The 50,817-nt window shown below is 35.8% G+C and carries 47 protein-coding genes, 6 tRNA genes and 1 other annotated feature; of the genes, 6 read left to right on the forward strand and 47 right to left on the reverse strand.

Going from position 1 to position 50,817, the window contains the following annotated elements; all coding sequences use genetic code 11:
- Window positions 1-165 precede the first annotated feature (165 nt).
- The 4 genes from J5J03_RS02285 to J5J03_RS02300 form a co-directional block, all read right to left on the reverse strand.
- Window positions 166-2,058: an LTA synthase family protein gene (locus tag J5J03_RS02285; protein WP_208585903.1), complete on the reverse strand. Its 1,893-nt coding sequence runs from the start codon at window positions 2,056-2,058 to the stop codon at window positions 166-168.
- A 140-nt stretch (window positions 2,059-2,198) separates the two neighbouring features.
- Window positions 2,199-3,158: an ROK family glucokinase gene (locus J5J03_RS02290; protein ID WP_208585904.1), complete on the reverse strand. Its 960-nt coding sequence runs from the start codon at window positions 3,156-3,158 to the stop codon at window positions 2,199-2,201.
- Between the two features lie 12 nt (window positions 3,159-3,170).
- Entirely contained in the window at window positions 3,171-3,362 is a 192-nt protein-coding gene (locus J5J03_RS02295) for a YqgQ family protein (protein ID WP_208585905.1), read from the reverse strand.
- Between the two features lie 150 nt (window positions 3,363-3,512).
- Complete coding sequence (locus tag J5J03_RS02300) at window positions 3,513-4,970, reverse strand: spore germination protein (RefSeq protein ID WP_208585906.1); 1,458 nt, start codon at window positions 4,968-4,970, stop codon at window positions 3,513-3,515.
- Between the two features lie 106 nt (window positions 4,971-5,076).
- Here J5J03_RS02300 and J5J03_RS02305 point away from each other — a divergent pair, with 106 nt between their 5' ends.
- The gene (locus J5J03_RS02305; RefSeq protein WP_208585907.1) at window positions 5,077-5,946 is read left to right on the forward strand and encodes a hypothetical protein; all 870 of its coding nucleotides are present in this window, start codon (window positions 5,077-5,079) and stop codon (window positions 5,944-5,946) included.
- 11 nt (window positions 5,947-5,957) lie between these two features.
- Here the strand turns inward: J5J03_RS02305 and J5J03_RS02310 are convergent, their stop codons facing one another.
- From J5J03_RS02310 to rpmG, 4 genes are all read right to left on the reverse strand, one after another.
- Entirely contained in the window at window positions 5,958-7,505 is a 1,548-nt protein-coding gene (locus tag J5J03_RS02310) for a rhomboid family protein (protein ID WP_208585908.1), read from the reverse strand.
- Window positions 7,506-7,582: 77 nt separating this feature from the next.
- On the reverse strand, window positions 7,583-7,759 hold the full coding sequence (locus J5J03_RS02315; protein WP_208585909.1) for a hypothetical protein: 177 nt from the start codon (window positions 7,757-7,759) through the stop codon (window positions 7,583-7,585).
- 53 nt (window positions 7,760-7,812) lie between these two features.
- Window positions 7,813-8,391, reverse strand: coding sequence for a 5-formyltetrahydrofolate cyclo-ligase (locus J5J03_RS02320; protein WP_208585910.1), 579 nt, complete (start codon window positions 8,389-8,391; stop codon window positions 7,813-7,815).
- An 88-nt stretch (window positions 8,392-8,479) separates the two neighbouring features.
- Window positions 8,480-8,629, reverse strand: a complete 150-nt coding sequence (gene rpmG / locus J5J03_RS02325; protein ID WP_018933855.1) for a 50S ribosomal protein L33 — start codon at window positions 8,627-8,629, stop codon at window positions 8,480-8,482.
- A gap of 240 nt (window positions 8,630-8,869) precedes the next feature.
- On the opposite strand from rpmG, the gene J5J03_RS02330 reads away from it, so the two are divergent.
- Together J5J03_RS02330 and J5J03_RS02335 are read left to right on the forward strand one after the other, a co-directional pair.
- Window positions 8,870-9,217 (forward strand): hypothetical protein, encoded by a 348-nt coding sequence (locus J5J03_RS02330; RefSeq protein WP_208585911.1) that lies wholly within the window; start codon window positions 8,870-8,872, stop codon window positions 9,215-9,217.
- Window positions 9,218-9,244: 27 nt separating this feature from the next.
- Window positions 9,245-9,754 carry an endolytic transglycosylase MltG gene (locus J5J03_RS02335; protein WP_208585912.1) on the forward strand — a complete coding sequence of 170 codons (510 nt, stop codon included), beginning with the start codon at window positions 9,245-9,247 and terminating at the stop codon, window positions 9,752-9,754.
- A gap of 33 nt (window positions 9,755-9,787) precedes the next feature.
- Here J5J03_RS02335 and phoU read toward each other — a convergent pair whose 3' ends face one another.
- The 16 genes from phoU to J5J03_RS02415 all read right to left on the reverse strand — a co-directional run bounded on the left by phoU (window position 9,788) and on the right by J5J03_RS02415 (window position 23,031).
- Entirely contained in the window at window positions 9,788-10,447 is a 660-nt protein-coding gene (gene phoU, locus J5J03_RS02340) for a phosphate signaling complex protein PhoU (protein WP_208585913.1), read from the reverse strand.
- Between the two features lie 49 nt (window positions 10,448-10,496).
- Window positions 10,497-11,330, reverse strand: a complete 834-nt coding sequence (gene pstB, locus J5J03_RS02345; RefSeq protein ID WP_208585914.1) for a phosphate ABC transporter ATP-binding protein PstB — start codon at window positions 11,328-11,330, stop codon at window positions 10,497-10,499.
- 49 nt (window positions 11,331-11,379) lie between these two features.
- On the reverse strand, window positions 11,380-12,264 hold the full coding sequence (gene pstA, locus J5J03_RS02350) for a phosphate ABC transporter permease PstA (protein WP_208585915.1): 885 nt from the start codon (window positions 12,262-12,264) through the stop codon (window positions 11,380-11,382).
- Window positions 12,264-13,220 (reverse strand): phosphate ABC transporter permease subunit PstC, encoded by a 957-nt coding sequence (pstC, locus tag J5J03_RS02355; protein WP_208585916.1) that lies wholly within the window; start codon window positions 13,218-13,220, stop codon window positions 12,264-12,266. Before pstC ends, pstA begins: the two co-directional genes overlap by 1 nt.
- Window positions 13,221-13,325: 105 nt before the next feature.
- Window positions 13,326-14,348, reverse strand: coding sequence for a PstS family phosphate ABC transporter substrate-binding protein (locus J5J03_RS02360; protein WP_208585917.1), 1,023 nt, complete (start codon window positions 14,346-14,348; stop codon window positions 13,326-13,328).
- Between the two features lie 471 nt (window positions 14,349-14,819).
- Window positions 14,820-16,976: a peptidoglycan D,D-transpeptidase FtsI family protein gene (locus tag J5J03_RS02365; RefSeq protein WP_208585918.1), complete on the reverse strand. Its 2,157-nt coding sequence runs from the start codon at window positions 16,974-16,976 to the stop codon at window positions 14,820-14,822.
- Window positions 16,977-17,157: 181 nt separating this feature from the next.
- Window positions 17,158-18,396, reverse strand: a complete 1,239-nt coding sequence (locus J5J03_RS02370) for an MFS transporter (RefSeq protein ID WP_208585919.1) — start codon at window positions 18,394-18,396, stop codon at window positions 17,158-17,160.
- 230 nt (window positions 18,397-18,626) lie between these two features.
- Window positions 18,627-19,238 carry a superoxide dismutase SodA gene (sodA, locus tag J5J03_RS02375; protein ID WP_208585920.1) on the reverse strand — a complete coding sequence of 204 codons (612 nt, stop codon included), beginning with the start codon at window positions 19,236-19,238 and terminating at the stop codon, window positions 18,627-18,629.
- Between the two features lie 372 nt (window positions 19,239-19,610).
- A tRNA-Phe gene (locus J5J03_RS02380) sits at window positions 19,611-19,686 on the reverse strand.
- Between the two features lie 35 nt (window positions 19,687-19,721).
- A tRNA-Ser gene (locus tag J5J03_RS02385) sits at window positions 19,722-19,814 on the reverse strand.
- Window positions 19,815-19,827: 13 nt separating this feature from the next.
- Window positions 19,828-19,904 (reverse strand) — tRNA-Ile (locus tag J5J03_RS02390).
- A 14-nt stretch (window positions 19,905-19,918) separates the two neighbouring features.
- Window positions 19,919-19,994, reverse strand: a tRNA-His gene (locus J5J03_RS02395).
- A 15-nt stretch (window positions 19,995-20,009) separates the two neighbouring features.
- A tRNA-Met gene (locus J5J03_RS02400) sits at window positions 20,010-20,083 on the reverse strand.
- Window positions 20,084-20,087: 4 nt separating this feature from the next.
- Window positions 20,088-20,162, reverse strand: a tRNA-Asn gene (locus tag J5J03_RS02405).
- Window positions 20,163-20,316: 154 nt separating this feature from the next.
- On the reverse strand, window positions 20,317-21,954 hold the full coding sequence (locus tag J5J03_RS02410; RefSeq protein WP_208585921.1) for a Na/Pi cotransporter family protein: 1,638 nt from the start codon (window positions 21,952-21,954) through the stop codon (window positions 20,317-20,319).
- Between the two features lie 426 nt (window positions 21,955-22,380).
- The gene (locus J5J03_RS02415) at window positions 22,381-23,031 is read right to left on the reverse strand and encodes an NfeD family protein (RefSeq protein WP_208585922.1); all 651 of its coding nucleotides are present in this window, start codon (window positions 23,029-23,031) and stop codon (window positions 22,381-22,383) included.
- A 247-nt stretch (window positions 23,032-23,278) separates the two neighbouring features.
- Here J5J03_RS02415 and ispG point away from each other — a divergent pair, with 247 nt between their 5' ends.
- Window positions 23,279-24,382: a flavodoxin-dependent (E)-4-hydroxy-3-methylbut-2-enyl-diphosphate synthase gene (gene ispG / locus J5J03_RS02420; protein ID WP_208585923.1), complete on the forward strand. Its 1,104-nt coding sequence runs from the start codon at window positions 23,279-23,281 to the stop codon at window positions 24,380-24,382.
- A 42-nt stretch (window positions 24,383-24,424) separates the two neighbouring features.
- On the opposite strand, the gene J5J03_RS02425 is transcribed toward ispG, so the two are convergent.
- Both J5J03_RS02425 and J5J03_RS02430 read right to left on the reverse strand, forming a co-directional pair.
- Entirely contained in the window at window positions 24,425-24,841 is a 417-nt protein-coding gene (locus J5J03_RS02425; protein ID WP_208585924.1) for a DUF4190 domain-containing protein, read from the reverse strand.
- Between the two features lie 85 nt (window positions 24,842-24,926).
- The gene (locus tag J5J03_RS02430; RefSeq protein ID WP_208585925.1) at window positions 24,927-25,634 is read right to left on the reverse strand and encodes a lytic transglycosylase domain-containing protein; all 708 of its coding nucleotides are present in this window, start codon (window positions 25,632-25,634) and stop codon (window positions 24,927-24,929) included.
- 184 nt (window positions 25,635-25,818) lie between these two features.
- On the opposite strand from J5J03_RS02430, the gene J5J03_RS02435 reads away from it, so the two are divergent.
- Entirely contained in the window at window positions 25,819-26,103 is a 285-nt protein-coding gene (locus J5J03_RS02435) for a DUF2624 family protein (RefSeq protein WP_208585926.1), read from the forward strand.
- 106 nt (window positions 26,104-26,209) lie between these two features.
- Here J5J03_RS02435 and J5J03_RS02440 read toward each other — a convergent pair whose 3' ends face one another.
- Complete coding sequence (locus tag J5J03_RS02440; protein WP_208585927.1) at window positions 26,210-27,103, reverse strand: deoxyribonuclease IV; 894 nt, start codon at window positions 27,101-27,103, stop codon at window positions 26,210-26,212.
- A 17-nt stretch (window positions 27,104-27,120) separates the two neighbouring features.
- Window positions 27,121-28,434 carry a DEAD/DEAH box helicase gene (locus J5J03_RS02445; protein ID WP_208585928.1) on the reverse strand — a complete coding sequence of 438 codons (1,314 nt, stop codon included), beginning with the start codon at window positions 28,432-28,434 and terminating at the stop codon, window positions 27,121-27,123.
- Window positions 28,435-28,570: 136 nt separating this feature from the next.
- Between J5J03_RS02445 and J5J03_RS02450 the strand changes: the two genes are divergently transcribed.
- Window positions 28,571-29,515 (forward strand): 4-hydroxy-3-methylbut-2-enyl diphosphate reductase, encoded by a 945-nt coding sequence (locus tag J5J03_RS02450; protein ID WP_208585929.1) that lies wholly within the window; start codon window positions 28,571-28,573, stop codon window positions 29,513-29,515.
- A 291-nt stretch (window positions 29,516-29,806) separates the two neighbouring features.
- On the opposite strand, the gene J5J03_RS02455 is transcribed toward J5J03_RS02450, so the two are convergent.
- The 19 genes from J5J03_RS02455 to ltrA form a co-directional block, all read right to left on the reverse strand.
- Window positions 29,807-30,919 (reverse strand): Nif3-like dinuclear metal center hexameric protein, encoded by a 1,113-nt coding sequence (locus tag J5J03_RS02455; RefSeq protein WP_208585930.1) that lies wholly within the window; start codon window positions 30,917-30,919, stop codon window positions 29,807-29,809.
- On the reverse strand, window positions 30,906-31,598 hold the full coding sequence (locus tag J5J03_RS02460; protein ID WP_208585931.1) for a tRNA (adenine(22)-N(1))-methyltransferase: 693 nt from the start codon (window positions 31,596-31,598) through the stop codon (window positions 30,906-30,908). Before J5J03_RS02460 ends, J5J03_RS02455 begins: the two co-directional genes overlap by 14 nt.
- 72 nt (window positions 31,599-31,670) lie before the next feature.
- Window positions 31,671-32,030: a cytochrome c550 gene (gene cccA / locus J5J03_RS02465; RefSeq protein ID WP_208585932.1), complete on the reverse strand. Its 360-nt coding sequence runs from the start codon at window positions 32,028-32,030 to the stop codon at window positions 31,671-31,673.
- A 144-nt stretch (window positions 32,031-32,174) separates the two neighbouring features.
- Entirely contained in the window at window positions 32,175-32,726 is a 552-nt protein-coding gene (locus J5J03_RS02470) for a hypothetical protein (RefSeq protein WP_208585933.1), read from the reverse strand.
- A gap of 119 nt (window positions 32,727-32,845) precedes the next feature.
- Window positions 32,846-33,961, reverse strand: coding sequence for an RNA polymerase sigma factor RpoD (rpoD, locus tag J5J03_RS02475; protein WP_018931604.1), 1,116 nt, complete (start codon window positions 33,959-33,961; stop codon window positions 32,846-32,848).
- A 20-nt stretch (window positions 33,962-33,981) separates the two neighbouring features.
- Complete coding sequence (gene dnaG, locus J5J03_RS02480) at window positions 33,982-35,805, reverse strand: DNA primase (protein ID WP_208585934.1); 1,824 nt, start codon at window positions 35,803-35,805, stop codon at window positions 33,982-33,984.
- A 422-nt stretch (window positions 35,806-36,227) separates the two neighbouring features.
- Entirely contained in the window at window positions 36,228-37,067 is an 840-nt protein-coding gene (locus J5J03_RS02485; RefSeq protein WP_208585935.1) for a pyruvate, water dikinase regulatory protein, read from the reverse strand.
- A gap of 16 nt (window positions 37,068-37,083) precedes the next feature.
- Window positions 37,084-39,186, reverse strand: coding sequence for a glycine--tRNA ligase subunit beta (glyS, locus tag J5J03_RS02490; protein ID WP_208585936.1), 2,103 nt, complete (start codon window positions 39,184-39,186; stop codon window positions 37,084-37,086).
- Window positions 39,173-40,069, reverse strand: a complete 897-nt coding sequence (gene glyQ, locus J5J03_RS02495) for a glycine--tRNA ligase subunit alpha (RefSeq protein ID WP_208585937.1) — start codon at window positions 40,067-40,069, stop codon at window positions 39,173-39,175. Before glyQ ends, glyS begins: the two co-directional genes overlap by 14 nt.
- A gap of 470 nt (window positions 40,070-40,539) precedes the next feature.
- Window positions 40,540-40,717 (reverse strand) — a binding site (T-box leader).
- 48 nt (window positions 40,718-40,765) lie between these two features.
- Window positions 40,766-41,518, reverse strand: a complete 753-nt coding sequence (gene recO, locus J5J03_RS02500; RefSeq protein WP_208585938.1) for a DNA repair protein RecO — start codon at window positions 41,516-41,518, stop codon at window positions 40,766-40,768.
- Window positions 41,519-41,542: 24 nt separating this feature from the next.
- Window positions 41,543-41,683, reverse strand: a complete 141-nt coding sequence (locus J5J03_RS02505; protein ID WP_208585939.1) for a YqzL family protein — start codon at window positions 41,681-41,683, stop codon at window positions 41,543-41,545.
- 153 nt (window positions 41,684-41,836) lie between these two features.
- Window positions 41,837-42,742, reverse strand: coding sequence for a GTPase Era (era, locus tag J5J03_RS02510; protein ID WP_208585940.1), 906 nt, complete (start codon window positions 42,740-42,742; stop codon window positions 41,837-41,839).
- A 172-nt stretch (window positions 42,743-42,914) separates the two neighbouring features.
- Entirely contained in the window at window positions 42,915-43,286 is a 372-nt protein-coding gene (locus J5J03_RS02515) for a diacylglycerol kinase family protein (protein WP_208585941.1), read from the reverse strand.
- Window positions 43,258-43,728 (reverse strand): rRNA maturation RNase YbeY, encoded by a 471-nt coding sequence (ybeY, locus tag J5J03_RS02520; protein WP_208585942.1) that lies wholly within the window; start codon window positions 43,726-43,728, stop codon window positions 43,258-43,260. The genes J5J03_RS02515 and ybeY overlap by 29 nt, the downstream gene beginning before the upstream one ends.
- Before the next feature lie 2 nt (window positions 43,729-43,730).
- Entirely contained in the window at window positions 43,731-45,872 is a 2,142-nt protein-coding gene (locus J5J03_RS02525) for an HD family phosphohydrolase (RefSeq protein ID WP_208585943.1), read from the reverse strand.
- Window positions 45,873-46,008: 136 nt separating this feature from the next.
- Window positions 46,009-46,962: a PhoH family protein gene (locus J5J03_RS02530; protein ID WP_208585944.1), complete on the reverse strand. Its 954-nt coding sequence runs from the start codon at window positions 46,960-46,962 to the stop codon at window positions 46,009-46,011.
- Between the two features lie 2 nt (window positions 46,963-46,964).
- Window positions 46,965-48,167, reverse strand: a complete 1,203-nt coding sequence (yqfD, locus tag J5J03_RS02535; RefSeq protein WP_208585945.1) for a sporulation protein YqfD — start codon at window positions 48,165-48,167, stop codon at window positions 46,965-46,967.
- A gap of 25 nt (window positions 48,168-48,192) precedes the next feature.
- The gene (gene yqfC, locus J5J03_RS02540; protein ID WP_208585946.1) at window positions 48,193-48,474 is read right to left on the reverse strand and encodes a sporulation protein YqfC; all 282 of its coding nucleotides are present in this window, start codon (window positions 48,472-48,474) and stop codon (window positions 48,193-48,195) included.
- 533 nt (window positions 48,475-49,007) lie between these two features.
- Window positions 49,008-50,267 carry a group II intron reverse transcriptase/maturase gene (ltrA, locus tag J5J03_RS02545; protein ID WP_208585947.1) on the reverse strand — a complete coding sequence of 420 codons (1,260 nt, stop codon included), beginning with the start codon at window positions 50,265-50,267 and terminating at the stop codon, window positions 49,008-49,010.
- Window positions 50,268-50,817: the final 550 nt, after the last annotated feature.

The following is a 50,817-nucleotide window of genomic DNA, read 5'->3' on the forward strand; positions in this document are numbered from 1 at the left end:
GAAAGGGAGTGTTTTTCCGCAGCGACGAATGAGCACTCCACTTCAGAAGAATGGAAGAAAGCTCACTAAACAGAGTTTTCACTACTTCGCAGTATGTATAAATTAAGAAAATCAGATCTTATATGTAAAGGGATGAACTTTTATCAGTTCATCCCTTTATTTTACTTATTCATTTTGATTTTCGAAATCATAGAAACGTAATAGGTCTCCGAATATGATTTCATCTGAATAGTTTAACTCTTTTTCTACCTGTTCAACATATGGTTGACACACAGAGTCTTCACCTTCACCAGCTAATTGATTGGTACTATCAATCAATTCACCAGACTCACGGTCATAACATTGGTCTTTCGTATAAACATATTCATCTGTAATAAAACTACCATCACGAAGTGCAATAAAATCTTTTCGCTCTTCATCAAATAGATCTGTACCAAATGATAAATCACTACCATCATCAATACCTAATAGATTCATAATAGTAGGTTTTACATCAATTTGACCGGCAATCTTAGAAATAACTTCTCCATCTTGCCCAGGAATATGAACATAGAATGGAACTCGTTGTAATTGAACATGAAGATAATCTGTATACTCATCTTCATCTAAATATTGAATCATCGCTTTCTTGTGAAAATCACTTATACCATAATGGTCACCCATCAAAATAATAATGGAATCTTCATATATCCCTGCTTCTTTCAAATAATTAAAATATTCTTCTACAGCTTCATCCATATATCTAACTGTTTGAAAATAATTATTTAACGTATTTGAATTAGAATCATACGGGTCGATGGTAGCATCTTCTTCATCTAAATCGAACGGATAATGATTCGTTAACGTGATAAATTTAGAATAATATGGTTCTTCCATCTGCTCCATATATTTTATCGACTGTTTAAAGAAATCCTTATCTTTTAAGCCCCAGCCGACAGAGTTTTCATCTGTGATTTCATATGCATTTTCATCATAAAAATGATCATAGCCAATATTGTCATACATCACGTCACGATTCCAGAAGCTTTTATTATTTGCATGAAAAACAGCTGAATTATATCCATTCTCACCCAGTATTTCAGGTAATGAATGATAATCGTTCTGAGCATGAGTAAAGTATACTGCACCTCTTGGCGAAGGATATAACGAATTCTCAATCAGAAATTCAGAATCTGATGTTTTTCCTTGTTCTGTTTGATGATAGAAGTTCTCAAAATAATAACTTTCATCAATCAAACTATTCAAAAATGGTGTTACTTCTTCACCGTGAAGTGTATTATTGATGACAAAACTTTGCAAAGACTCTAGTGATAGGAAAATTACATTTTTATCCTCAGCAATACCATGTAATTCTTCGTTACCATCTGTAGTTGTCTCATTTTTAATATAATCGGAAATTTCGGTTAATTCATTCCCATCAGCAAATACTCGTTGTGCTTTCGATTTGGAATGCAATACAGCATCATAAACATGATAAGGAAATATACCGATATTTTTAACTAAATATTCACGGTCAAACGTTCTTTGTAATAATTGTGGACGTTCTGCCTCAGCTAATGCATAGTTACCAATTAAGAACAAAATGGACAACGCAAATGCCATTCTTTTATATCGCTTGGTAAATGATGCTGTTAATTCAGATCCGTACTTCTTCGCCAGAATCCAAACAATAATAACATCAGAGAATAAAGCAACATCCCAAAACTTTATTAAACCCAGTACACTACTACCAAGGTCAGCGGCATTACTTCCTTGGAATAATAAAGGTATGGTTATAAAATCTGAAAAGTTACGATAAAAAACGATATTAAAATACAGTATCAAAGAACCTAATAGTATACCATATTTAATATATTTCAATTGTCTTCTTTGATTAAAGAAAATACTTAATACAAAGATAAAAAAAGCAATTACAAAAGGATTAATAAACAAAATAAACTCTTGCATCATATTTTCTAACGAGATATCAAATACAAATCGATATACGATATAAGTTTTCAATCCAAATAATAATGCTGCGATTATATACAAAGGCATTTGCAGCTTTTTACTAAACATTTCATATCCTCCTCAAAATGATTCAACCCTATTTCTATTTTTCTATTTCTCTATTATAGACGATAAACATCACATAAAAGTTTCACAAATCTTAAAATAAGTTACAATTAATTTACATTATTCATATAATACTATAATTGTTAACTATTTTGTAACACTAAGTACGCACCACCATAAACACCGGCATCATTACCTAGTTGTGCGATAACAATTTCACACGCTTCATTTGTTCGTGGTAATGTGTATTTTTCAAAAGCTTCTTTTAAAGGTTCCAACAATACATTTCCTGCTTTAGAAACCCCACCACCAATGACAATTTTCGCTGGATTAACAGTAATGGCTACAGTAGCGAGAGAAAACCCAAGTACATCCAGAACATGTGCTAATAACGCCTGACTATCTTTGTCTCCTTCAGCAGCCGTCTCGAATACGTCTTTTGTGGTAATCTCTCCGCTTTTATCTTTCCGTCTTTTTAATGCATTAGCCTTACCTTCAGCTATTAATTCTTCAGCTTGTCTGACAATCCCAGTTGCAGATGTTACAGTTTCCAGACAGCCTTTTCTCCCACAATTACATGCTGCACCATCTTTTTCAACAGTTATATGTCCAATTTCAGCACCAGTACCATTTGCACCACTTACAATCTGTCCGTTTGCAATGATACCTCCCCCGACACCAGTACCTAATGTCACTGCTAACATATTTTCTACTTGGTTGCCTGAACCTTTCCAGTTCTCACCTAATGCCGCGATATTAGCATCATTGTCGACATATACGTTTAAACCAGATAATTCTTCCAGAATATCTTTTAAATAAAAATTTTTCCAGCCAATATTGACTGCTATAGCTACTTTACCCGTTTCCGGCTCAATGAAACCAGGAGCACCTACCCCCAATCCTGCACAACGTTCTTTCGTTAAATTTAATTCAGAAAGTTTATTTTCGATAGATAGCCAAATATCCCTTGGAACATTTTCCCCTTGGTTAGCCAAATCTGTTGGTATTTCCCATTTCGTAATCAGTTCGCCTTGATTGGTAATAATCGCATTCTTTACTGTTGTCCCTCCAATGTCAATGCCAATAAGTAAATCCTTCTCCATTTTTTCCACCCTTTATTTTATTTTTTCTTTTTCTTGTGTGATGATGATTTTTGCTTGAAGAAACTGCTCTTTTGTGATCATTTTCACTTGATACAGTTCGTTAATTTCTTCTTCCATGAGTTCTAAGTCAGCTAAACGATCACCTATATAGATGATCGTTCCAAATTTTAATAATAATTTTCTTAAATCATAGATACTATCCATTCGCTATCACCTAAATTATTATAACAAAGACAAATCTAAAAAGGAATAAAAAACTTTTTATTATAGTGCTAGTCATCTGTAACCCCTCACTTTAAGCTTTAAATATCACAAAAAAGTTTAGAGGGAGTTAACAGACGCTACTTTCTTCATTTATTTTCGATCCGGATCTTGTGGATTTAGAAAGGATGGTCGTTTGTGATCATTCGGTACAGGCTGACGAATTAAAACATGAAGAAAAGCTTTTGCATCAAAGGGCATAAACGGCCAGAAATAACCAATATAGAATGTCTTCAAGTTAGCCAGATATAATATATAACACGTTATTCCTATAATAAACCCTTTCAAACCAAAAATTGCCGTAATGATGAGTAGAAAAATTCTTGTGACACGGTTAGCTAGGCTTAATTCATAACTTGGTGTTGCAAAAGTACCCATGACCACCGCTGCAACATATAATACGACTTCATTTGAAAACCAGCCTACTTCAACTGCTATCTGGCCAATTATAATAGCAGATACTAATCCTAATGCCGTAGCAAGAGCAGATGGTGTATGTATGGCGGCCATCCGCAATACATCAATTCCGATTTCAGCTACTAAAAATTGAACGATTAATGGTATTAACCCTACGTCTTTAGGTCCAATAAACGCTAATTCTTCAGGAAGTAACCCCATCTCAGTTGACAATAAATAATAGAGCGGTAATAAAAATATAGATGCGAAAATAGCAATAAACCGTGCCATTCGTAAATAAACACCGATAAGCGGTTTCTGACGATATTCTTCTGCATGTTGTAAATGATGCCAAAAAGTTGCCGGTGTGATCATGACACTTGGAGAACCATCGATGATAACTAAAATATGTCCTTCATATAAATGTTCAGAAGCTGTATCCGGTCGTTCCGTATATCTGATGGTCGGGTACGGGCTCCACATTTTACCACTCAAATACTCTTCAATCGTTTTCTCGGCCATTGGCAGACCATCCGTATCGATCCTATCAAGATGTTGCTTTAACTTTTCCACCCTTCGCGGATCAGCAATATCTTCTAAATAACAAATACAGATATCTGTCTTTGACCTGCGACCTATCGATGTATATTCCATTCTTAAAGATCGATCTCTTACTTTCCTTCTTGTTAAAGCAGTGTTGAAAACAATTGTCTCTACATACCCATCTCTGGAACCTCTAACAACTCTTTCCAGATCGGGTTCTTCAGGTCCTCTGACGGGGTATGTTCTGGCATCAATCAATATGATTCGATCAAGTCCTTCTACTACTAATGCAGTTGGGCCAGCCAATACCATCTCAGCTGCTTTATGTAAGTCCTTCTCTACATCAACTTCTACATATGGAATATATCGTTTAATTAATTTTTCTAGTGTATCCTCCTCTAAATCCTTTTCTTCGAGCTCTGCTAAAAACCACATTATACGGTGTAACATTTCATCTTTCACTAAGCCATCAATTAAAAACAAAGCCATTTTCTTTCGCGCATACTCTACATCCATGTGAATGAGGTCAAAGCTTTTATCTATCTCTAAATAATCATGTATATATTGAACATTTTTATCATAGTTATGGTACAAACGTTTCTCTTGTTCCATGCTCATTCCCTCTTTCTCTATCACTGTTTATCTATAGTGTTCTCTATATGGTTAGTTTAATGCGGGATGATTTTGGACAAGTTGAAATTCATAAATGAGGGATATCATGATTAAATCGAGAAAATTACATATCATTACATGTTTATTAATGATGTTGGCTTTGATACTTTTATTATTATCACAACGTTCAACCGAAGAAACCATTAAGTATTTTCCACCTGATTCCGCTATTTCATTTTCAACTATTAACACGAATTTAAAACTGTTGACAGAAACCGGGAATGATCAGTATATGATAAAATGGACGGCAAATAGTAGTTTAGATAAAGAAATATACCTTAGACAAGATGTTTCACTTTTATATATGGATGGACGTTTGAAAGGGATGAAAGGATTGTGGAAGGAATCTGCGAAAAATATTGAATTAGAAGAAGTTTTTGAAGAAAGCGATAGCAGTCATTTTCAAGCGATCAGTTTTCATCATGGAGAAATACACTACCCAAATGATGAAATAAAAAGTATTCAACAAATGTCTAATGATCATTTATATGTAATCGACTCTCCTCATACAGCATTGGAATCATTTAAAGAACCTCATTCACACATGCAACAGGAGTGGAAGGAAACCATTGATAATACTACATCTCAACAGTTACAATTTGCGTGGAAAGAATGGATAGATATAGCCAATATTGAAATAAATAATTATCATTTATACCCTTTAACAAGTATTATTCAATTACAAGAACAACCTATTAGTGGGTTAACTCAAGAACAAACAGATCGGATTGTTGGACAACTTTGGGAAGGGCTATATAAAAATTATATTTTACCTATTGCTAATCAATCCAAAACCAATCAGCAAATCATGCCTCTTGTTTTAATCGACAAAAACAATGATCATTTAATTGTACTGTTCAAAGATGAAACGAATCAACTCGAAACACTATATCAACAATTATCTGTGCAGAACTAAAGAGCAGAAAATTAATTTTCTGCTCTTTTCAATTCCTGGTATAAAGCTTGATAACTACTTTCTTCATTGTTCAAATCTAACAATTGCTCCGCAGCTTGTAAGGCTTTATCGTATTCATTTTCCTGTTGGTACAGTAAAGCTAAATTGTACCATGCTTCTTCAAAATCAGGTTTATGTTCCACTGCGGTTTCTAAGTCGCTTTTAGCTAAATCAAGTGACTCTAAATAAATGTTAGCAAAGGCACGATAAAAGTGTAATTCCGCTTCTAATTCGTCGGCATATGGTAAAGTTCTAGTCACAATCTCCATTACTTCCTCATATTGTTTATCTTCTAACAATTGCTGAACGCGCTGAATTTGCAATGTTTCATCAAATTGAACATCCTCATTTGTTAAACCATATGCCAAAAGACCGAACACATAAAAAACATAGATCACAACGGCAATAAGCTGTTGCATAAATGCTTTTGTCTTTGGCAGCATGACAATACCGGAAGCAATAAACCCTCCAACCAAACCACCAATGTGAGCGCCATTATCAACTTGAGGCATACTAAAACCAAAAATGATATTTAAAATAACAATAAAGATGACATTTGTTCCCATTGTCTGGAAGAACACCCTGGGATTTTTCAAACCAAAGTAAAGCAGTGCCCCAAACAAACCAAATAATGCCCCCGATGCCCCGGCAGCAATACTTGGATTTAGCGCAAAGCTTGCCATTCCACCTGCAATACCGGCAAGGAAATAAACAATGACAAACCGAATACTTCCATAAATTCTTTCTACCAGTGTACCGATAAAATATAAAGCAAGCATATTCAAGGCTAAATGAAATATTCCAATATGTAAAAACATCGACGTAATAATACGCCACCACTCACCATCCATCATAGCTACATTATACTTGGCGCCATATTGAATGAGGGTTTCGGGGTTTGTTGATCCTCCACGATACTCCAACAGTAAAAAAATAATAATATTAATCGCTAATATTAGATAAGAAAGCCGCGGTTTCCCTCTATTAAAAAGAGCTAGGATTTCTTTTTCAGCATTTTTGTGTATGTGTTGAATTTGATGTTTTAATTTTACTGTTTGATATTCTAATTCGAAAAGATTGTCAGGTATCGAAAAAGTTAACGGATGATGTAATTGAGCTTTCTGAAAAAAATGTACTAACACTTCATCTCGATCTTGACCACACAAATAAACAAATGATCTATCAATTTTATTAACGGATGATTCTCTGTTCATGAGATTACTCCAACTATCAACAGGTTCATATTCAACGATAAAAACATGATGAAATGAAATGGTTTGTTTAAATAGCGGTAGTTGGATATTTTGTACAACATTTTTCTCAATTTGTTGTACAGACTCTTCTACGTCCCTATTCCAATCAAATTGCTTCAATGATACTCTCACGATATCTACATTTCTTTTATTTGTCTTCCATAACAAATACTCTTCTTGATTAGAGGAAGTTGTTAAGAGTTCGAATTCCTCTTGTTCCATTAAATGGAGCACTAGTTTATTTTGAACAAATTGATTCTTGATCAACATATCTACACCTGCCTTAGTACTATTCCAATCATACCATGAATAATAGCAGTTAGAATAATAATAAGGATGTAGAGCTATTTAAACATGGAACCTATCATTTTATTACGGATAAACGGGATATTCATGGCTATTCGCACACCCCATTTTCTTAATAATGGAACATTTATTACCAACCTGGAGATACTGTTACGAAATAGATATACAGTTGTTCCTATTGCCGTCAAAAAGAAAAAAACTTTTGATACTTTCATACATATTCACTCCTACTGTTTGTTATCAAAAGTTTTTTCTTTTTTAGCATTTTTTATGTATGTTTACAGTAAATTTTACCGAAATTAGATATGAGAATATCGACTGGCTTATCATGCTTTTCATAGTTTATAGTATCCACAATCTGAAAATCCGCCGCAAGCGATACAGTAGTACCTGTATAGTCTTGTAAATAGCGATCATAGAAGCCACCACCATACCCAATTCGCAAACCACTCTTACTAAATACGATACCTGGGACAATCATAAGATCTATAAAGTTTTTTTCCATAATAGTTGCGTTAGATGGAATAGGTTCCCATATATCAGCCCAGACATTTTCTAACTCGTCCCCATCTTGATAGCAGTGAAACGTCATTGAATGGTCTTTAAGATTAGATTTTGGGATTGCTATTCTCTTTCCTTGTCGCCACGCTTTATGGATTAATTGTTCAGTGTCCCATTCCAAACCTTTTGAAATCGTTATACCTATCGTGTGAGCCTGGTGCCATACATCTGTCTGTAGTAATTTCGTATGGATAGATCGTTCGATTAACTGCCTATTCATTATTTGCTGCCATTGCTTTAGTATCTTTTTTCGTTGCTGTTCTTTTACAAAAAATAATTTGTCCATTCACAAGCACCGCCTCCATCAACTACTTGGTATATCTATATAAGAAAAACTCCTACCAATCGTGGTAAGAGTTCCTCCGCTCATTTCATTATTTTGTTTCACGGTGTAACGTGTGTCGTTTCAAGCGTGGGCTATATTTTTTAAGCTCTAAACGCTCAGGATGTTTACGTTTATTTTTAGTCGTAATATAGTTACGGTCACCTGTTTCAGTACAAGCTAAAGTAATATTAACGCGCATGGTTTTCCCTCCAAACTAAATCATACATCATTCTTTTCAATATCGAATCATTACCTAAAATATAATAGCAAAAACCAGCGATAATTTCAAGTATATGTTTTATTGTATTCTTAAATATGGTATAACTATATATGTAGATAAGGTGAGCGTTCTATTCACTGCGGTTATACCGACTGAAAGTTAGCGAAACTTATCATTAGTTTAGCAATCGTCATAATGGTCAAAATTAGGAGGAAAGTTATGTTATATGCAACAATAGCTACAGTAATTATTATAGCCGTCATATTATGGATTGTATCATTTTTTATGCAAGATAAATTTAAACAACTAGAAGATCAATTTGAGCAGTTCTCCATTTCATCTTTACAAGAAACGTATCAACTTAAAAAGAAGATTAATATTCTAGAAGAAGAGTTATTGATTGATGATTTATCAGTTGAACAAACAATAAGTCCTGCAAGTACTCAACAAACACCAACTGTTAGAAAAGTACAAGAATTATATCAACGTGGACATGATACAGATGACATAGCAGAACAACTTAATATCAATGAATATGACGTCATTTCAATGATTAAACAATTTTAAACTAGCCTAAAAGAATGAGGGATAACTTTGAAGCAAATCATTAGAGCCTTTTCTCTTGGATTATTAGTTGCAGCTGTCATAATCGGAGTTACATATTATGTAGAAAAGCCTGAACAAGCTCAATCTACTTCTTCTCCTACGATTGATGATTCTATTAAACTAGTAGAAGATGATGGGTATTATGTATATGAAGAAAATTTAGAATCAAAGGTAAGTCAATTAGAGCAAGAAATAGAAGAATTACAGCAAAACACGAATAATGATCCAGAAGAACCAACAGATGAATTAGGTGAACAAACGGAAGAAGCTGAAGAAGAAGGCGAAGAAACAACGATCACAATTGAATCAGGTATGACCATGCCAGAAATTGTGGCATTACTAGATGAAAATGAACTAATTGTAGATGAAAATGCATTTATATCATATTTGGAAGAAAATGAGCTAACTCGATATATTCAAATCGGCGAATTCAATCTACATCGTGGAATGTCGGTGGAAGAATTAACGAACATTATAACGAGACAAACAGAGGAGTAGATTATAAATCTACTCCTCTTTCTTCATGTTAGTTTAGTTGTTTAAGTCTAATGATTCACCCTTTACCAGATACATGACGTCTTCACCAATATTTGTTGCGTGATCACCAATGCGTTCTACATATCTGCCGCTGAATGCCATTTGCATAATATGCTGAATTTTTTGAGGATTTGTTGCCGTTTCTTCCAATAACTCACGTAACATAGTGGAATACATATTATCAACAACATCATCCAATTCAGCTAATTTCCTTGCTAAAGTAATATCTTCATTTTCATATGACAGAATTGCTAAATCGATCATTTCTACTGCTATTAATTTCATTTCCTGAATAGAAGGGTGTACTTCTATTCCGTGATCCTTGCCTAAATGAATAGTGGATTTCGCCACATTTTTTGCATTATCAGCCATTCGCTCTAGATCATTGGAAATTCGAAGAGCAACAACTAATCTACGTAAATCTGTTGCAACAGGTTGTTGTCTTGCAATTAGTACAATCGCTTCTTCATTAATTTTCCTGTCTAACTGATCGAGCTCTTTATCATTTTGAATTATTTGTTCTGCTTGTGAAACATCTGCTCGATATAAAGCATCAATTGCTGAATTAAGTTGTTCTTTTGTTCGTTTCGCTAATTCAATGATTAGTTCTTCTACATGTTGCAACTCACCTTGGAAAGCCTCTCTACCTACCATCATGTACTCCCTTTCCTATCAATTTCTTGTAATATAAATATTCAGCTTATTAACCAAAACGACCAGTAATATAATCTTCCGTACGTTTATCTTTTGGATTTGAAAAAAGTTGATCTGTTTCCGAAAACTCCACTACTTCACCATTTAACATAAAAACAGTTCTATCAGAAATTCTTGCAGCTTGTTGCATATTGTGAGTAACAATAATTATTGTATAATTTTGCTTTAATTCCTTAATTAATTCTTCGATTTTTAATGTGGAAATAGGGTCTAAAGCTGATGTAGGCTCATCCATTAGAATAACATCTGGTTCTATCGCTAAACATCGAGCTATACAGACTCTTTGCTGTTGACCTCCCGAAAGTCCATATGCATTCTCGTTTAAACGATCTTTTACTTCATCCCAAATGGCTGCTCCACGTAGACTTTTTTCCACAATATCATCTAATAATGCTTTCTTTTTAATCCCATGAATTTTAGGTCCGTACGCTACATTCTCATAAATAGATTTCGGAAAAGGATTAGGCTTTTGAAAAACCATTCCTACTCGTGTTCGCAGGTCTTCTACATTCATTGATTTATCTAAAATATTGTTTCCTTTATAAGCAATCGAACCTGTAGTACTTACACCTGGTACAAGTTCAACCATACGATTTAATGTTTTAATATAGGTTGATTTACCGCAACCTGAAGGCCCGATAATTGCGGTAACTTCATTTTCCTTCATCTCCAAATTAATATCTTTGAGTGCATGGTTTTCAGAGTACCATAAGTTTAAATTTTTTGTATCGTAAACAACACGTTTTTGTGTTGTATTATTTTCAGTAGTTGTATGATCATTACTTACTTCGATCTGAACTTTATTATCAGTAGCCATATTCATTTTCCACTCCTTAACTATGGTCTTGTTGCATGATTGAACTGAATAACTGTTAATATCTCTGTTGATACTTATTACGAATAATAATCGCAACAGAATTTAAAATAAACAAGATTAGTAATAATACAATGATCGTTGCTGCAGCTAAGTTTGCATATTCAGCAACTAATGATGCATCAATAGTCCAATAATATATTTGCATCGGTAGTGCAGTGAATGTATCAAATAAACCGTTTGGAAAAGGAATCAATAATGCCGGGATCCCCAAAACTGTTAAAGGTGCTGTTTCTCCAATTGCACGCGAAAGTGAAAGAATCGAGCCAGTTAGTATACTAGGTATTGCCGCCGGTAAAATGATTCTTCGAATGGTCTGCCACTTAGTAGCACCCATTCCATAAGAAGCCTCAGATAAATGACCTGGTACTGCTCTTAATGCTTCCTGAGCAGATACAATAAGAATCGGTAAAACTAGTAAAGCTAAAGTTAATCCACCTGCTAATACCACATTCCCGAAATCCATCAAGCGGACAAATACTGTTAAACCTAATAACCCATAAACAATCGAAGGTACACCAGCTAGATTAGAAATATTCGTCTCAATAAATGACCGGATAGTACCTTTTTTGGAATATAACTCCAGGTAAATTGCTGTACCAACCCCGATAATGAGTGTGACAGGAATAACAACTAACATTACCCATACGGTACCAAGAATAGCCCCCATAATACCTGCTCTATCAGCATTTGTCGATAGTCGTCCGGTGATGAAATCTAAATCGATCCATGATGCCCCTTGAAATAATACACGAGCTATTAATATAACAAGTACTACTAGTCCAAATAGAGTAGAGAGGAAAAATATAGATTTCCAAATACTATTTTTTCTTACACGTGCGTTCATTTTGTTATTTTCGTGTAATGCTTCTAGGTTTTCCATTAATATTCCTCCCTAAATTTACGAGAGATATATTTCGCAAGTAAATTCATAATTAGCGTAAATGCAAATAATGTTAATGCAACAGCATATAAGCTGTAGTATAAAGTAGAACCTGCAGGAGCTTCCCCACCAGAAACTTCCACGATATATGCTGTCATTGTTTGCATGGATTGTGTCAAATCAAAAGTGAAGTTTTTCGAACTACCACTTGCTATTGTTACGATCATTGTTTCTCCAATTGCTCTTGAAATAGCTAATACAAAGGACGCCATTATTCCAGAAAAAGCTGCTGGAATAACTACTTTAATAGTTGTTTCTAACTTAGTTGTTCCCATCGCAAGAGATCCTTCACGAATTCCATTAGGAACAGATGTCATGGCGTCTTCGGATAGGGATGCAATCATTGGAATGATCATAACCCCCATTACAATTCCAGGACTTAAAATATTGGTAGCCTCAACCTGTGGCCAAATGCTACGAATTAAAGGTGTTACAAATGTGAATGCAAAAAAACCATAAACAATTGTTGGAATACCTGCCAATACTTCTAACAATGGTTTTAATATTCTTCTCACTTTATCTGAAGCATATTCACTTAAATAAATAGCTGACATGATACCAATTGGGCCTGCAACAAGGATTGCGATAAGAGACGAAAAAATAGTCCCATTCAACAAAGGTAAAATTCCAAATTCAGGATTTTGACTAAGTGGCTTTAATTCCGTTCCAGTAAAGAAATCTAATATCGGAACTTCCATAAAGAAATGTACTGCTTGGCTGATTAGTGTATATAAAATTCCGATTGTTGTCAGAACCGTAATTGATGCTAGCAAGAAAAGAATGGCAGGAACTAACTTTTCCATATAATTGTTTATACTTTTCTTTTTCTTGTTTTCAGCAATCAATTCACTGACATTGACAGCACTGTTAAACTTTGATTCGCTGTTCGTTGCCATTTCTTGGAGCACTCCTTCTTTAACTCACAATAAGATGAGAGCACAGATGCCCCCATCTTATTGAAGCCATTATATTGAAAAATAATGTTACATACTAATTCACGATTATTGGATAGCCTGAACTTCCTCTAGTATTGCTTGCTGTTCTTCATCTGGAATTGGCGCAAATCCAGTTTCACCAGCAAACTCATTAATACTCTCAGCTACATAAACTGCATAGTCATGAACTTGAGGTTTTTCTTTAGCATTATCAACATTTAAATAGGTGAACACTGGACGAGTATAGTCTGCATAAGGACCTTCTTCTCCAATAGTATCAAGTGAAGGAACAACAGCGCCGTCTCCAAAATCAATTCCGACAGCCTGTACTTGGTCTTGATTATTGTCATAATAACCAAAGCCAAAGAATCCAATTCCGTTTACATCCTCAGAGATAAGCGTCACTAGAGTAGAATATTCTTGTTGTAAGTCAATTCCTTCTACTAGGTCTTGTTCTTCTAAGATTTCTTCATAGAAGAATTCATACGTACCGTGGTTCTCGTTTGGACCATATGTTTGAATTTCTTCATCTGGCCACTCAGAGTTAATTTCAGACCAATTTGTTACATTTCCTAAGAAAATATCTTGAACTTGTTCTGCAGTAAGCTCTGTAGCCCAGTCATTTTCTGGATTAGTTACAATCGTTAAACCGTCTAATGCAACTTTAATTTCCATTACTTCCATACCAAGTTCATCTGCTTTAGCTTTTTCTTCATCTTTAATTGGACGAGAAGCATCATTGAAATCTGTACCTTCTTCAACTAAAAACTTTTCGAAACCAGCACTACTACCTGCTCGCCCTACTTCAACTGATACATTTGGTTGTTCATTAAGCATATACTCTTCTGCTAATCTTGACATTAATGGGTACACAGTACCTGAACCATCAATTGCAACAGTTCCTTCTAATTCGTCTGAAGCTTCTGTTTCTTCTTCATTAGAAGTTTCTTCAGCTCCGTCCTCTGTTTCACTTGCATTTGCTTCTTCACTGTTGTCTGTTTCTTCTTCTGAATCACTTCCACATGCAGCTAATAGCCCAATTGTAAGTACAGCTATTAAAGCTAACAACATGATTTTGAACTTGCTCATTTTTTGCTTCCCCCTATATAGACGATGTGATTTAGAAGCTTGTCAATTAAGCTTCTATTACATCATAACTCACAACTATTAATCTACTATTAACTAATTGTAAAGAGATTGTAAATTCGACATTTTTATTGAAATTGAGACGAAAGGACAATAGAACTCAATTGATTGACAATTTGAGAGCTAACTTATTTCATATACTTTTAGCAGATACTCTATGCTTATAGTTAAGCAACGTAATTTATATTTGTTCAATTGAATTTTTACTTAGATTTACTAAGGATGTAATTGGAAATTGTCTTTCTCATTGTATTTTCCTTTTCAGTTGTTCCTTCACCCCCTCTCGTAACTATCATGTCATTACATTTGACTACAATCTCTAAGGAAAATTATATTGTTCACTCAGAAACTAGCTGTTCTGGAATATGCTCCCATACATAAAAAACCGGAACTAGATTACTAGTTCCGGTTTTTTTATTCATCCTCTTGTTCATCATTTTCTAATTGTTCTTGTTTCTCTTCGTCACTTTTTTCTTTGAATTCATAGTAAGTTTCGATAATCCTACTACCTATAGCATGATGAACATTATGTCTGCCGGTTTTTGTTCCATTTTCAGGAACGATGACCGCAAAGGCGACCTCTGGATTTTCAGTAGGACTATAGCCTACTAATGATAAATTATTAGTCTCCGCTACTTGTACGGGATCACCATCAATAATTTCATACTTTGGTTTCTGAGCTGTACCTGTCTTTCCAGCTACTTCATAAGGGAAGTTAGCCCATTCAGTTGTTGTAGCAGTACCATCAGTAAATACACGTCTAAATCCTTCTTGCACTCGTTCTATATATTTATCGTCCATACCAACACGATTTAACACTTCCGGACTAAAGGATTCAATCACTTTACCCGGTGTACCATTTTCATTACTAGGTTCTCGGATTTCTTTAACGAGACGCGGCTTCATTCTATAGCCATCATTCGCAATAGTTGAAACATACTGTGCTAACTGTAAAGTGGTGTACGTATCATATTGCCCAATCGATAGGTGAAGCAAATTCCCCTGAGCAGGATCAGTACCTGTTACACCAGTTGCTTCAAATGGTAAATCAATACCAGTTTTCACACCTAAACCAAATTGACTGTAATAATTTCTCATCGTCCCAAAAGCACTGTAGTCAAAGTTATATAACGGCTCCTCATAACGATAAGTAGCTCCTGCTATTTTCATTGCAATTCTTGCCATATATACGTTGGAGGATTCTTGAATTGCATACACATCGGAAATACTTGGCCCTAAGTCTCTGTGAGATTTAAATGCTGGTGTTGACTTAATTTTAATAACTCCATCAGCCATATGTGTTCCAATATCAATCACACCTTCTTGATAACCAGCCAATACTGTCGCACCTTTAATCGAAGACCCTGGTTCATGTGAATCATAAATAGTTCTATACGCCTGGTTCAAGTATTCATCCTCGTCCTCATCATAACGAAATCCTGACATAGCTAATATATCGCCTGTTTGTGGATTCATCACAACTGCTAAAGCATCTTTCAAATAGCCAGTATTGTTATTAGGATTATTTATAGCAGTACGAAGCTCTTCTTGTACTATTTTGTCAACCGCTGCCTGAAACTCCATATCTACTGAAAGAATAAGGTCCTTTCCTCTTTGGCCTTCGACAACAACTTCAGAATTGACCACATTTCCACTCGTGTCTGTTGTATACTGAACTTTTTCTTTTCTTCCTCTAAGTACGTGCTCATATTGTTCTTCTAAACCACTTGTTCCTACGCGATCGTTCCAAGTATAACCATTCGATAAATAATAATCACTATTCTCACGAGGTATCCCTTCATCAGATGTAGTTAAGTTTCCAATGAACGAACTTAACGTTTCCTCATAGAGTCGTTCTCTATCCCAATCTATGACTGCATCTATTCCTGGTAAGTCATGTAAGTGTTCTGACACTTTGGCATATTCCTCATCTGTTAAGCCTTCATTGACTACCACATGTGGAGATAGTTCGTAGGCTGCATCCAATTCTTTCTTAATCGCAATAACATTCTTTACTTCTGATGTCCAATCAATTTCGTCTAAGTGTTTTTGCGTAATGGCGTCAAGTTCAGCCTGATATTGCTCACCAGTATCAAGATTTTCTCTTTCTTCATCTGATAGAAGGTCAATAACTTCTTTTCTATTTTTTATATACCAGTATTCTTTCTTGTCTCGTTCTCGAACTGCGTCATCAAGCTCTTTTTCATCTTTTATTATTGTGATATATTTCGCCAACTCTTCAGCTAGTTTAAGTCGAGCTTCAGCTGATTCACCATTTTTGGGAGGTGTATAGGTAATCGACTTGACCGTTTTATTATCTAATATCAGATCAAAATCGCTGTCATACAGTTTACCTCTAGGTACTGGTTTTTCAGAGGGCGTATTCTCTGTTTGATTAATCTGCCGTTGTGCCTCCTCCCCGTTAAGTATCTGCACAACACCTAGTTGCACAATCAACAGGGAAAAGACAAGAAATACACTTAAAAACAATATATTTAATCGAAAAGGCAGTTGCGCCTTTTTCTTTTTTGATTTATTTTTCTTTTTTTTAAATTCCAGATGCTGATTCATCCTCATTCCCCCTAATGACAAACATCTCATATATTATAACATGATATCCATACCTTTACTATTCATTTAACAGTATAAATTGAGACTGCCAGCAGTAGGGGGATATCCTGCTCTGCTGTAACTAATTAGGAATCAGCGCACCTGCTCCAGCCACTTAACTTCTTTGAAATATTTGGGTGTGCTACGTACGGTTAACACCATGATAAATAGATGAATCTGTTTGGTGAACAAAATAATAAGCAAATAAATTACCTCCTCCAATCGTCAATAAGAGAATCGGTATCATGACTCTTGGGTCAACAAGAGAAACACTGACAATAAAAATCAATATCGCAGAGACCCTTCCAATATTTACAAACAACTCCCTTATAATGATGTATTCTACCCTTAAATCTTTTGCCCCTTTTGCCTTACCAATGATATCGTACGTCAATGATATGAAAGGAACATTATAGAGCGGGTACGCAATCCCTACAATGATTCCATAAACAAGTAACATCCCATAACCAGTCTGAAAAACAAATAGACCAACAGCTACATACAATAGAAATCCACCAAGTAAAATCGCTTGTTTTCGATATTCCACTTTTAATATTTTCGTTACCAGATAATAACTAATAAACGAACATAGAGAAAGAGTTAAATTGAAACCACCTAATGCAAATTCACTATTCGTTGCAATGTATACCCAAATAGCCACAACAAATATAAATAAACCTTCTCTTAACCCTTGAAAAATATGTGCATATAAAATATTGCGCCAGTTTCGATTGGATTTTCTCTCCCATGCAACCTGTTTAAAGAAGAATTTTCCCGTTGCTTTTCGTTTCTTTAGGAAAAACGAACATACTACTGCAATTAGAAATAAAAAAAAGGATATAAAGAAAATCAAACTATATCCTTGGAAATTATCCAGCCTTGTGATTATATAACCCGCTGAGATGGGACCGATCATACCACCTAATGATTGTAAAGTTCCTAGAATTCCGTTAAAAAAATCCCTTGTCTCTGGCTCCGTAACTTCGAACGTTAACACATTAAATGCTAACCAGTAGAAACCATAACCTATCCCTAGAATCGCACCTAATAAATAAGGAAAACGTGAAGCATTGTCACCTGCTAATAATACAGTCACATAGAAAATGGATAAAAAAATAACTCCTGTTCTAATAATAATGGTTCTATCCACTTTCTTCGCAAACTTTCCGGCAACAACAAACGATATTGGTTGCAGGATATAAACAAACAAATTGTATATAGCAATATCAATATAATCCCCAGATTGTTTCCATAAAAAGATATTAACAAAAGTATTGGATAAAAATGTTGCAATGGCGTATAAGCCGCCAATTGTTAATAATAACTTTAAATCTTTACTATTCGGCATTCTTTTTTTCGTTCTTTTCACGGTTTCGCTCATCATTTACACCTCACTACGATCTAACCTTTATTTTGGTCTAGAAAGTAGCAGATATACATTTAATCAATTGAAGATATTTTTATCAATCTTATTCACCAAATATGGTGTGTGCCATTTATCAAGCGGTAGAAATAAAAGGAAAAAAGGACAACACTCTAAAAATTCGCCAGATTTCTAACATTATAAAGGGGCTATAGTATTAAACCATAGCCCCTACTTGTTTTATTTTATTATTTCGCTTCATTATATAAACTAGCTACTTTATCCCAATCCACTACATTCCAAAATGCAGCAATATAGTCAGGACGTCTGTTTTGATATTTGAGATAGTACGCATGCTCCCAAACATCTAAGCCTAAAATAGGTGTTTTACCTTCAGAAATAGGAGTATCTTGGTTAGGCGTACTAGTGATTTCAAGATTACCATTGTTTACAACTAACCATGCCCAACCTGAACCAAAGCGGCCAGCACCTGCTGCAGCAAATTCTTCTTTAAACTTGTCAAAGCTTCCAAATGTAGAATTAATGGCATCTGCTAATTCCCCTGTTGGTTCACCACCACCACTCGGCGAAAGCAATGTCCAGAACAAGCTATGGTTAGCATGTCCTCCACCATTGTTTCTTACCGCGGTACGAATGTTCTCCGGAACAGCATCTAGATTTGCTAAGATCTCTTCGATAGATTTGTTGGCTAAATCATCATGACCTTCTAGTGCAGCGTTTAATTTAGTTACATAAGTATTGTGGTGTTTGGTGTGATGAATGTTCATTGTCTCCTTATCAATATGTGGCTCTAATGCATCATATCCATAAGGTAAATCTGGTAATGTAAAGTTTGCCATGTTTTATTCCTCCTATTTTTAAATTAGAAAGTATTAAAATCTCTCTACGACAAATGGTATCAAAATAATAAAATAAAAAGCAAATATTTAGCATTTAAATTGGAAAGGTTGACCATAAACCATTCCAAGAAATATTAGATAAAGTGAGACTATGATTAGTGAGTTAAATGCCTACTGATCACTAGCCTAAATTTTTCAGGTTGTTAGTGTCTGTCTTTTTTCCCTAAACTTATCCTTGTGTTATCTGAAGTTGGAAGTGGGCGTCTTACAGAAGATTAGCACCGTGATAAATGATACTTTGTACATTCATTGTCGTGAATTTTATGTTTTTTAACATACAAAAAAACAAGCTCTTCCTTTAGCTTGTTGAAATGGTGGCTCGGGACGGAATCGAACCGCCGACACACGGATTTTCAGTCCGTTGCTCTACCGACTGAGCTACCGAGCCAAACGATATGTTGGTTTTCTGCGAAAGATTATGTATGGCGGAGGAGGAGGGATTCGAACCCCCGCGGGCCGTGAAGCCCCTGGCGGTTTTCAAGACCGCTCCCTTCAGCCGGACTTGGGTACTCCTCCGCAATAGAGTAAATGGTGGACCCTGCAGGATTCGAACCTGCGACCGATCGGTTATGAGCCGATAGCTCTAACCAACTGAGCTAAGGGTCCTCTTTTTCTTAAAATGGGGCGACCGGTGGGGATCGAACCCACGCATGTCGGAACCACAATCCGATGTGTTAACCACTTCACCACGATCGCCATCGTTACTTTTAATAGCGGCGGAGGGAATCGAACCCCCGACCTCACGGGTATGAACCGTACGCTCTAGCCAGCTGAGCTACACCGCCATAATGGCTCCACAGGTAGGATTCGAACCTACGACCGATCGGTTAACAGCCGATTGCTCTACCACTGAGCTACTGTGGAATAAGATTATGTAATCACTGAAGCGACATTTAATACTGTATCATAGCAGAATGTTTTCGTCAATAGTTTTTTCTGTTTTTTTCGAGGGGAAATTCTGAAATAAGATAGAAATAGGTGAAAGTAGCAATCATGGCTACTTTCACCTTGGTGATATTTAGTGTTTTTGTCTTTCGTCTAAAACTTCATCTGCTATATTGACAGCATGGTCACCGATACGCTCTAGGTTACTGATAATATCAGCAAATACTATGCCAGCCGTTCCTGTACACGCTCCTTCATTTAGACGAATAATGTGTTTTTTGCGATACTTTCTTTCCATTTTATCAATTTCATTTTCTTTCTGTACAACATTTAATGCTGCTTCTCTATCCATCTTTTCTAATGCTATAACAGCCTCTTTCACTGTACTTATCGTTAAATCAAACATATTATTAAGATCAATCATGCCTTGTTCGGTGATATCAACTTTATTAGAAATTTTATAATTAACTAATTCAATAATATTCTCAAAGTGATCTCCAATCCTTTCGATATCACGAACTGAATTCATAAGCGCGGAATGCTCATTTCTCTCAGTTTCTGAAAAATTTGTTGCAGACAATTCAACAAGATAAGATGTAATTTCTCTATCTAGATTATTTAGAGCACCTTCAATTTGTAAGGCCAAATCTGAATTTTTATTGTTTTGTTTATTTAGATACAAGCTAGTTTCTTCCAAACCCTTTGTAGCATATTCACCCATTCGAATAACTTCTGCTTTTGCTTGATCTAAAGCTACAGATGGTGATTGAACTATAAATATTGGATCGAGATGTTTTGGTTTATATTCTACTTCTACATCTTCGCCAGGAATAATTTTGGTAACAATCAATGCTAAAACACCTATAAATGGAAATTGAATTAAGGTATTTAATACATTGAAAATACCATGAGCATAAGCGATAGTCATTGCAGGATTTAAATCCATGATACCTTGTATATATTCGATGAACATACTATAAAAGTTAATAAATATTATAATTACTGTTGCACCAAGCACATTAAAAATAACATGAGTCAGTGCGGCACGTTTAGCAGCAACGGTAGCTCCAATTGAAGCTAGTACTGCTGTAATGGTTGTACCAATGTTATCCCCAAATAGAACAGGTAAAGCTGCCTTTAATTCAATTGCTCCCTCAAGCATCAAACTTTGTAAAATACCAATGGTGGCACTTGAACTTTGAACAATAACTGTAAATACGGTACCGATTATCACACCGAGAATTGGGGTATTTGACATACTAACAGTTAAATCATGAAAAGCTTCTACCTCTCGTAATGGTTTTAGACCTGAACTCATTAATTCTAAACCAAAGAATAGCGAACCAAAACCAAAAATAGCAATACCTATATTTGTGATCTTAATATTTTTCACAAAAAATATAAGCAATGCACCAAGACCCATAATCGGTAGTGCATATGCACCAAGGTCAAAACCAATGATAAATGCTGTTACAGTAGTACCAATATTGGCTCCCATGATAACTCCAATTGATTGTCGCAAAGTCATAAATCCAGCGTTTACCAAACCAACTGTTAATACAGTAGTACCAGAACTAGACTGAATTAAAATAGTAACAATAATCCCGGCTAAAACACCCATAAAAGGATTACTAGTAAATTTGTCAAGAATATCACGCAAGCGATCACCAGCTGATTTTTGTAAACCCTCTCCCATATACTTAATCCCTAGAAGAAAAATACCTAAACCAGCAATAAATTCGAAAATCATAGCTTGTACATTTACATCCAACAGTGTTCATCCCTTCTCACAAAAACTTTGTCTTTCTTTAGTATGACCAATGTGTCGAAAGTATTGCCTTCTATCCCGTTTATTTTCTATATTTAAAGTAGCAACGACAAAATTAGACAAACCTCCTACGCACACCACCTCATTATTAATTATTTATTAAGGGTTTGTAAAGTAATTTTTTTAAAATTTACAAAACCTTAACAAACAATTTCATTATAACAACATTCGGACATAATAATAGTCCTTTTGACAAAATTTTTGATCTTTTTGTAGAAAAGCTTATTTTTCAGAAAAAGTTGCATTACGATTTCTTGAATATGTAAATTTAGGTTAGCTTACTTCTACTTGTTCCGCTATGAAAAATCGAAGCAAATCGTTAGACATTCGCTTACATATTGTAAAATACAATAAAAAAAAGCCTGCTTCTTACTCAGCAGACTTATCTTTTATCTTTTTATCCTTTACAAGTATCCTTGTTCCATCCACCTCTACGATTTCAACTTCGGTATCTTTGGTAATCCATTTTCCTTCCGTAATAGCACTATATTCCTTCTTACCAATTAATACCGTACCTATCGGTCTCATATCTGTTGTTGTTATTCCCGTTTCACCCACTAACTCTTTATATGATTGATTAATACTTGAATAACCCGCTTCATCTGTCAGCTGATCAAACAATGTAATTTTTGTCCACATCTGACGCTTCTTAAAAACCTTTAAGAAGCCTAAGGAACTGATGGCACCAATAAATACACCCATAATTGCATACAAGCCAGCAGACATGTTCGGAGCGGTAAATCCAACGGATACGATCATACAAACAAGACCTATTACTGCCAAGGTGCCATCATTAACAACCTTACCATCAATAACCATCAGCATTAAGCCGAAGAAATAAATAATGATCATTATAAAAAACATACCGGGATCTAAAAATGAAGCAAAATAAATAGTGATAAATCCTAAACCTAAAACACTGAAAATGCCTTTTGCATTGACGAGTAGTTCACCAATAAGAAAAAGTGTTGCTAAAGCAACGATGACAAAGCTCATCCAATCTGCAGTTATTGTAAACATTTGCTCACCCCAAATCGTTTTTTTATCTATCATAACATACGGAAAAAAGTGCTCATTAGTTTCAATTTATTATTTTTTCACGAAGAATAAGGTTTGATACTTCTCTTTTCTTATTTTAACCTTTATAATGGACAATGGTAATAAATTTTCTGCCACTGATTATATTTAATTAATAAATGCTAACAGTGATTTACCATTTTATATGCATGAAATTTTGGGAAACTGAATTAAAGGAGCGATTTTATTTATGGCTTTAATACATCGGAAAGATACACGACCTGTAAAAGTGGGAAATGTGATGGTTGGCGGAAAGGATGAAGTAGTCATTCAATCCATGACAACTACTAAAACACACGATGTCGAAGCAACTGTTAAAGAAATTGAACGGCTTGAAGAGGCTGGCTGTCAAGTGGTGCGTGTAGCTTGTCCTGACGAACGTGCAGCCAATGCAATTCCTGAAATAAAAAAAAGAATCAACATTCCACTAGTAGTTGATATTCACTTTAATTATAAACTAGCGCTAAAAGCAATTGAAGGTGGCGCAGACAAAATTCGTATTAATCCTGGTAATATTGGAAAAAGAGATAAAGTGGAAGCAGTAGTAAATGCTGCTAAGGAGAAAGGTATTCCAATTCGAATTGGAGTCAACGCAGGTTCTCTTGAACGCCATATTTTAGAAAAATACGGTTATCCTACCGCTGATGGTATGGTTGAAAGTGCACTTCATCATATTAAAATTCTAGAAGAGTTAGACTTTCATGATATTGTTGTGTCCTTAAAGGCTTCAGATGTTAAATTAGCAATTGAAGCGTATGAAAAAGCAGCAGAAGTTATTCCATATCCCTTACATTTAGGAATCACAGAATCTGGAACTCTTTTCGCAGGCAGTATTAAAAGTGCCGCTGGTATGGGGGCCATTCTAAGTAAAGGGATCGGAAGCACCATGCGTATTTCGTTAAGTGCGGATCCGGTAGAAGAAGTCAAAGTTGCTAAAGAGTTACTAAAATCATTTGGTTTAGCTTCAAATGCAGCAACATTAATTTCTTGCCCTACTTGTGGACGTATTGAAATTGATCTCATTAAGATTGCTAATGAAGTGGAGGAATACATTTCAACCATTAAAGCACCTATCAAAGTTGCTGTGCTTGGATGTGCTGTAAATGGACCAGGAGAAGCACGTGAAGCAGATATTGGTATCGCAGGCGCTCGTGGCGAAGGTTTATTATTCCGTCACGGTGAAATTATTCGAAAAGTACCGGAAGAAACAATGGTAGAAGAATTAAAAGTAGAAGTAGATAAAATTGCTGAAGAATACATCCAAAAACAAAAAGAAGAAGTACAAGAAATATAAGATTACACAAAAGGCAAGCCATAAACGGCTTGCCTTTGTTATTTATAACGGTATAAATATCAGCGAAATTAATATGGAAACTATCGCTGTTACGATAGCCGCATTTCCTAGCGTATTGGCTCCTTGTTGTCTGGAAATAAACCCTAAGACAATGCCACCAATTGCCAGCAAAAGCGGCCAAACAAAAAAGGAAGCTAAGGCTAAAACTAAACCAGCCCAACCCCATGCAGTGTTAACATCTGATTGCATTTCTGTTTCTTGCTCTTCAGATTCTACAGGGCGATTAAATTCATTTGCTGATAACTCAGCAGAAGTTTCTGCTTCCCTTTTATATGCCTCATCTACTGCATACAACTCATCTGTAGCTACAAATTGTTTAGATTGAGGTGTTTCATCGATACGTCCGTTATCGATTTTAGGAGCTTTCTCAACTTGTTGGTCATTCTGATGCTCTGGCATACTGTATACCCTCCCTTTCTTTTAGAGGTACATTTTTAGTATGCCTTTTTTCTTTTTACTGTTACGTGGTAAATTCTACTTTCCATTACGGTGCATATGCAACAAACTCTTTGTATTTTTGGGCATTCTTTTGAATCCGTGTCGCATATTGACTATTAGCATGACCGTTTTTCAGCTTATACTGCTCTAAGCCTGCCATACCACGATGATAGGCTGTCAATGTTTCATCCCAATTGTCATATTGATCATATAAATAATCAATATAAACTAAAGATAATTTAATCGCATAATACGGATCAAATAAAAGTTCATCTTTATAAGGAATATCGGCCATATCTGCTATCCATGGTGCAGTATTTTTCATAAACTGTGCCATACCGTATGCATGCCCATATTTTGTTTCCGGACCAACTAATTCAGGATCAAAACTGTTACCTGTCTCAATTTTTAACAGTTCATAAACAATAAATGGGTCGATACCATACGTTTTAGCTTCTTTCACTAAATATATCGCCCATGGTCTAAGAAACTTCCCTTCACTTTCCTCCACCATGACCTCTGCTATTTCGAAATATTTCGGCCATGTTTCATGAGTTAATTCAACTTCTTTTTGATTAGCTTGGGTTAAAATATATTGAGCTTGTGATTCCATATTTTGCAACTCTTGCTCTAATTCAACCTTATCTTTCTTTAGTGCTTGCATTTCTGATTTATATGAATTTATTTGATAATAGCTCCAACCAATAAGCACCAAAGTAAATACAATGCTAACCCATTGTATCTTTTTTGACATGTAAAAACACACTCCTTTGTTTTCCATTCATTTGTGCATGTTGTAGTTTTAATCTACAGCGCTATATGTTAGCGAAAAATGTCGATTAATGCAAACAATTTACACTCTACTCTTATTACCCATATGCACAAAAATGAAACATTATTGCATAAAATAATGAAACGATAATAAAGGAGTTTTTGATATGAACGGTTTAACCAAACATATTATGCTTAGTAAATTGAGGAAAATCAGCGCAAAAGAAATAACAGAATATGCAAAGAAATATCATATTTCTATTACAGAAGACCAAGCAAGATTAATATCCAGTCATTTAAAAAGTAGCAGTTATGATCCGACAAATGCCGAAGATCGAGCACAAATGCTGAGAAAACTTGCACAAATCACAGATATAAAAACAGCTAAAGCTTGTCAGCAACTATTTTATAAGCTAATTAAGGAATTTGGAGTAGAAGATTATTTCAAATAAATAATTAGAAAAGCAACTAATGAAAAAACTCTGCCATCTTTCATCAAATGGCAGAGTTTTTTACAACTGGAATAAACGCTTAAAGGCAGGATATTCCATTATGTTATTACTGATTCACAATATGTTCTTTTAAATCTGTTACAAAAGAACCATTTTTCAACATTTCAATCTCAAATTTATATGGGGGCTTTTTATTTTTTTTATCTTCTCCAACATAAGGAGTTTCCAAAATTTTCGGCAATTCTGTTAATTGATCATGATGGACAATGTTATGAATCGTCTCAAATCCAATGTGTCCAAATCCAATATTTTCATGTCGGTCTTTTCCTGCGCCTTGGACATTTTTACTGTCGTTAATATGGACAACTTTTAATCGATCAAGACCGATTATTTTGTCAAACTCATTTAAAACACCATCGAAATCATCTACAATTGGGTATCCAGCATCATGAATATGACAAGTATCCATACAGACTGAAAGTTGTTCATTGTGTGTTACACCATCGATAATTTTAGCTAGTTCATCAAAACTTCGACCAATTTCTGATCCTTTACCAGCCATTGTTTCCAACGCAATTTGGACATCTTGTTTGGGATCTAGTACTTCATTTAATCCTTCAATAATTTTTGCTATTCCTGTATCAACACCTTCGCCAACATGTGCACCAGGATGTAGCACAATTTGTTTAGCACCGATTGCTTCAGTACGATCAATCTCACTCTTTAAAAACGATACACCAAGTTCAAAAGTTTCTTTCTTTTTTACATTTCCAATATTGATAATATATGGGGCATGGACGACAACATCCACAATACCATTGTCTTCCATATGTTGACGACCTGCTTCAATATTTAATTCTTCTATCGGTTTTCTTCTAGTATTTTGTGGGGCCCCTGTATAAATCATAAAAGCTGTTGACCCATATGACACTGCTTCTTCACTTGACCCTAATAGCATTTTTTTTCCACTCATTGATACGTGCGATCCAATTTTTAACATAATTCCTCTCACCTTCTCTATTTTTTCTTATATTGATTTCTTTCTATTTTCTTTTTTACTCTTTGCTGTTGCTTTTTCATTTTTTTCTTATAACCTGGCTTCACTTTTTTCGGTTTCCTTATTTGTTGCCATGCCTTTTTTTCAATCTCTGATTCCCCTCGTTCACGCTTTTGCCTAATATTCCAGGCTTTAGCTTCACGCCACTCACCTTTTACTACATCATAAAACGTAAAAGTTAATCCTTTTTTTTCTAGTTTCTTAATAAGTACAATATCTTCTTCATGGTAAAGGCTAATTGCTGTACCTTCCATGCCTGCACGAGCTGTTCTACCCACACGATGCAAATAAAATGATTCTTCTTTTGGTAATTCTGCATTAATCACATGACTGACACCCTTAATATCGATACCACGTGCAGCCAGATCAGTTGCGACAATATATTGATACTTCAACTGCTGAATTTCTTTAAGTACTCTTTTTCGTTCCCGTTGATTAAGACCACCATGTATCAGTCCAACCTCTAACCCTTTAGCCTGTAATTGATCCCCTAATTGATTAGCATTATCCTTACCATTGGTGAAAATAATAGCTAAATATGGTTGAATGACCTTAGAAATATCAAAAATGACATCAGCTTGTTCACGGTGTCTAAGGTCAATTAACCGATGCTCCAACCTCTCAGGAGCTAAGCGGTCATCAATGTCGACATAAAGGGGTGCATGTAAGTATTTCTTGAGAAATGGCTGTAATTTCTCTGGAATCGTAGCTGAGAACACCATCACTTGAATATTAGGATCTGCATTAGTGAGAATCCGGTCAATTTCTTCAATAAGACCTAATTCCAACATTAAATCTGTTTCATCGATCACAAATGAACGCGCGGAATAAATATCTAATACACCTTCTTGTATTAAATCTAAAATACGCCCTGGTGTACCTACAACGATATGTGGAGGTTGCTTCATTTTTTCCACCATTCTTTTTTTATCAGTTCCACCGATAATTAACTTTGCACGCCAATCAGCCTCATTTCCAGAAAACTGCATAATTTTCTTCACTTCATCATATATTTGGCTAGCAAGTTCTCTTGTTGGTGCAGTTAAAACAACCTGGGTTTCGAATTGATTTGTGTCGATTTTATTCAATAATGGGATTAAAAAGGCATGAGTTTTCCCTGATCCAGTTTCTGATTGTCCAATAATGTCTTTTCCTTTTAAAGCCTCTGGAATGACCTTGGCTTGAATTGCAGTGGGCTCATAAAATCCTAGCTTGCCAATCACTTCATTCATCCAATCATTCAACGCATATTGTTTAAATAGATGCTTTTCCATGTTATTCTCCTTCTAGTTAACAAATATCTTTGTCAATTGTAGCAAATACCTTTATAATATAAGTATTGGACAAATTCAAGTCCGCTATTAAACATTTTACTTGATCTCTAGTAGAAAGTACAGAGGGGGAACCAGAATGGAAGTAATTAAGATTGCTCCTAGAGGGTATTGCTATGGAGTTGTCGATGCAATGGTAATTGCTCAAAATGCAGTAAAGGATCCCAATCTACCTCGCCCTATTTATATACTTGGTATGATTGTTCATAATTCGCACGTAACCAATGCCTTCCAAGAACAAGGTGTTTACACATTAGATGGAAAAAATCGTGAAGAGCTGTTAGAGGAAATTGAAGATGGGACAGTTATTTTCACAGCTCACGGTGTATCGCCGGAAGTGAAGAAACGTGCAGAAGAAAAAGGATTGACTGTTCTTGATGCAACATGTCCGGATGTTACAAGAACACATGATTTGATTCGTGAGAAAGTTAAAAACAATTACGAAATTGTCTACATTGGTAAGAAAGGCCATCCAGAACCTGAGGGTGCAGTAGGTGTCGCACCGGAACATGTTCATTTAATACAAAATCAAGAAGATGTTGAAAACTTAAATATTGATGCTGAAAAAATCTTAGTAACCAATCAAACTACAATGAGTCAGTGGGATGTTCATGATGTGATGCTCAAAGTACAGGAGAAATACCCGCAAACTGAGATGGAACAAGAAATCTGTATGGCAACCCAGGTTCGCCAAGAAGCGGTAGCGGAACAAGCAAAAGATGCTGATTTAACTTTAGTTGTTGGAGATCCACGCAGTAATAACTCCAACCGCTTAGCACAAGTTTCCATTGAGAAAGCTGGTACTCAAGCACATCGAATCGCTGATGTATCTGAGATTCAATATGAATGGTTAGAAGGTGTGTCAAAAGTTGCCGTCACTGCTGGTGCATCAACACCGACACCAATTGCAAAAGAAGTTATCAAATTCATCGAATTATATGACCCCAATAATCCCGAAACATGGGATCGTACGTCAAAAGTAAAGAAAGATAAAATTTTACCAAAAGTAAAAGCCAAAAAATAAGAAGCAGACACCTTTCCGGTGCCTGCTTCTTATGTACATAAACTGTGTAAAGCTGGGTTTAGTGCGGACATTTGTTCCGTTATTTGTAACAAAAGTGGTCTATTTAAGGTGATCGCGGACATCTATTCCGCTATTCATCGAAAATAGTACTAATATAAGCCAAAATGAACGAAATAAGGGATTCAATGTCCGCTTACATCGAAAAACGGGTGATTTTCAGTCAAATAACGCACTAAATGTCCGCTCAAAAAGTAGTTATCTCCTATGGATCAAACGAAATTAACTTTTTACTTATTGGTAACGAAATGGATCGGTTGATAAGGTTGAGACCTCTACTTCGATTTTTTCTGGTAATGCATCAAGGTTTGCTAAAAAATAATCTTTTACCGCTTCTTTCATTACTTCCTCTACATGGTGACCCGGATCAATCAAGCAAAGCCCCGCTTCCTCTGCATCTTGCGCTTCATGAAAGGTTATATCGCCAGTTACATATAGATCGGCACCAGCTTTACGTGCTACATCGATATACGCTTTACCACTGCCACCAAGTACAGCAATCTTCTTAATCAATTGATCTTGATCGCCAACATAACGTAATGCTGGGATATTTAAATTGCGTTTTACTACTTCTACATATTCTGATAATTTCATCGGATGAGCCAGCTTACCGATCCTGCCTAACCCCTCTTGATTACCTTTATTAGCAAGTGGTACTAGGTCATAGGCCATCTCTTCATATGGATGTGCTTTCTCCGCTGCTTGCAAGACAGATGACAACTGGGACTTTTTTATAATGGTTTCTACTTTATACTCATCTACTTCTTCTATTTTCCCTTGTGTACCAAGGAAAGGATTAGTCCCTTCTAATGGTTTAAAAGCACCTGTTCCAAAAGCCCTGAAGGTACAATGACTGTAATTACCAATGTGCCCTGCTCCAGCATCTCCTATTTTCTCGACCACAACATTCAAGTGTGATTGTGGAACATAGACAATAAATTTCAACAACTGTTCTTCTATGGTTGGTACTAAAGCCTTTGTATTGATTAGCTCTAACCTTTGTGCTAACAGGTCATTTACACCTCCACTGACTACATCCAGATTGGTATGGGCTGCATAGACGGTGATATTGTGCTGAATTAACTTTTTCACCACTCTGCCTTTAGGATCTTGAAAATCAATATGCTTTAAACCTTTGAATAGAAGCGGATGATGCGCAATAATAAAGTCGACATTTTTCTCGATCGCTTCATCTACGACAGCATCTGTCACATCTAACGTGATCATAATTTTATTCACTTTTTGGTCCTTTGCTCCTACTTGTAAGCCAACATTATCCCAAGACTCTGCATAATGCGTAGGAACCCATTTCTCGAATAAACGGATTACATCTTTAACGGTTGACATCTTCTATTACCTCCTCAATCCATTCCATCTCTGTTTCAAGCTTCTTTATTTTGTCAACTGGCAAGTTTGTAGCTTGTTTCATTTGATTGACTAGCTTGATACGTTTTTCTTTCTCATTACGCCATTTGTTAAAAAAAACTTCACTTTTTTCTTGTAAAAGATATGGACCAAATAATAGTTCTTTCTCGGAAAATTGTGAGGGGGTATTTTGATAATCACTAACTATGATCTCATAAATATATCCATCCTCTGAAATAATCTCTTCTGCGACAATCTGATAATGATGATCGATTAACCACTTACGAACAATTTGAGCGTCTATATTAGGTTGTAGAATTAATCGGGAGACACCAGATAATTTTGCCTTACCTTCCTCCAATATGGTTCGAATTAGTTTCCCTCCCATACCAGCAATGGTAATTTGATTCACTTCTTTTTCTTTAATCACATCCAAGCCATTCCCTTTTCGTACTTCAATTCGGTCAGCTAGTCCATATTCTCCAACGGTTTGCTTTGCCCTTTCAAACGGACCTTGGTTAACTTCCCCGGCAATGGCTGTTGCATGTTCGTGCCGTGAACATACATAGCATGGTAGATAAGCATGGTCAGAACCAATATCAGCAAAATGAACCGGCTTGTGCAAGTAATCGGCTAATTTTTCTAGTCTTTTGGATAGCATGTTTTTAGTCCCTTCTTAACTATATTGAAAGATGAAAAAAGCCTTCTGTCGACACAGAAAGCTTTTGCAAATTTATTCTTGCCCCTCAGAGAGCCATTCCGCCAATACTGCAGCTTCTTCGTTCGTTACTAAACCACCTGGCATATTACCATTCTCGGAACCGTTGATAATCATACTTTCAATTTCCTCAACACTTAATCTCTCATGAACATCATTAAGCGATGGACCACTTCCACCTTCTAAGTCACCACCGTGACATCCAATACAGCTTTGAATTAGTGCTTCTGGATCAGCTTCTGTTGTTTCACCTTCACCATCTCCACCAGTTGCAATTCTTTCTTGTTCGTTGAGACCAAATACGGATAAAATGATCATCGCTAAAATCCCAAGAACAGCAATAAGTGCAAAAGGTATAATTGGATTTTTCTTCATCGTTTTTTCCTCCTTCAATGACACGTCAAGTTGGGTTTTACGTACCAACAAATTTTTCTACTATGTATAAATGGAAAACCATCTTTATTTTACTTCAAAAAGGACAAATAGAAAAGTGATACTCATTAAAATTCATGAAAATGTCTAAAAATAATAGAAACCAAGCATAATGATTAGAATAATTAAAATAAAAACACCTGCCACTTGCATAAAAAATTGTTTTTTAAACTTTCCATATGTAATCCAGGATATACTATTAATAAAAATCCATAAATAGGTTATCCACCATTTCTTTATATAATCATTCATCCATAACACGGTAACAAATAAAAATACTACAAAAAATATCATGATAGCATAAGAATCTTGCAATCCGCTATGCCGTGAAAAGATTTTAATCATTGCGAACGCTATACAGAGTGTGAGAACGATACCAATTATCTGTACCAATCGATTATCTGTAAACTGAAAAATAAAAAACGGCAATAATATGAGTAAGGTGTCCATAAAATAAAATAGCAAATAATAGGGTGTATGTTTCGTTTCTTGCTTTTTCTCTGATAGCCCTTCACCTTCCGTATAAAGAGCTAGCAAGAAATCACAATACTGATTTGGTAACAGTTGATGAGTTTTCCAATAATTAATTTCATTAATTATTGTTTGCTTACGTTCTTCTTCCATTAATACCATCTCCAAGTCTGAACCACTTTAACCATTATATCGGATAATTAGGTGAAACATTGATAGTCTAAGCAAATATTTAAAAATGAACTATCTTCTAAAAAAGAAGATAGTTCATTAATCACCATAAAGATTTATTCCAAGAAATCTTTTAATCGTTTGCTACGACTTGGATGACGTAATTTTCGTAGTGCCTTTGCTTCAATTTGACGAATTCTTTCACGAGTAACGCCAAATACTTTACCGACCTCTTCTAATGTTCTTGTTCTGCCATCATCTAAACCAAAACGCAATCGAAGCACATTCTCTTCACGATCTGTTAGTGTATCTAAGACATCTTCTAATTGTTCTTTTAATAACTCATATGCTGCATGATCAGACGGTGATGTAGCTTCTTGGTCCTCAATAAAGTCTCCAAGGTGTGAGTCATCTTCTTCACCAATCGGTGTTTCCAATGATACAGGCTCTTGAGCAATCTTTAAAATTTCTCTTACCTTGTCAGGTGTTAAATCCATATCCTTCGCAATTTCTTCTGGCGTTGGTTCTCTTCCCAGATCTTGTAGTAATTGACGTTGAACACGAATCAGTTTATTGATTGTTTCTACCATATGAACTGGAATTCTGATCGTTCTTGCCTGGTCAGCAATTGCTCTTGTAATGGCTTGTCGAATCCACCAGGTTGCATAGGTACTGAACTTAAACCCTTTACGGAAATCGAATTTTTCTACTGCTTTTATAAGACCCATATTACCTTCTTGAATAAGGTCTAGAAATAGCATACCGCGCCCTACATAACGTTTGGCGATACTAACAACTAAACGAAGGTTTGCTTCAGCTAATCTCTTTTTAGCGTACTCATCACCTTCTTCAATTTTCTTAGCAAGATCAATTTCTTCCGAAGCAGATAATAAATCAACTCGGCCAATTTCCTTTAAATACATACGAACTGGGTCGTTAATTTTAATTCCTAACGGTACACTTAAGTCATTTAGATCAAATTCTTCCTCTTTTGACAGCTGCTGCATGGTAGGATCTTCATCTGAATCTCCTATCACTTCAACACCTTGTTCATTCAGGTACTCATAAAATTCATCCATTTGGTCAGATTCTAAGTCAAAATTTGATAACCTTTCTGCTACTTCCTCATATGCTAATACACCACGTTTTTTACCTAATTCCAATAATTGGTCTTTGGCCTGCTCAACTGTTAATTCAGCTTCTTTTGAACGTGACGGCTTGTTTTCTGCCATGAGTGCCCCTCCTTCCAAAACTAACTCCAATTTTTCGATTGTTGTTTTATCTTTATAATCTCCATTGCTACTTTAGCTGCTTCTTTTGGATCTGTTTTCTCTAACTGTTTCATTTGTTGTTGTAGTTGTTTCATTTGTTCACTGTCTGTCTGTTCTGATTGAATAAGATGAATATAATCTTGCAGCTCCTTCTCTGATATTTCCCAAGAATAATCCATCATCGATAACTCAACAACTGTTTGTTGAAGATTTGCATCATCCAGATATGTTAAAAAATGACTGGGATCAGGTGGATTCCCTTCTTCATAATATCCGTACAAATGGGTTACAATAATTTGATGTTGCTCTAAATTGAACTTAGATCCAATCGTTTCTTTGACTTTTTCTGCAATGTGAGTATTTTGTAACATAAATGCGATTAACCGACGTTCTGCATTTTGATATGCTGGTGGCAAAACATTTAACTGTTTTGGTGTATATTTCTGTTGATTTCCACCATTAGTATTACCAAACCTTACTCGGTTATCATCATTTTTTTTGATATTTCGCATTTGAGACATTAATTCTTGTGTCAAAGCATCGTAAGCGAGATTAAATTCTTCTGCTAATTCTCGTATATAATGATCTCGTTCGATAGAACTATCTAACTGTGCAATTTCCCCTATTACTCTTTCTACATATTGCAGTCGATCTCCTTCAAGTTTTAAATTAAAATTCTTTTTTAAATACTTCATAAGGAAGACCATTTCAGTATCTGCTGTTTCAATCACTTGTTTTCGAAAATTGTCGCTGCCATACTCTTGTATATATTGATCTGGATCATAATTATAAGGTAATGCTGCCACTTTTATGTTACAACCCACTTTTTTCAATAACTGAATAGCTTTATACGTAGCATTTTGGCCGGCATCATCGCCGTCATAACAAATGAGAACTGTATCAACATACCTTCTTAAAAGACTGGCATGTGATTCGGTTAAAGAAGTTCCTAATGATGCAACCCCATTTGTAACACTTGCTTGATGAGCTGCAATTACGTCTGCAGAGCCTTCAAAAAGTATGACTTCTCCTTTTTTCCGAATTTCACTTCTTGCCAGATCAAAGTTGTAGAGTAATTTACTTTTCTTAAACAATGATGATTCGGGACTATTCAAATATTTGGGTTCCTGATCTGAAATGGTTCTTCCTACAAATCCAACTGTTTTACCTAAATGATTACGAATTGGAAAAATAACTCTTGCTTGAAATCGATCATAATAGTTTCCTTCATTTCCAGCTGTTAATAATCCTGCATTTGCCATTACTTGTTTGTGGAAACCTTTTTTCTCTAAAAATTGTGCAATAAAATCTTTTGATATTGGCGAAAAACCAATTTGAAACTGATCGATTGCCTCATCTGAAAAACCTCTATCATATAGATATTCCAATGCCTTTTTTCCATCTTTCGAATGACGTAATAAATGATGGTAAAGCTTAACCAACCACTGGTAAGCGTCTAAAATGGTCTGTTCTTCATTATTTACCCTTTCTGTTGCCGGTTCTTTCAATTCAGGAATTGACTGACCAGATTTTTCAGCTAAATATTGAATAGCCTGTTGAAAAGTATATCCTTCCATTTCCATAATAAATGTAATGACATTGCCACCTTTGCCACAACCAAAACAATGATAAATTTGCTTATCTTGATTAACGGAAAAAGAAGGTGTGTTTTCAGAGTGAAAAGGGCAAAGTCCAAAATAGTTGCGACCTTGTTTCTTTAATTGAACATATTCTCCTACAATATCAACAACGTCATTCGCATGACGAAGTGATTCAATCGTTTCATCTGACACTTGATGGGCCATTATTTATCACCATTTCTCACAACTACTCAATATAAGGTTCGACAATTTTCTCATCCTCGGTATAAACAACAGCTATTACTGTGTAAACAGTACAGCCTCTTGTTAACATAATACCTCCAACTTAATTGTTATAAACACCATAAAAGAATATTTAATATTATCCATATGATAACAACTAGTTGAATAATGTCGAAATAACAAAAAGTTCTTATGGATACATTATTCTACACAAAACCGCAAATTCCTGCTTAATTCTAAGTTTTTTTTGAAAAATGTTTTTCTTTCATACATAACAAGAAGTGAAATGTCTAACAAAAGCTTATTATATTAGTAAGTAATGTACATTTTATTGATAATATAAACATTTTCACAAAATATAATTATAATATATAATTAATATATTTTCCAACATCTTAACTTATTTATTCATTTGCCTTGTTATCATGTATGTCCCAATAAGGTTGATTAATCATATTTAGTATAATATTAGCTGTTTCTTCGACAGCTTTACTCGACACATCAATCACTGGACAACCCAATTGCTGAATGATCTTATCAAAGTAATCTAATTCAGATTCGATTCGGTGCAAATTTGCATATGCAGCTTGATCATCCAGTCCAAGACTTTTCAGCCGTTCCTTCCTAATCCCATTTAACTTTTCAGGACTAATTCTTAGCCCAATACATTTATGGGTAGGAATGTTAAATAAGGAAGAAGGAGGTTCTACTTCTGGGACAATTGGGACATTCGCAACCTTTAATTGCTTGTGTGCTAAATATTGGGATAAAGGTGTCTTGGATGTTCGAGAAACTCCAATTAATACAATGTCTGCTTGTTCTACTCCTCTTGGATCTCTTCCATCATCATAGCGAACTGCAAATTCAATAGCTTCCACTCTACTAAAATAATCTTCATCTAGCTTATGAATAAGTCCTGGCTCTTGTTTGGGTTTCTTTTGAAATTTTCTTTCCATTGCCTGGAGCATAGGACCCATTATATCGACACATTCGACATTTTTATTAGCGGATTCCTGGATTAAAAACTCTCTGAACTTTGGGTTGACCAACGTGAATCCAATCATTGCCCCCAACTGTTTTGCGTGGTATACAGCACCACGCAAAACTTCGATATTTTCTACATAGGGGATGCGGTATAAATCATAGTCATTTTCACTCATAAATTGACTGAGTGCTGCTTTTGTTACTAATTCTGCTGTTTCACCCACTGAATCAGAAACAACATAAATGATTGCTTTTTCCATGAACGTGATGTCCTCCTCAGTCCGTCTGAATCTGCGTCTGTTTCCATTGGACTTTGGTTAAATCTGCAAATCGATTAATTTCATCGGCAATTACTTTCAATAAAGCTAGACGATTATGACGAATCTGTTCATCATCTGCCATTACCATTGTATTATCGAAGAATTGATGGATTGGCTCAACTAATGGTGTTAATTGGTCTAGTGCTTCTTTGGCATCTTTTTTCACCATTGCATTACGATAGTGATCTTTTATATTTAAAAATGTTTGATACAACTGGTTTTCCTCATCTTTTTCAAAAAGTGTAGAGTCAACAGTTACTTCTTCCTCCGCTTTCATTGCTAAATTGATTACACGGACAAAAGCTTCTTGTTTGTCTTTAAAATCAACGTCTGTGCGCTTTTCTTTCAACAATTGTGCTTTTTCTAGTAATAACGAGAAATCTGACAGCTCATTGACAAGTACTGCCTCTATAATATCAGCTTCAATGTCTGCTTCTTTCATAATATATGCAGCACGTTGTTTGAAAAATGATTCTAATTGTGTTAATACGTGAGATTTTTCTGTTGTTGATATATTTTTGGCATCAAATAACGTAAATACCTTTTCGATTAATTGATTAATATTAACATCCCAGCAATTATGTTGGTTAATCTGTAAAATACCTAGCGCTTGTCTTCTTAAAGCATAAGGATCTTGCGAACCGCTTGGTATCAAGCCTACCGAAAAACATCCAACAATAGTATCGATTTTGTCTGCAATACTTACAACAGACCCAACCACACTAGAGGGCAATTCATCATGGGCATTTCTCGGCATATAATGCTCCTCAATTGCTTGTGCAACTGCGTCATCTTCACCAAAAATAGTTGCATATTTTCTTCCCATTATACCCTGTAGTTCAGTGAATTCATTAACCATATTGGTTACTAGATCAAATTTGCTTATCTCCGCAGCTCTTTCAATTTGCTTCTTTTGCTGCTCAGATAAATCTAATTCAGCTGCAATAATTTCGCTTATTTCTGTTACGCGTTTCACTTTGTCAGCAATTGTACCAAGGCTTTCTTGGAACACCATACGATCTAATTGTTTTAAGTTACTATCTATCGATTGTTTTTGATCCTCTTCATAGAAAAACTGTGCATCCTGTAATCTTGCCCGTAGCACTTTCTCATTACCTCTTGACACTGTATCAATGTGGTCATTTGTACCATTACGCACGCCAATAAAATACGGCAATAACTGATTATCTTTAGTTTGTACAGGGAAGTAACGTTGATGCTCTTTCATAGAGGTAATTAGCACTTCTTTGGGTATATGCAAAAACTCTTCACTAAAATGGCCAAAAAATACCGTAGGATACTCTACTAAATGCGTTACTTCTGTTAGTAAATCATTATCAACAGGAATATACCACCCTTTTTTTTGTTCCAGTTGTTTAATACCTTCAACAATCATTTTTTGCCGTTTCGTTGTTTCCGCAATCACATATTGCTTACTTAATAGTTGTGAATAAGTAGATGGTGTTTTTATTGCTATTTTTTCACCTAAAAAGCGATGGCCGAAGCTGACATTACTAGTCTGTACACCAGCAATCTCAAATGGGATAACATTTTCATCTTGTAGGGCTACAAGCCACTTTATTGGTCGTATATAGCGCAAGCTTTGGTCAGCCCAACGCATGTTTTTAGGGAAATTTAAGCTGAGAATAATCTCTTTAAAATCCGGTAACAACTCTTCTTGTGTTTTTCCTTTTAAAAATTTGTTTACAAAAACATATTTTGTTCCGTTAATTTCCTTTACATACAGATCGTCTACAGACTTTCCTTGACCTTTAGAGAAGCCGATCGCAGCTTTAGTCCAATTTCCTTCATCATCCCGTGCGATTTTCAAAGCAGGTCCTTTTGCTTCTTCCTCTTGATCGGCTTGTTTGTAGTCTAAGCCTTCAATTAATACTGCAAACCTCCTTGGAGTTATATATGTGGTTAGGTTTTGATAAGCTAATCGAATATTTTTAAGCCATTTGATCGTTTTATCCTTTAATTGCTTTTCCGTATCAGTCATAAAACGAGCTGGCATTTCTTCTAAACCAACTTCAAACAAAACATTAGTTGTTTTCATGACGATTTTCTTCTCCTTTCAACATCGGGAATCCAAGTCTTTCTCTTTCTGCTACATATAACTTAGCGATCTCTCTTGCTAAATTACGAACGCGTCCGATATACCCTGTACGTTCTGTTACAGAAATAACACCTTTAGCATCTAATAAATTAAAGGTATGAGAACATTTTAGTACATAATCGTATGCTGGAAAGACCAATTTTTTTTCCATTGCTCGCTTTGCTTCCTGTTCATATGTGGTGAACAATTCAAAAAGCATATCTGTATCAGATTCTTCAAATGTATACTTTGAATGTTCATACTCTGGCTGATAAAAGATATCTCCAACTGTAACTCCTTTTGTCCATTCTAAGTCAAACACATTCTCTTTATCTTGAATGTAGGAAGCTAATCTTTCGATGCCATAGGTGATTTCAACGGCTACCGGTTTCGCTTCCAGTCCACCAATTTGTTGAAAGTAAGTGAATTGTGTTATTTCCATACCATCTAACCAAACTTCCCACCCTAGTCCAGCTGCACCTAATGTTGGGTTTTCCCAGTTATCTTCAACAAAACGAATATCATGATGCTTAGGGTCAATACCTAACTTTTCTAATGATTCCAAATATAATTCTTGAATATTGTCTGGAGATGGTTTCATAATCACTTGGAATTGATGGTGTTGATATAATCTGTTTGGGTTTTGTCCATAGCGACCATCTGCAGGTCTTCGTGATGGCTCTACATATGCTACGTTCCATGGTTCCGGACCAAGACTACGTAAAAGAGTCATAGGCGACATGGTTCCGGCTCCTTTTTCAATGTCATATGCTTGCATTAAGATACAGTTTTGATCTGACCAATGCTTTTGTAAGGTTAATATCATCTCTTGAATATTCTTCATCAGTACATCCTCCTACGTATAGACCGTTTGATAAAATTGATAACAATTTTATTAAGAAAACTTTAGATACATACTGCGAACTAGTGAAAATACTAGTTGTTCGAACGGTCACTTACGAATTAATTTTGTCATTTATCGTAATGATAACCGCCACTCCGGCTGCCCACTTCCCCTTCCGTGGGGTGAGTTGAAGTGGGCGGCCTTCGCTAAGATTTGCTCAACAACGCTAGTATGACGACGCATCGTATTCCTGTACACGAATAGTTTTTTCCATTGAGCCATCTTACAAAAAGTTTTTTCGTTTTCCAGACAAAGAACCCGCAAGCAATCGTTCTTTGCTTTCCACTCAGCCATATTTAGAATGGATGAGTACAATTCCATGTCCAGTTATTTCGCAGTTTATGTATTATGTTGTTATAAATGAGAGAGAAATAGAAAAACCCGTCCCTATGCCTTATCGATCGATAAAGCATAGGGACGGGTTTGCCCGCGGTTCCACCCTATTTGTCATCTGAAAATTATAAAGACGACCACTTTCATAAAAGTTGCTCCAGAGCGCCTTCCTAATTTTGTACTTGTTCAGCTTCCACCACCCTGAACTCGCTTAAAAGACAATGAATCAGTACTACTCTCTTTCTTCGCAATCCGCTATTCATTTCATTTTTACATCATACGCAAGATTACACCAATTGTCAATTATAATTTATCATTTAACTGGTTCATCTGTTTCAAAAATCTTTTGGACTTCAAATAATACCCACCATGTTCTTCATAATACTGATCCATGATTTTTTGAAGAATTATTTTGTTTTCCGGTTTTACTGAAATATTCCCGATCTGTTCGACCTCTACCCAGGCGAATAAAGCCATTAGTTTTGCTACTTTTTCTGGAATAGAGATAGCATTCTCATCTATTCGCAAACAATTTCTGCATAATAACCCGCCATTCGATATAGAAAATGCTTTTAAGTCATGTGGATTTCCGCATGAAACACACTTTGTCACAACAGGCGCAAATCCCGCTTCTTTATACATTTTCCACTCATAAATCATGGTTAATATCTCTGGATCCTTATCTTCATTTATTCGTTCAACCGTATGTAATAATTGCTGGTAGATAAAAGGGTTATATTTCTTTGTATCGATTAGTTTATCGGTTAATTCTGCCAAATAGCTTGTATAAGCTGTTTTAAATATATCTTCCCTTATTTTACGAAAGGAAGTTATCACTTCGCCTTGCTGAATAGTAGCGAGACTTGATCCAGGCTGAATAAGGTATGATCCATGAATAAATGGCTGCGTAATAGCAGCCATTCTACTTTTTGTTTTTTTCGCGCCTCTTGCTATGGCACCAACTTTTCCTAATGTTGGTGTTAATATGGTCACAATTTTATGTGTTTCCCCATAATCCTGGGTTTTCAAAATGAAGCCTTCAACTTTTTCAAACACAAGCTTCACCTTTCCCTTTCACTCTTAAAAATGAGTATCCTTTAACAACGAATCGTCAATTTCTTCCTCTTCTTCCTCAAAATCATCCGATTCAACTTGTTTCATCCATAAGTACGCTTCAATATTGCCTGTTTGACTAAATATTTTCCATGGTACATCGATCACAATAAACCTCACCTTTCCTTTTGGTAATCTTTCATTGTGTTCAATATTAGATTTTCCTGAAATCTTCATTCAATTAGTTAAAATATTTACCATGTATCAAACTGCAAACAACAACTTATCAAATATTTACAGCTGGGGTATTGCATCTTCTTTTTAATATTCATCCTGATTAAAACCAAATTCACTTAACTGATGTGGTTTATTTCTCCAATTTTCTTGCACTTTCACCCATAACTCTAAATATACTTTCGAACCTAACAATCGTTCAATATCCTGTCTAGCTCGTTTCCCAATTTCTTTTAACATTTGCCCTTGTTTACCAATAATAATACCTTTTTGTGATTTTCTTTCAATCACAATGGTTGCTTGTACTAAGACTTTTTCACCTTCACTACGGTTATCAATACCGTCAATAACTACCGCAACGGAGTGTGGTACTTCTTCTCTCGTTAACTGTAATACCTTCTCTCGTATCAATTCGCTAATAATAAATCGTTCCGGATGGTCGGTAATTTGATCCTCTGGATAGTATTGAGGACCTTCCGGAAGGTGTTCTGTAAAGACATCCATTAAATGATTGACATTATTCCCTTCAAGAGCTGATATAGGAATAATTTCTTTAAACGGATACTTGTCCTTATATTGATCTATAAGTGGCAACAGTTGATCTGGATGAACAAGATCAATTTTATTGATGACTAAAAAAACCGGTTTTTTGATCGAATCTAAACGATCCATAATATATTGATCACCCATACCGTAGCCTTCATCCGCATTAATCATAAACATAATTGCATCTACTTCATTTAAAGTATTCTCTGCTATTTTCACCATAAAATCACCTAATTTATGCTTGGGCTTATGGATTCCAGGAGTATCAATAAATACGATTTGTTTCTGCTCATCAGTGTATACACCTTGAATTTTATTTCTGGTAGTTTGCGCTTTATCGCTCATAATAGCAATTTTTTGACCAATGACACGATTCATAAAGGTCGATTTTCCTACATTTGGTCTACCAATAATGGCTACAAATCCTGATTTGAAATTGTTATGCATAACTTTTCCTCCGCTTTACATCCTGTTGCTTATCTATAACATAATAATACTATATCTTCTCTGAGATTTCATACTTTCGACAAAACTAGTGGTAAAGTTTAAAAATATGTGCTCCTATAATATTATTCAAGGTACTAATCGTCCGTAACCCTCTCACTGATCAAAGATCAATTTATGACAAAATCTTTGGTGCAAAAATGAGAATAGCAATGATTATTGCCACAACAGCAGTCACTAAGACTGCACCTGCAGAAATGTCCTTAGCAACCCCTATCTGTGGTCGATGCGCAGGCTCCAAATAATCTAAAGCTCTTTCCAGAGCAGTATTCATCATTTCCATACTTATAACTGCACCAATCGTCAGAAACAAAATGGCCCATTCTGTCACGGAAATAGAATAGAGAACTCCTGCCATTACAACAATAATTGCTGCAATAAAATGAATCAAAATATTCCGTTCTGACAAAATGGCAATTTTTAGACCGTTCAATGCATACCGTAAACCAAAATGAAACTTATTTTTCCCGCGATAATCCGAACCCATTTAATATCTCCTCTTGTCTGGAAAACATTTTCCTTTCATCCTCTTCATTCATATGGTCATAGCCAAGCAAATGTAAAAAACCATGTAAAGCTAAAAAACCTAGTTCTCTAGAAAAAGAATGATTGTATTCCAAAGCTTGTTCACTTGCTTTATCAACCGAAATGATAATGTCTCCTAATGCAACTGGGATATCAGCTCCTATAATCCTAATCTCTTGATCAACTTCATCTTCAAGAGCAAAAGATAAGACATCTGTGGGTTTATCCAGTTTGCGATATTGTTTATTTAGCTGTTGAATTTCATCATTATTAACAAACGAGATGGACAACTCTGAATCTGCTGCAATGTTTTCCTGTTTTGCAGCATAGGAAAGTAATTGATCAATTAAATCCAGATGGTCCTGTGACACATTTTCTGTTTCGTCATGAAAATCTATTTCCATATCTATTTCGCCTCCTTCATGCTGGAATCCTTCGGGTACTGTATTCGAGAGTGGTAGATACCTTTTAATGTCTCACAAATCACTAATTTCATTTGTTCTAATTCCTTAAATGTTAATGTACTATCATTTAACTGACCATCTAATAATCGATCTTCAAAAATAGATGATACAACTTTTTCGATCTCTTCCCGAGTGGGATTAGCCAATGATCTTGCAGCTGCTTCTATGGAATCACAGATCGAAACAACGGCAGCTTCTTTCGTCTTTGGTTTCGGACCTTCGTATCGAAAATCCTCTTCATTGACTTTATCATGGCGCTCTTTCGCTTTGTAGTAAAAATACTTCAACAAAGTCGTGCCATGATGCTGCATGGCAATGTCAATAATCTCGTTAGGTAACTTTTCTTTTTTCAGTAACTTTGCACTATCCACTGGATGTTGCAGAATAATTTCTGCACTCTGATAAGGATCAAGATAATCATGGGGGTTTTTCATTCCCATCTGATTTTCTATAAAATAATGAGGCCTGAATGTTTTGCCAAGATCATGATAATAGGCTGCAACACGAGCTAGCAAACCATTTGCTCCAATTGCTTCACAGGAAGCCTCACTTAAATTAGCTACCATAATACTATGATGATAGGTTCCAGGAGCTTCAATTAACAACTTACGTAATAACGGTTGATTAGGGCTCGATAAAGCTAAAAGCTTTGTATCGGATAAAATCCGTAATCCTGTCTCAAAGAAAGGCAACATCCCCATCGTTAGTACCGTAGCTAAAATAGCAGACAGAAATCCATATCCACTTAAAGATAAATAATCCAACCACGAATATTTTTCGAATGATAAGAATAAAAATAAACAGATTGTTCCCATATTAATGACGGACGTAGCTAATCCACTTTTAATAATCGATCCTCTATCTTTTATTACTGACAAGGAGAAGATACTAGCTAACTGAGAGAACATAATAAAAATTCCAGCTTCCATATTTAACAATCCTGGGATATCTGCATTAAAAATGACACTACCAATCACACCATAAAATAACGACATAACAATAGCAATTCGTTCGTTAACTAAGATTTTTAATAACATTGATACCGTAGCAACAGGAGTAACTAAGTATAATGGATTAACAGATGTTGTATAAAAACTCACTACTTTCATCAGTAACACAATAAATATACTTAAGACACTAACGGCCAATAATTTACGAAAATGAAAATCAGACCTGTTCATATGGTGGCTTAATTCAAAGAACAAAAATAAGCCAATTATTACAACTAATAGAAATAAGCCAACCATTGGATAAAAATTCCGTTCTTCATTTAAAAGCCCAGTAACCTCAAGCTCTTCGTATAGTTCATTCGTGATTAATTGCCCTTCTTCAACAATTACTTCTCCTGCCCGTATCATCACAGGTTCAACACCATTTCTTGCTTGTTGTTGAGCTTCATTAGTTTGGTCAGCAGAAAAAAAGGAATTAGGTTGTATACTAAAGGCAATAAGTGGCCGTAGATCATCCACAAAAGAAGCATCCAACGTTGAATAAGTCAATTTTTGCTGTGCTGTCTGAATGGCTTGATCAACTTCTTCGACTTTAATGCCATTATAATACGCATCATATAATGCCGTTGTAATCAATTCTTTCGCTAACACTCTTTCCTCATTTGTCGCTTGGAATAACGCTCTAAACGTAGCTCTGTCAACTTCAAGAAGTAATTCATCGTGAACTATATTTTCGAGATAAGAGATCTTTTTTGAAACCGAGTCAAGCGTTTCTTCCTCTGAATCTAATTCGATATTTCCTGTTTCGATCTTGTCGATCGCTTCGAAAATCTCATTTATATATGTAATTTGTTCTTCGGTCACTTCTTCCGAAATCTCGAAATGATCCTCCACGGATTGGACTACTTCTCTAATCCTCCGTTCGGTCTCTTTGGTATTCTCGATCGTAATAGGGGAACGAATAGTTTCATTAGCTGTAGAGAATTTTTCTATATCATACGTTTCGGTATGAACATTTTGGTAAGTTACGACAAAAAAGATGCTTGCGATAACAATGCATGCTGTAACTAATTGAATTTTATTATATTGAAAAAAAGAAACGACTTTTTGTTTTAACCACCAAAATTTTTTCATTTCGATTCCCCCATCTCTTGGGCTCTCCATTATTAAATCATTTCAGGAAAGGGATGCCTAAAAAGTCTTGCACCTAATTTTCAGGCAATTTCTACCCATAAGACCCTCATCACCAATTGATGGAAGTCCCACCTTCTTACTTATCATATGCTTCAATAATTTTTTGTACTATTGGATGTCGTACTACATCAGATTGCGATAAATAAACAATACCGATACCTTTCATATTGGCTAGTTTTTCTTTTGCCTCCGTTAAACCTGATTGAACCCCATGAGGCAAATCAATTTGAGTGACATCACCAGTAATAACCATTTTAGATCCAAAACCTAAACGGGTTAAAAACATCTTCATTTGTGCATTGGTAGTATTTTGAGCTTCATCTAAAATAACAAAAGCATCGTCTAATGTTCTACCACGCATGTAAGCAAGAGGGGCAATTTCAATTGTTCCTCTCTCGATTAAACGCATCGTATGTTCTGTACCCAATACATCATGTAATGCATCATATAAAGGTCGTAAATAAGGATCGACCTTCTCTTTTAAGTCTCCTGGTAAGAAACCTAAGCTTTCCCCAGCCTCTACAGCTGGTCTAGTTAAAATAATTCGTTTTACTTTGCCATTTTTTAGTGCGTGGATAGCCATTACAACTGCCAAGTATGTTTTACCAGTACCTGCTGGGCCAATCCCGAATACAAGATCATTTTGTTTCATCGTCTGCAAATAATGGCGTTGCCCTAAAGTTTTGACACGAATGGACTTGCCTTTTGCATTTTTTGTAATTTCATCTTCAAATAACGTTTCTAATTGATTAATTTTTCCTCGTTTTGCAAGGTCTACAGCATAAATAACATCTCGCTCTGTGATTGTTATTCCTTTTCTAATAATAGCCAACAGTCCATTTAAAACTTCTTGAATAACTTTTACATCTGTATTACTCCCAGAAACACTGATTTGCTCACCGCGAGAAGTAATCGATACTTGCAATTGTTCTTCTAATTGCTTTAAGTGTCGATCTTCTGTACCGAAAAGGGTTAATGCTTCATTAGGATTTTCTAATTGTAAATCAATCATCTTTAGATCTTCTGACATAATCAATCTCCTTGAGTAATTGGTTGTTTCTTTGCAATATTTTCTAGTACAGTATAATACAAGGTTAATTTTACTTTACCACTCTCTACACTTTCGTGCAAAACTTTTTCATCCGTAATTTCTGCATCATGTGGAATTTCTCTCATTAACTGTCTTTTACCCTGTTCTAATGCTATTTTCTTCGCTTTTTCCTCACTTAGTTGTTCCTCTTTTAACTCCGCTTCATATATAGTTTGGTTTATATAACTGATCGGGAGTTTCCATTTCAAAAAATAAAAGTTTTTTTCTTCCACATCGACTTGATAATGTTTATATTCAGGATTGTCAAAATTCCAGATCGGAATTAAATATTTGGAAGCATGTAAATAATGTTTCTGTTCCGATTTCCCATTGAGAACATGATACTGGTTGTCCAAAGGTACGGTTACTTCACTTTTATACCATACTTTGGCAATCACCTCACCTTCTGCTGCCACAGGATTTCGTTCTTCTTCATCATCTTCCTCCGATTCATTTAGATATGCGGAGACTAAAATATCTCCTGGATAGACTACATCATTGATTCTTACGAGAGGTTGTCCTCTTGAAATAAATAAATCTTCAATAACTCCTTCTTTTGTGGCTACTAGGTGTCCTGCTGTTTCCTCTTCTTCTTTTTCAACTATTGTTTTTTCCACACCTTCTAGATGAAAAGCCGATCCATTCTTTTTAACACCTATCCATAATAATTCTGGAACATCCGTTAATAACTGTTTTTGAATAGAAGCGGGTGATCCTACATTCCACTGAAAGTTGCCCTCTTCCACCCCGTATTCTTCTAGTTGTTGGATGACTTTGGTTTCAATTTCTTCATCCAAACCACTTACATCGATTCGCCAAACGATATTAGACAAGAAAAAAATAACCGCTGTGGCAACAAAGAAGCCAATTAGTAGTGGTTTTTGAAAAGTTAAGTGACGAAGAAAAAAAGGTAGTCCATTTTTTCCTTTAAAGTATACTTTGTAGATAGTTTTTCTTTTTACAATCCTTAGTTTAGGCAAATCAGATAATTTTATTTTTCCCAATGCGGATGTTTCACCCATTTTTTTGATATCCCAGGACGGAATATCATATTTTGCACACAAATCGAAAAAACGCTCTGGATACTGACCTTTAATTTCAATAGTGATATATCCTGATAACCAATTTTTGCGTTTGAAAAACATAAGCCCTTCCCTCCGAATTCAGACTTTACGATTGTTCAAAGGTAACATCTTTTATATCACCTTCTAATAAAATGTCTTTATCTATCATTGTTTTCAGTACAAAACCTTTTCCTTTTATTCGAACATGTCCTCGATGAACTTTTAAAAGCAATTCGGTAGAAGTAAAGATGATAAGGCCTTGATGATTTTCTATGTACGCATGAATGGATCCGACCATTGTAATCCGTGGCAATTCTAACGTTACTTCAGAAGGCAAATCGAATGTACGTGTAAAGGCAGTCATAAATTTTTCTTTTATCTTTTTCACTGTGCATATGCCTCCCCTCAACTACATTCTATGAAAATATACAAATTTAAGAACAGTTATACACAACTGATGAAAGACAAATAAGAAAAACTGAGCAAAATTCGCTCAGCCCTTATGATTAAAAAGCTAAAGGTTTACCATTTCTCAAGCATCCATTTTGAAATATTTGAACAGCCTTACCACCACTCCGGCTACCCACTTTCCTTTCCGTGGGGGTTTGCCCTTCAGCTAACTTTTTCGAGCCAAAACCGCTCGAAAAAGTGGATCTTCAGGTCAAACAGTTTCCACAGGAGTGAAAGTGGACGGCCTTCGCTTTATACATGTACTACAACATTTGTCAGATTAGGTCTTGTAAGGAAAGTATATAACCATTGATATCACATCCTTTATAAGCAAGTATGATAGGAAAAGGTGATTGGCGAGTTCAAATACAAGAAATTTCATAATTCCCTATAAATCGAGATAGGGGGAGGTGACTAACCTCCGACCCTCTCACATCACCAAACATACGGTTCCGTATTTGGCGATTTCATTCAAGTCATACGTGAAAATTGATAACGAATAAACAAACTTTCTAGTCCTTGGCTTCCCCAATATCGGTTGCCGAGGGTTCTGTGTAAAATGGGGCTGTTCGCAATCCGCCAATAGGCTTTCCTTGTGTTGGCCCATTCCCACGCTTTCTCCTTCTTCACACCGAACCTTTGTAATTCTCGATACCTTGTCTTGACCAACTTCCATTCTTTCCATCGAATCATGCGGAGTCTACGTTGGATCCAACTATCTATCTGTTTCAGAACACTTGGTGCCTCGGTCAATTGGTAATATCCTATCCAACCGATTAAGTACCGATTTAATCGTTCGATTCTGGTCTCCATACTGATGTTTTCTTTCCTTGATGTTAAGGAACGGATTCGATCTTTGAGCCTCTTAATACTCTCTTTTGGTATGCGAACCTTTGGTCTCTTCTTGTGACTGGTGAAGGAGAATCCTAGAAATTTTCGTCTCCATGGACGATCAATCGCACTCTTTTGTTGATTCACTTTCAGCTTTAGTTTTCCTTCCAGGAATTCCGTCATGTTTTGTCTGACTCTCTGTCCTGCTCTTTTGGAACGAACGTAGATTTGACAATCATCCGCATAACGGACGAAGTGCAGTCCTCTGCGCTCCAATTCTTTGTCCCATTCATCTAAGACAATATTAGAGAGTAAAGGACTTAACGGGCCACCTTGTGGTGTTCCTTCTGTGTTCGACTGAACAAGTCCTTGCTCCATGACTCCTGCTTGTAGATAGCGACGGATTAATGTCAGCACTCTTGGATCGTTAATCCGTTTGCTCAGGGTGCGCATTAAACGATCATGATGTACTTTATCAAAGAATTTCTCTAGATCCATATCTACTACCCAACGACAGCCTTCTTGTATATACCCTCTTGCTTTCCTCACCGCGTCATGACCTCGCCTTTGGGGACGAAATCCATAACTATGGTCCGAAAACTGCGGGTCATATACTTTGGTCAACACTTGTGCGATCGCTTGTTGTAGAAAGCGATCTGTCACGGTTGGAATCCCTAGCTTCCTCTTTCCACCGTCTGGTTTCGGGATTTCGACTCGACGGACCGGTTGAGGTTGATAGGTTCCTGTTTCCAATTGTTGCTTGAGGATTGTCCAGTTCTCTTTCAAATGCACTCGTAGGTTTTGTACGGGCATTTGGTCGATTCCGTGGCTTCCTTTATTCTTTTCTACACGCCATATAGCTTGTAGTAGATTCTCTCGTGACAGTATTTGTTTTAACATTCGTTCTCTCTCCTACGTACATGATCGTTCTCTTTATGTGGTATGTGTTCTCCACCCTTCTCATGTCCCCCACGGGATTCACCGTTTCCTCCATGAGGAAGGAACTTGTGTTTCTGCTTCATCAAACCATACGTATCCCAAGTGATCATGTTCCTTTCCTGATTCCGCCCTTCCCTGTTCCTCTAGAAGAAACAGGTACTATGGCTTCTGCTGACTTCTGATAGTTCAGTGAATGTTCACACATCCGGTTACGGTAAGTGTACCGCTTTGCTATCAGACCTCCCGGGGTAAGCATCTACACTTCCTCCCCATATCCTTGCTTCATTTACTACCTATACCCTTCGGCAGTATGGACTTTGATGTGTTTGGCAGTCTCATCCAAGTATAAATAGCCTTCTATGAAGTTCGTGTTCCTCAAGGCGGGAATTTGCCTCCGACTTCCTTCAGATTCTAGGTCGCCCTAGACACCCTTGTCCTTGGCTAACTGGTACTACTGCCTTCCCAGTTCGGGACTTGAACCCTAGAGTTTAGATGCATGCCCGGCACACCA

It is taken from the genome of Gracilibacillus suaedae, assembly GCF_017599345.1.
GTDB lineage: Bacteria > Bacillota > Bacilli > Bacillales > Amphibacillaceae > Gracilibacillus > Gracilibacillus suaedae.

What these genes read in the sequence shown, in the direction of transcription:
- J5J03_RS02285 (WP_208585903.1), bottom strand. Translation starts at nt 2,058, where the DNA reads ATGTTTAGTAAAAAGCTGCAAATGCCTTTGTATATAATCGCAGCATTA.
- J5J03_RS02290 (WP_208585904.1), bottom strand. Translation starts at nt 3,158, where the DNA reads ATGGAGAAGGATTTACTTATTGGCATTGACATTGGAGGGACAACAGTA.
- J5J03_RS02295 (WP_208585905.1), bottom strand. Translation starts at nt 3,362, where the DNA reads ATGGATAGTATCTATGATTTAAGAAAATTATTATTAAAATTTGGAACG.
- J5J03_RS02300 (WP_208585906.1), bottom strand. Translation starts at nt 4,970, where the DNA reads ATGGAACAAGAGAAACGTTTGTACCATAACTATGATAAAAATGTTCAA.
- J5J03_RS02305 (WP_208585907.1), top strand. Translation starts at nt 5,077, where the DNA reads ATGATTAAATCGAGAAAATTACATATCATTACATGTTTATTAATGATG.
- J5J03_RS02315 (WP_208585909.1), bottom strand. Translation starts at nt 7,759, where the DNA reads ATGAAAGTATCAAAAGTTTTTTTCTTTTTGACGGCAATAGGAACAACT.
- J5J03_RS02320 (WP_208585910.1), bottom strand. Translation starts at nt 8,391, where the DNA reads ATGGACAAATTATTTTTTGTAAAAGAACAGCAACGAAAAAAGATACTA.
- rpmG (WP_018933855.1), bottom strand. Translation starts at nt 8,629, where the DNA reads ATGCGCGTTAATATTACTTTAGCTTGTACTGAAACAGGTGACCGTAAC.
- J5J03_RS02330 (WP_208585911.1), top strand. Translation starts at nt 8,870, where the DNA reads ATGTTATATGCAACAATAGCTACAGTAATTATTATAGCCGTCATATTA.
- phoU (WP_208585913.1), bottom strand. Translation starts at nt 10,447, where the DNA reads ATGGTAGGTAGAGAGGCTTTCCAAGGTGAGTTGCAACATGTAGAAGAA.
- pstB (WP_208585914.1), bottom strand. Translation starts at nt 11,330, where the DNA reads ATGAATATGGCTACTGATAATAAAGTTCAGATCGAAGTAAGTAATGAT.
- pstA (WP_208585915.1), bottom strand. Translation starts at nt 12,264, where the DNA reads ATGGAAAACCTAGAAGCATTACACGAAAATAACAAAATGAACGCACGT.
- pstC (WP_208585916.1), bottom strand. Translation starts at nt 13,220, where the DNA reads ATGGCAACGAACAGCGAATCAAAGTTTAACAGTGCTGTCAATGTCAGT.
- J5J03_RS02360 (WP_208585917.1), bottom strand. Translation starts at nt 14,348, where the DNA reads ATGAGCAAGTTCAAAATCATGTTGTTAGCTTTAATAGCTGTACTTACA.
- J5J03_RS02365 (WP_208585918.1), bottom strand. Translation starts at nt 16,976, where the DNA reads ATGAATCAGCATCTGGAATTTAAAAAAAAGAAAAATAAATCAAAAAAG.
- J5J03_RS02370 (WP_208585919.1), bottom strand. Translation starts at nt 18,396, where the DNA reads ATGAGCGAAACCGTGAAAAGAACGAAAAAAAGAATGCCGAATAGTAAA.
- sodA (WP_208585920.1), bottom strand. Translation starts at nt 19,238, where the DNA reads ATGGCAAACTTTACATTACCAGATTTACCTTATGGATATGATGCATTA.
- J5J03_RS02415 (WP_208585922.1), bottom strand. Translation starts at nt 23,031, where the DNA reads ATGTTTACAATAACTGCAGATTGGATGAGCTTTGTCATCGTTGCTTTA.
- ispG (WP_208585923.1), top strand. Translation starts at nt 23,279, where the DNA reads ATGGCTTTAATACATCGGAAAGATACACGACCTGTAAAAGTGGGAAAT.
- J5J03_RS02425 (WP_208585924.1), bottom strand. Translation starts at nt 24,841, where the DNA reads ATGCCAGAGCATCAGAATGACCAACAAGTTGAGAAAGCTCCTAAAATC.
- J5J03_RS02430 (WP_208585925.1), bottom strand. Translation starts at nt 25,634, where the DNA reads ATGTCAAAAAAGATACAATGGGTTAGCATTGTATTTACTTTGGTGCTT.
- J5J03_RS02435 (WP_208585926.1), top strand. Translation starts at nt 25,819, where the DNA reads ATGAACGGTTTAACCAAACATATTATGCTTAGTAAATTGAGGAAAATC.
- J5J03_RS02440 (WP_208585927.1), bottom strand. Translation starts at nt 27,103, where the DNA reads ATGTTAAAAATTGGATCGCACGTATCAATGAGTGGAAAAAAAATGCTA.
- J5J03_RS02445 (WP_208585928.1), bottom strand. Translation starts at nt 28,434, where the DNA reads ATGGAAAAGCATCTATTTAAACAATATGCGTTGAATGATTGGATGAAT.
- J5J03_RS02450 (WP_208585929.1), top strand. Translation starts at nt 28,571, where the DNA reads ATGGAAGTAATTAAGATTGCTCCTAGAGGGTATTGCTATGGAGTTGTC.
- J5J03_RS02455 (WP_208585930.1), bottom strand. Translation starts at nt 30,919, where the DNA reads ATGTCAACCGTTAAAGATGTAATCCGTTTATTCGAGAAATGGGTTCCT.
- J5J03_RS02460 (WP_208585931.1), bottom strand. Translation starts at nt 31,598, where the DNA reads ATGCTATCCAAAAGACTAGAAAAATTAGCCGATTACTTGCACAAGCCG.
- cccA (WP_208585932.1), bottom strand. Translation starts at nt 32,030, where the DNA reads ATGAAGAAAAATCCAATTATACCTTTTGCACTTATTGCTGTTCTTGGG.
- rpoD (WP_018931604.1), bottom strand. Translation starts at nt 33,961, where the DNA reads ATGGCAGAAAACAAGCCGTCACGTTCAAAAGAAGCTGAATTAACAGTT.
- dnaG (WP_208585934.1), bottom strand. Translation starts at nt 35,805, where the DNA reads ATGGCCCATCAAGTGTCAGATGAAACGATTGAATCACTTCGTCATGCG.
- J5J03_RS02485 (WP_208585935.1), bottom strand. Translation starts at nt 37,067, where the DNA reads ATGGAAAAAGCAATCATTTATGTTGTTTCTGATTCAGTGGGTGAAACA.
- glyS (WP_208585936.1), bottom strand. Translation starts at nt 39,186, where the DNA reads ATGAAAACAACTAATGTTTTGTTTGAAGTTGGTTTAGAAGAAATGCCA.
- glyQ (WP_208585937.1), bottom strand. Translation starts at nt 40,069, where the DNA reads ATGAAGAATATTCAAGAGATGATATTAACCTTACAAAAGCATTGGTCA.
- era (WP_208585940.1), bottom strand. Translation starts at nt 42,742, where the DNA reads ATGCATAACAATTTCAAATCAGGATTTGTAGCCATTATTGGTAGACCA.
- J5J03_RS02515 (WP_208585941.1), bottom strand. Translation starts at nt 43,286, where the DNA reads ATGGGTTCGGATTATCGCGGGAAAAATAAGTTTCATTTTGGTTTACGG.
- ybeY (WP_208585942.1), bottom strand. Translation starts at nt 43,728, where the DNA reads ATGGAAATAGATTTTCATGACGAAACAGAAAATGTGTCACAGGACCAT.
- J5J03_RS02525 (WP_208585943.1), bottom strand. Translation starts at nt 45,872, where the DNA reads ATGAAAAAATTTTGGTGGTTAAAACAAAAAGTCGTTTCTTTTTTTCAA.
- J5J03_RS02530 (WP_208585944.1), bottom strand. Translation starts at nt 46,962, where the DNA reads ATGTCAGAAGATCTAAAGATGATTGATTTACAATTAGAAAATCCTAAT.
- yqfD (WP_208585945.1), bottom strand. Translation starts at nt 48,167, where the DNA reads ATGTTTTTCAAACGCAAAAATTGGTTATCAGGATATATCACTATTGAA.
- ltrA (WP_208585947.1), bottom strand. Translation starts at nt 50,267, where the DNA reads ATGTTAAAACAAATACTGTCACGAGAGAATCTACTACAAGCTATATGG.